The organism is Pseudomonas sp. LS-2 (assembly GCF_003605735.1).
Taxonomy (GTDB): Bacteria; Pseudomonadota; Gammaproteobacteria; order Pseudomonadales; family Pseudomonadaceae; genus Aquipseudomonas.
In genome coordinates, this window is the sequence record NZ_QXTJ01000031.1 from 1 (window position 1) to 57,650 (window position 57,650).

Genomic DNA, 57,650 nt, shown 5'->3' on the forward strand with positions numbered 1-57,650 from the left:
CGTCATCGAAAACGGCGTGCTGATGACCTCGCCGCAATCGACCACCTTGCCCTCGGGCAGCACCTTCACCGTGCTCAATTACAACCCGGTCACCGGAGAGGTGACCTACACCTACACGCTCAACGGCGCCGAAACCCACAACCAGGGCGATGGCACGATCAATAACGAGCAGATCGCCGTGCATGCGGTGGACACCGATGGCGATGTCGCCGATGGCAACATCAACGTGCATGTCACCGATGACGTGCCTCTGGCCAACCCCGATATCGGCTATGTCAAAGAGGGCGGCGAAACCAGCGGCAACCTGCTCGGCAACGACCAGGCGGGCGCCGATGGGTCGGGCGCGGGCGGGCTGATCGTCGGCGTGCGCGCCGGCAGCGATGCAACCACCCCTGTATTCGGCGGTGTCGGCACGGTGATTCAAGGCCTGTATGGCAGCCTGATCGTCGATGCTAGCGGCAACGCTTCTTACGTGGCTAACCCAAACTCGGGCGGCACGGGCGATGCACAGGACGTGTTCACCTACACCATTCGCGATGCCGACGGTGATACCAGCACGACCACTGTCACCGTCAACGTCTTCCACAACGATGGCGTGACAATCGGCGGGGACGACTGCACGGTCGACGAAGCCAACCTGCCGGGCGGTTCCCATCCGAACCACGACGCCCTGACCCAGACCGGCACCATCAACATCGGTGCGCCGGACGGTCTCAAAACCCTCACCGTGGGCGGTATCAACGTCATCGAGAACGGGTCGCAAAGCACCTCGTCACAAACCACCACCTTGCCGTCGGGCAGCACGCTGACCATCATCAATTACAATCCCGCGACCGGTGTCGTCACGTACACCTACACGCTCAATACGCCGGAAACCCACAATCAGGGCAACGGCACTTCGCTCAACGATCAGATATCCGTGCATGCCGTGGACAACGACGGCGATGCCGCCGATGGCAGCGTCGTGGTCAAGGTTCTCGACGACACGCCTCAGGCGCACTGCGATATCGGCAATGTTGCGGCGGGCGGGGATGTCAGCGGCAACCTGTTGCTCAACGACTCTGCGGGTGCCGATGGCGCCGGCCCTAACGGGCTGATTGTCGGGGTACGTGCGGGCGGTGACACCGCGGCACCTGCCAGTGGCGGATTGAACACCGTCATCGCCGGGCTGTTCGGCACGTTGATCGTCGATGCTCAGGGCAATGCGACCTATCACAGTAACCCGGCGCTGGTCGGACCGAACGGCGAGCAGGACGTGTTTACCTACACCATCCGCGATGCCGACGGCGATACCAGCACCACCACGGTCACCGTCAACGTGGCACCACCGTGCCCGCCGGTTGCCTGCAACGATCACGACGTCACCGTTCAGGAAAGCGCGCTCGATACCCACAAGGACGGCCAGGACCTGGCGCCGGGCAAAGTCACCGGCAGCAACCCGGGCTCGACCGCCGAAACCGGCACTGGCACCGTGGCCGACTCAGCCCATGGCGGCTATGGTGCGCTGACATTCAGCCTCGAAGGCGCACACAACGGTACGGCCCAGGGGCAATACGGTGTGCTGCACCTGAACGCGGACGGCAGCTACACCTACACGTTGACCACGCCGCCGCACAGTCAGCCAGCGGCCAACGACGGGCCGAACATCACCCACGAAACGTTCAACTACACCGTCACCGATTCGCTGGGGCATTCCTCCAGCGCGCAGATCGTGGTCAGCATCGTCGACGACCAGCCCAAAGCGGCTTGCATCGACAAGACCGTGACCAGCGAAGGGGTCGACACCAACCTGATGCTGATCGTCGACAACTCGGCGAGCATGAACGAGCCGTCAGGCGTCAACGGCCTGACCCGACTGGGTCTGGAGAAGCAGGCGATCATCGAGCTGCTGAACAAGTACGACGCCCTCGGCGACGTGAAAGTCCAGTTGGTGACGTTCAACAGCCAGGCCAATATCGGCAGTAACGAATGGGTGGATGTCGCCACCGCCAAAGCCATGGTCAACGCGCTGACCGCTGGCAATGGCACCAACTACGACGCTGCTCTGGCCGCCGCACAGCAGGCGTTCGTCGAGAAGGGTTCAATTGCCGGTGCGCAGAACCTGGCTTACTTCTTCTCGGACGGCAATCCGACCACATCGCCGCAGCATTCCGATCCGGGCCATGTGCCCAATCCGGCACGGGGCGATGGTATCGATGCAACCGAAGAGCACGCGTGGACCACGTTCCTCGACAGCCATCACATCAACGCCATCGCCATTGGCGTCGGCACCGACGTCAGCAGTACCTACCTGAACCCGGTCGCCTACAACGGCGCCACCGGCACCAACACCGGCGCGTTGATCGTGACCGATCTCGGCCAGTTGAACGTAGTGCTCAGTGGCACGGTGCAGGGTGGGGTGCATGGCAGTCTGCTGGAAGGCGGCACCTTCGGCGCGGATCAGGGCTTCATCAAGTCGGTGACGGTCGATGGCACCACATACACCTTCGATCCGAGGGCGTTCAGTCATCAGGGCAATGTCACCACCAGTGGCGGCGAGAATCACGCCAGCTTCAATGGTCAGAGCAACACGCTCACCGTCACCGGCGAGCACGGCACGCTGGTCCTCAACATGGGCACCGGTGAATACAGCTACACCCCGACCATCGGCGTGAGCCAGCCGGTCACTGAAAATATTCACTATGTGCTGAGCGATTACGACGGCGATCTGGCTTCGGCCAATCTCAGCGTTCACGTCGTACCGCCGCCCGTTTACGAAGCGCCGACAGCCGTCGCCGATAACGTCATCACCAACCTGAGTGGATCGAGCGTCGCGATTCCCGGCGCGGCACTGGCTGCCAATGACGTCTGGGGCAATGGCGGTTCACTGACCGCATCGCCGACCACGTTCAACACCGGCTGGACCGCGAAGGGCGCCGACTTCACGGCGGGTTCGCTGAAAACCATTCAGTTCTCCGGCGCGCAGAACAAGGACAGCAATCACCTGAAGAACCTGGACCGCAGCGATTTCTTCAACAACACGGCCACCACGGCCCTGTTGGTGATCAGCGGCTATCTGGGCGCGGTCAACGCGGCGCCGTCCAACGCGCAGGATCTGTACAGCGTGCACCTGAAGGCGGGGGAAACCGTCACCGTCGATCACAACCTGACCAACGATGTGTTGGGCATGGCCTGGAAATTCGAAGACGGCGCCTATCACGGTCTTTCCGATGGCGACACGTTCACCGCGACCGAGGACGGCACCTATCGCCTGATCGTGGTCAATCAGGCCGATCCGGGCGTAAAAGGGCATTACGAACTCAACCTTTCCATCGATTACGCGGCGGTCAACACGACGCCCGATGTCCACAGCAGCTACACCGTGACCGACCCTCATGGCGGCAGCAGTTCGGCAGCGGTCAACATCGCGCATCAGGACGGGCATACGGTATTGGGCACGACCGGTGATGACGTACTGGTGGGCGCCGCCGACAGCCACCTGCATGGCGGAGACGGCAACGACGTGCTGGTCGCAGGGCCTGGCAACAACGAGCTGTTCGGTGACAACGGCGACGACATGCTTTTCAGCGGGCCGGGTAACGACCTGCTCGACGGCGGCGCGGGCAACAACACCGCGAACTACTCGCTGGCCACGGCGGGCGTCACCGTCAGCACTGCCGAGCTCGGACCGCAGCACACCGGCGGGGCAGGGACGGATACGCTGGTCAATATCCAGAACCTGATCGGCTCGAACTACGACGATCATCTGACGGGCGATCAGGGGAACAACGTTCTCAACGGCGGGCTGGGCAATGACGTTCTGAATGGCGGTGCGGGTGACGACATTCTGATCGGTGGGCCAGGCAACAACACGCTGACCGGCGGGCCGGGGCATGACACCTTTCAATGGCAGGCGGGCAATACCGGGCATGACACGATCACCGATTTCAACTTCGGTCTCGACAAGCTCGATCTGTCGCAGTTGTTGCAGGGCGAACATGCGGACGCCAATTCGCTGGAGAACTTCCTGCACTTCAGTGTCAGCGGGAACGGCGCATCATTGGTGTCGACCATTGATGTGAGCAGCGTGGCGGGAGGCGCGACCACTCAGACCATCGATCTGGCAGGCGTCAACCTTGCCCAGCATTACGGCGTCTCGCCTGGAGCGGGCGGTGTGGTGGCGGGCGGGCCTGATACGGCGTCGATCATCAACGGGATGCTTGGGGATCATTCGCTGAAGGTTGATACGGTTTGAGAGCGAGGCTTGCGGTGTGCCTGGAACACCGCACCAGTTTTGGTCCGCGGAGCGGTGCTTTGAGCTCGGTGCTTTGAGCGCGGCGCGGGAATTGGGTGAATATCCATTATCGGTGGTGGCGCGAAAATTGGTTCCGCCCTTACGGCGGGTCACTTTTTTCAAGAGCCAAAAAAGTAACCAAAAAGGCCCTGCTCCTGGTTTGGCCCTCGTCCCTCGGGTGCCCTCACTCCGGCGACGCTCCGTGGGCCCGCCGCCAACCGCCATCCATGGCGGGGGGCGGCTCTCGCGGCATCCATGCCGCTCGGCCCACTCCACGTCACCTGCGTTCAGCCTGCACCCAAGTCGCGATTGGTGTCGTCTGTGAGAGCCGCGCACTGTCTCGATTCTGCCCGAAGGGCGTGGGAGTTGGCTTGCCGACGATCTGCCGGGGACCGGCAGCCAATCCAGTGAATGCACCTTGTCTGACACGGCCAAGGGGTTAGGTTTTACTACTGCTTCGCAGCAGATCGTCGGCAAGCCAACTCCCACGCCCTCCGGGCAGAACCAGGTATGCAGATATCACCGACGACTCCCATTGCGACTTTGGGAGGTCGAACGCAGGCGTTGCGTAAGGGGCTTCGCGGCATGGATGCCGCGTTCGCTACCGTCGGCAAGCCGGACTGCTACAGGTTCGATGTTCGCAGTCGCGCTCCGCAGCCATCGCCGTAGCCGTTGATCTTGATCTTGATCTTTATGCGCAACAGCCCAGACACCACAAGTCGCGACTTGGGTGCAGGCTGAACGGAGGCGGCGTGGAGTGGGCCGAGCGGCATGGATGCCGCGAGAGCCGCCCCCCGCCATGGATGGCGGATGGCGGCGGGCCCACGGAGCGTCGCCGAAGTGAGGGAACGGCGACGAAGGAGCCGCCAAACCAGGAGCAAGGACCCTTGGTTACTTGGGGTTATCAAGTAACTCGCCGGAGGCGAAACAGCTCTGGCGTTAGCCAGAACCGAAAATCAGCGCCACCAAAAATAACGGATAAGCCCCCAACACTTAGCGCCAACCCAAAAAGCGCAAGCGCAAAACCTTGAGTCACCGCCGCAACGTCTTCTGCCGCAAAATATAAACCGCCACCAACACCGCACTCACCAGCAAGAGTACCCGCGCCCAGACCATCGGCACCAGCCAGCAGGAAAACCCGATGCTGACCCACATCAGCCCAATCGCGTACACCTTGCCCTTCAGCGGAATGCCATCGCCATCCAGATAACCACGGATCCACGGACCGAGCCGAGGATGATCGACCAGCCAGTGATAAAACCGGGGAGAACTGCGAGCGAAACAGGCAGCGGCCAGTAGAAGGAAGGGCGTGGTCGGCAAGACCGGGAGAAAGATCCCGATCACACCCAACACCACGCTCAGCCAGCCAATGCCTTGAAGCAGATAGCGCACGAACCGATTGCGACTCGTGCGTGGTGACTCATCTGAATTGCCATGCGCCATAGGCGCAGACTCAGTGGTGACGGGGTTTGAGGATGGCCGGTTTTTCATCCGGCGCATGCAGCAACAGATACAGCGCGGTCAGCGCCTCGGGGATCTGCACGATCATGTCGTCCATCAGATTGGCGTCGGCCGCGATGTCGGCGAACTCAGGCTGCTCGTCGAACAGACCCGAACCGACCATGATCGGCAACAGCATCTCGCTGACTTCTTCTTCGTCGTTCTCGAACCACGCCGATTCGCGCAGGAACACGCCTTCCATGAAGCCGATGCACCAACCACGCAATTCGGAGTCGTCCGGGTCATCGCCCAGATCCAGATCGCACGGCAGTTCGAATTCTTCATCCGAGGCCAGCTGACGGGCGATGTGCTCCTTGAGCTTGATCAGGGTCGATTCGATTTCCTCGTGCTGCGCCTGGTCGGCGTAGTGCGGGGGCTCGGCGAACAACGCGTCGATCCATTCGCGATCAGGCACGGTTTCGGCACAGATCGACAGCGCGGTCAGGTAGCCGTGGGCGGCTACATAGTCCAGCGCTTCGTCATGCAGCTCATCGGCATCGAGGAAGGCTTGCAGGCGGTGTAATTGCTCAGCGAAGGACATGAAGGACTACCTTGGAAATAAACGATGCTGAATTCTAGGCCCTGAGCGCCATAGATGCCAGCGACGAGGCCCTTGGAGTCAGGATTGCGCTAAATTTCGACCGTTGGTGTAAGCGCTGTCCTATCCCCCGGAGTGGTCCGGTATACTGCCGCGCTTTGCGATTTGCACAGCGATTGTTCACCCGCTGCAGTAGCACCATCCGGGGTATCTATGCTCGACCAGGCTCAACGCGTACTTAAAGACATCTTCGGCTACGATAGTTTTCGTGGCTTTCAGGGTGCCATTATCGAGCGCGTGGCCAATGGTGGTGATGCTCTGGTGCTGATGCCCACCGGCGGCGGCAAGTCCCTGTGTTTTCAGGTCCCTGGCCTGTTGCGCGACGGTTTGGCAGTAGTGGTATCGCCGCTGATTGCCTTGATGGACGATCAGGTCGCGACCCTCGAAGAACTCGGTGTTTCCGCGGCGGCGCTCAACTCCACGCTCAGCGCCGAACAGCAGCGCGATCTCGCCAACCGCATTCGTCTGGGCGAAGTGAAGATGCTGTATCTGGCGCCGGAACGCCTGGTTCAGCCGCGCATGCTGGCCTTTCTGCAAAATCTGAACATCGCCCTGTTCGCCATCGACGAAGCCCACTGCGTTTCACAGTGGGGGCATGATTTCCGCCCGGAATACCTGCAACTGGGCCAATTGGCCGAGCTGTTCCCGGACGTGCCGCGCATTGCCCTGACTGCCACCGCCGACAAGCGCACCCGGGAAGAAATCGTCACCCGTCTGCACCTGCAGAACGCCGAGCGTTTCCTGTCGAGCTTCGACCGGCCCAACATCTTTTATCGCATCGTGCCCAAGGAACAGCCGCGCAAACAGTTGCTGGCGTTCCTTTCCGAGCGGCGCAGCGATGCCGGTATCGTCTATTGCCTGTCGCGCAAGAAAGTCGAAGAAACCGCCGCGTTCCTGAGCGACAACGGCTACCCGGCTCTGCCATATCACGCCGGTCTGCCCATCGAGACCCGTTCCGAGAATCAGCGTCGCTTCCTCAATGAGGAAGGCCTGATCATGGTCGCCACCATCGCGTTCGGCATGGGCATTGATAAGCCCAACGTGCGTTTCGTTGCGCACATGGACCTGCCCAAATCGCTGGAAGCTTATTATCAGGAGACCGGTCGGGCAGGGCGTGATGGTCTGCCGGCTGACGCCTGGATGGCCTATGGTCTGCAAGACGTCGTGATGCTCAAGCAGATGTTGCAGAACTCCGAGGGCGACGAGCGCCACAAGCGCGTGGAGCAACACAAGCTCGATGCCATGCTGTCGCTGTGCGAAGAAACCCGCTGCCGTCGTCAGGCATTGCTGGCCTATTTCGACGAGGACATGCCCAACCCCTGCGGCCATTGCGACAACTGCGTCGATGGCGTGCAGACCTGGGACGCCACCGAGCCTGCGCGTCAGGCCCTGTCGGCGATCTATCGCACCGGCCAGCGTTACGGCGTTGGTCATCTGGTAGACGTGTTGCTGGGCAAGGAAAACGACAAGGTTCAGAGCTTTGGTCATCAGAAACTGGCGGTCTTCGGCGTCGGAAAAGCCCGCAGCGAAGGCGAGTGGCGCTCATTGTTCCGACAGTTGGTGGCGCGCGGCCTTGCCGATATCGATCTGGAAGGTTACGGCGGCCTGCGTCTGAGCGACACCTGCAGGCCATTGTTGCGTGGCGAAGTCACGTTGCAGCTGCGTCGCGACCTGAAGCCGCAGACCACGGCGAAAGCCTCGGGCAGCCCGGCCAGTCAACTGGTGCGGGGCGAGGAGCGCGAACAGTGGGAAGCCCTGCGCGCACTGCGTCGCAAACTGGCCGAAGAGCACGGCGTGCCGCCTTACGTCATCTTCCCCGACTCGACCCTTCTGGAGATGCTGCGCAGTCAGCCGGGCACGATGGCCGAGATGGGCCGGGTCAGTGGTGTCGGTGCACGCAAGCTGGAGCGTTATGGCGAAGCCTTCCTCGAAGTGCTCGGCGGCACCGCGCCAGCGCCTCGGGTCGTCACCGATCTGCGTCACGAACTCATCAGCCTGGCGCGCGCCGGCATGACCCCGATGCAGATCGCCGGTCAATTGCAATGCTCGGAAAAGAACGTCTACACCCTGCTCGCCGAGGCCATTGGCAAACAGCAGTTGTCGCTGGAGCAGGCGCTGGATCTGCCCGAAGACCTGTTGACCGAGATCCAGGACGCATTCCTCGACGGCGAAGGGGAGTTGCCCCCAGTGGCCGCCATCGCCGGGATGTTCACCGGTCGCGTGCCTGAAGGTGTGCTGTATTGCGTACGTGCGGCGTTGCAGTCCGAATTCGAGGTTTGACCAGGCTGCACCTCTTTTCCCACGCCAAACCCGCCGCTCTCCGGACTGCCCGCCGTTCTGCGACGAAACACCACGCCTGCCCACTTGCCTCACCACAGGCTCCATGGTTAGCTGCCTATTAATTAGGAATAGCCTTTAACCACCGAGTTACCTATGCCGTTAACAGAAGAACACCGCTTTGGCATGCAGCTGGCCAATCTCTCCCGGGGCTGGCGTGCCGAGCTTGACCGTCGCCTGGCCGATCTTGGGTTGTCCCAGGCCCGCTGGCTGGTCCTGTTGCATCTGGCGCGTTTCAAAGAACCCCCGACCCAGCGTGAACTGGCGCAGAGCGTCGGCGTTGAAGGGCCGACGCTGGCCCGTCTGCTCGACAGCCTGGAAAATCAGGGGCTGGTCCGTCGTCAAGCCGTGATCGAAGACCGTCGAGCGAAAAAGATCGTGCTGTGCGACACCGCGCAACCCTTGATCGAGAAGATCGAAACCATCGCCACCGCATTGCGTCATGAGCTGTTCGTCGGGATCGATGAAGAGGATCTGCGTGTCTGCATGCGTGTTCACTCAACGATTCTGGCCAATCTGGAGAAATCTTGAGGTCATGGCTCTGAGCCAGCCACAAATACGTTGAACGTGTCGAAACATCCTGTTCTATTTGCACCCATACTGATTTTGGCCGGACACGATGTCCGCACAACGAAATTTGCAGGGAAGCCTGCCTCATAAGGGTTCGCATGCTGAAGAGTTTTCAGGCCGGTAGTCGGCGCGGAAGTCACGCACAATTTCGCGTTCAGTCGGGTCTTCGCACAGGGTTGCTGGCGGCAGCGATGGCTTCGGCGTCCTTGCTGCACAGCTCTATGGCTGCCGCATTGGGGCTGGGCGACATCACCCTGCATTCGGCCATGGGCCAGCCGTTCAACGCCGACATCGATCTGATCGAAGTTGGCGGCCTGACTGCCGAAGAAGTGGTCGTCGCGCTCGCGCCGCCGGAAGCCTTCGTCAAGGCCGGCGTGGAGCGGGTGTTCTTCCTTAACGACCTGCGTTTCACGCCTGTGATGCGTGGCAATCGCTCTGTGGTCCACGTCGAATCGCATAAGCCGGTCACCGAACCCTATCTGGATTTCGTGGTGCGTCTGGTCCGGCCAAGTGGCGACCAGTTGCGCGAATACACCGTGCTGCTTGATCCCCCGAATTCTCCGGCTGGCCTCGCCGCGACGCGCAGCCGTACTCAATCGCCCGCCGCACCGGTCAAGAGCGATGAATCGCGGCTGCCGGTGGCACCTCCAAAGGCCGTGCAGGGCAAACACTACACCGTGTTGGCTGGCGATACCCTGGCAGGCATTGCCCGCCGCGTTCAGGCGCCAGGCAGCAAAACGTCGAGCAGCGAGCTGACCCAGGGCATTCAGGCGCTTAACCCGCAAGCGTTTCCCAATGGCGATCGCAGCCAGCTGAAGGTGGGGCAAAGTCTGTTGCTCCCGGACAGCGCAATTGAACCCAGAGCCACAACGCCTTCCACCGCAGCCGCATCTGGGGCAGCATCCGGACCCGCCGCAAGCATTGGAGCCAACCCTCCGGCGGCACCTGTCCCGGCCGAGCAACTCGCCGCGACCGTCATGGAAAACCAGCAGTTGGCCAAGGCGGTGGAGGATCTCAAGGGTCAGGTCCAGCAGGTCTCCGAGGAAGAGGCGGCCAAGGACAAGCAGATCATCGAACTGCAAACGCAACTGGCGGAAATGAAAGCCCTGGCGACCAGACCTGCGCCCGCGCGCGCGCCCGCGACGCCGGTAACCTCACCGGTCCAGGCCCCGGCGCCGGTCGTCACCGCGCCTGCACCGGCGCCTGCACCAGTCGTGGAAGACGACGAGTTGCCATGGACGACCCTTCTGGCTGCCTTGCTGGTGTTGGTCCTTCTGCTGGCGCTCGCCTGGTCGGTACGACGCAACCGGATCAAGAACCAGTTGGCCCTGCAGCCCGAGCCTGTCGAGCCCATCATCAAGCCGGCGCAGTCCACCGTGACGCCGGTATTCGAAGTGCCCGCAGTGACCCCGCAGCCGGTTGCCCCCTCAACGTCGGGGACGCCCGTAACAGGTCAACGCCTCGCCGGCGCTGCTACCGACGCACTCGATGGTGCCAGTATCTACATCGCTTACGGCCGTTTTGCCGAGGCGCTCGCCATCCTGCGCGACGCACTCGACAAGCAACCGCAGCGCACCGATGTGCGTATCCGGGTGCTTGAACTACTCGGTGAACAGGGCGATATCGCAGGATTCGATGCCGAAGAAAAAGTGTTGCTCGATCAGGGCGTCGAAGCACACAAGCTTGAAGAAATCCGCAGTCGTTACCCCAAGTTGAAGATCGAGCCCGAGCCAGCGCCGACGCCTGCATCCATCGCGCCGGTCGTTGTGGCAGGCGCTGCCACCGTTGCGGCAGCTGCGACGACCCGGAACACCGACCCCGGCGAGCTGGACGAAAACGCCGCCGCGTCGTTGAATCCGGAACCGGTCGACGATTTCCAGCTCAATCTGGACGACCTGTCCATGGACGCCGACTGGGATCTGGTGGACCCGTTCGAAACCACACCCGCTCCGCGCAAAGCTGCGCCGGACACTGGACCTGTGCTGGATCCGGCGTTTGCGTCGAACCTCACGGAGTTGCCCGAAGTCTTCGAAATGCCCGAGGAACAGTTCCTCAGCGATTTCGCCGAAGACGAACCGGCGCCGGAAATGGACGTGCAGTTTGAGCCGCAGCCCGTCCCGGCGTCGGTTGCCCAGATCGACAGCGATCTGCTGGACGATGCCTTCCTCGACAGCTTCATGACCGACGACACCGAATTCGATCTGATGGACCTGGATGAAGCGCCGCTGAGCAAGATCAACGAAGCGCAGGTGTTGATCGACGAGGGCGACATCGATGCGGCGCGCCGCTTGTTGCAGCAAGTCATCGACGAATCCGATGACGGCCCTCAGCAAACCGCGCGGGACCTGTTGGCAGGGTTGGGTTGAAGCATGACGGCCAAGGCAGAAATCACGATCACGTATTGCACCCAATGCCAGTGGCTGTTGCGTGCAGCGTGGCTGGCTCAGGAGTTGCTCAGCACCTTTGGCGACGACCTGGGCAAAGTTTCACTGGTGCCGGGAACTGGCGGCGTGTTCCGGATCACCTGCGACGACGTGCAGATCTGGGAGCGCAAGGCCGACGGTGGCTTCCCCGAAGCCAAGGTCCTGAAGCAGCGGGTGCGTGACCGGATAGACCCTGAGCGTCACCTGGGACATAACGACCGCAGCGGCGCCATTCCTCCGCAAACCGAGGGCTGATCGACACCTTCGATGAGGTCGTTGCTCACAATGACGGGACTTCGCTGCAACCGGTGGATGTCCTGTTGACCTGATCTGGAGAAGCCGTTCTGCTACGGGATGTCGTTTATTATCTCGGCCCATTGATCATGGGTTCTGTCATCAAACCTCAACACAGCCGTCATGTTGACTTCACTGACCCGGTCCACCCTTGTGGAAACCAAAGTGGAGGTCATCCATGAGCATTGCCGAGAACGTGAAACCCAGTCGTAAGCAACGTGTCCGGACCTTATGGATCTCTGATGTACATCTGGGCACCCGGGATTGTCAGGCTGAACACCTGTCGGGTTTTCTCAAGCAGTATCACGCCGACAAGGTTTATCTGGTCGGCGATATCATCGACGGATGGAAACTGCGCGGCGGCATGTACTGGCCTCAGGCGCACACCAACGTCATCCGCCGTCTGCTGACCATGAGCAAGCGCGGCACTGAAGTCATTTACGTCACCGGCAACCACGACGAGTTCCTGCGGCGCTATTCGAAGCTGATTCTGGGCAATATCCAGTTGGTGGACGAAGCCGAGCATGTCACCGCCGATGGTCGACGCTTGCTGGTGATTCACGGCGATCAGTTCGACGTCATCACTCGTTATCACCGCTGGCTGGCTTTTCTCGGCGACTCTGCCTACGAGTTCACCCTGACCCTCAACCGCTGGCTCAACCACTGGCGCGCCAAATACGGCTATGGCTACTGGTCGCTTTCGGCGTACCTGAAGCACAAGGTCAAGACCGCGGTGAACTTCATCAGCGACTTCGAGGAGGCCATCGCGCATGAGTGCGTAAAGCGTGGCCTGGACGGCGTTGTGTGCGGGCACATTCACCACGCCGAAATTCGTCAGGTGGGGGGCGTGGAATACCTCAACTGCGGCGACTGGGTAGAGTCCTGCACCGCGCTGATCGAGCATTGGGACGGCACCATCGAGCTGTTCCGCCTGGCCGATGCACATGTAAAGGCCAAGAGCGTCGAGACGCNCGCGCTTGCCCGCGATTGGGATGTGCCAGTCACCCCTCTTTGAACAGACACAACGGCATCGCGGGCAAGCGCGCTCCTACACCGGATACCACGGCACTAGACCACCGCTGAATTCTTCTCCATTGCCGCCTTGTACAACGAATGCCTGGGCTGCGCGAAGACCCGTTCCAGCATCGGCTCGAAGAAGCTCAACGGCAGGCTTTCATACGCTGGATCGAACGCCGCCGCGTCGTATTTTGCACAGAACTCAATGGTCTGGCTGTATTGCGGATGGTCAGCGAATTCCTCGCGCAGATGCCGATCCATCCCCAGATGATGGAAGAAGTAATACCCCTGAAAGATCCCGTGCTTCTCCACCATCCACAGGTTTTCGGCGCTCACGAACGGCTTGAGCATCGCCGCGGCGATGTCCGGGTGGTTGTAGGTGGCCAGCGTGTCGCCGATGTCGTGAATCAGAGCGCAGACCACGTATTCCTCGTCTCGGCCGTCGCGATAGGCCCGCGTGGCGGTTTGCAGCGAGTGGGTCAGACGGTCGACGGGAAACCCGCCGAAATCGCCGTCCAGCAGACGCAGGTGGGTGAGAATGCGGCTGGGCAACTGACGCGCGTAGGCGCTGAAGTCTCTGGCGATGATTGCCCAGTCTTCCTGTGTGCCATCCTTCATGTGAGTAAAGCGGGCTTGGTCAAACTGGCTCATCGGCGGCTTTGGCTCTTTTTGTAGTAGACGCCATAAGTGTAGGCACGAGGGGTAACAGCGTGGTGACCTGACGGGACGGGTTAATGGCTCTGCACACCCTTGAGAGGGCGTTATAAGTCTTGGTGATAGGTAGGTATCAGAACGGCACCTTGCCTCTGAGCATGTCTCTATACATGACGAAATCCCCGAGCAGGCTGTAGAAAGGATGCTTGAACGTCGCGGGACGATTCTTCTCGAAAAAGAAGTGTCCCACCCACGCAAACGTGTAGCCGGCCAGCGGCAACACCCACAGCAGCAGCCAGTTGGCGGTAAACAGCGCGCTCGCCAGTATGAGGATTACCAGCGTAGTACCGATGAAATGCAGACGGCGGCACGTACTGTCCCGATGCTCCTGCAGGTAATACGGATAGAAATCGGCGAAACGCTCAAAGGTTTTTACGTTATCCACAGCGTTTTTCTCAGGTGCGTGTCATTCGAAACAGTTTAGTCGAGCGCTCCCGGCAACCAGTGACAATGGGTGCCAACGTAGTATCCTTCGGCTATCAGTCGCAGGGGGCGACCGATTCTGAAAAGAAGACGTGAGCATGGAAAAAACGACTTCTTCAAGTTGGGCGATGGGGATCGTCAAGTCCCTGGAAATGGACGGTCTGGATTGCAAGGCGTTATTCAAGGAGCTGGGGTTGGTCTATGCCGACCTGGAAAATCCCGATGCCCGCTTTCCGCAGGACTCCATGACCCGACTCTGGCAACGCGCAGTGGAGCTGTCGGGCAATCCGGCAATCGGGCTGAACATGGCCAGGGTCGTGCGCCCGGCGTCCTTCAGCGTTGCCGGTTACGCCTTGATGTCCAGCCGGACCCTGAAAGAGGGCTTTGAGCGTCTGGTTCGCTATCAGCGAATCATCGCCGACAGCGCTGACCTGAGCTTTCGCCTGCTCCCTGAAGGCTATGCGCTGATTCTGACCGTGCATGGCGATCTTTTACCGCCCACCCGACAAAGCGCCGAGGCCTCGCTGGCCTTCGCTCTGGCTTTTTGCGGCTGGCTCACCGGCCGTCCGCTGCATCCGCGTCAGGTGCTGATTCAGGGCGATCAGCCCAGGAACGTCGAGCCTTACAAGAAATTCTTCCATGCACCGCTGACCTTCAACGCGCCATACGATGCGCTGGTATTCGAGCGCGCCGACATGGAAGCGCCATTACCCACCGCCGATGAGGCCATGGCCAGGCTGCACGACCGGTTTGCCGGTGAGTTTCTGGCGCGCTTTGCGAGTAATCGGGTGACCCATCAGGCGCGACAGGTGCTTTGCCGCCTGCTGCCACAGGGCGAGCCCAAGCGCGAAGCCGTGGCCCAGAGCCTGCACCTGTCGCAGCGTACGCTGCAGCGGCGTTTGCAGGAGGAAGGCACCAGCTTTCAGACCCTGCTGGACGACACCCGTCGTGAACTCGCGGAGCAATACCTGGCCCAGCCGCAGATGACCTTGCTGGAAATCGCCTATTTGCTGGGGTTTGCCGACCCGAGTAACTTTTTCCGGGCGTTTCGCCGCTGGTTCGACGAAACACCGGGGGAGTATCGGGTGCGCAAAGCGATTGAATGAGTGGTCAATGCCGCCAGAAAGCAGGAATGCACAGCACCAGTACGGTGATGATTTCCAGTCGGCCCAGCAACATCCCCACCGATAGAATCCATTTCGCCGCATCCGGCAGCGTCGAGAAGTTGCCCGCCGGGCCAATGGTTTCACCCAGCCCTGGGCCGACACCCGACACCGTACTCGCGGCGCCGGTCAGCGCGGTCATCCAGTCCAGACCCAGCAATGACAGCAGCAGCGCGATCAGGCAGATGGTGATGGAGAAGAAGAACGAGAAGGTCAGAATCGAGCGCACGATCTCGTCGTCCAGTCGGTGTCCGTTGTACTTCCGCCTGACCACCGCCCGCGGGTGAATCAACTGGTGCAGGTTGGCCTTGAGCAGAATGTAGGCGACCTGAAACCGGAACACCTTCACCCCACCGGCCGTTGAGCCGGAGCAGCCGCCGATGAAGCCCAGGTAGAAGAAAAACATCAGCGCGAAGTTGCCCCAAAGGCTGTAGTCGCCCAAGGCGAAACCGGTGGTAGTCAAGACGGACGTCACGTTCAGCGCCACATGCCTGAGCGCGTCGTACCACGGCAGGTCGGTGGTGGCCCAGTACCAGAGCGTCATGACCAGCCATGTCGCCAGCAGCAACCCGATGAAACCCTGCACCTGTTCGTCCTTTATCAACGCCTTGCGATGACCGCGCAAGGTGGCGACGTACAGGGTGAACGGCAGGCTGCCGAGGATCATCACCACGATCGCCACCCAGTGAACGGCCGGCTGCGACCACTTGGCGAGGGACTGATCGGAAGTGGAAAAACCACCGGTGGAGATCGCCGACATCGCATGGTTGATCGCATCGAACAGGCTCATGCCCGCCCACCAGAACGCCAGGCTGCCGAGCACCGTGATGCCGACGTAAACCAGCACGATGGATTTGGCCACCATGTGCGAACGCGGCATGACCTTTTCCGAGCGATCCGAAGATTCGGTCTGGAACAGGCGCATGCCGCCGATTCGCAGCAGCGGCAGGATCGCCACCGCCATACCGATGAAGCCGATACCTCCGAGCCAGTGCAGCAGCGAGCGCCAGATGAGAATCCCCGGCGACATTTTGTCCAGCCCGCTGAGTACCGTGGAGCCGGTGGCGGTGATGCCGGACATGCTTTCAAAAAAGGAGTCGGTGTAACTGATGTGCTGAGTCAGCAAAAAGGGCAGGGCGGCGAAAACGCACACCACGACCCAACTGCTGACGGTCAGCAGGTACATGTCTCGCGGGCGCAGATGAACGTGTTCCGGACGCCCCTGGCCCACCAGCGCAAGCCCTGCGATGAAGGTGATCAGACTCGACCACAGGAACGACGGCATGTCGCGAGTGCGGTCGAAGATCACCAGCGTCGCCATGGGCACGACCATGGCAATGGCCAGCGTGATGAGGAAGATGCCGATAATGAAGCCAATGATGCGGAGTGTCGGCAACGCCATGCAGTCGCTCTGATCAGGTAGTGGAAAGGCGCACATTCTACTCGTGGGTAGTACCAAGTAAACCGAGGGCGTTTCCGAGTGTCTTGTAAGTAATTGCTGCTGTCATTCGTTATTGAAGTTCAAGAAGGGGTTTGCAGCACTACAATGCCTCATCATTTTTCAGGAGACGATTCAATGGAAGCGCTCGACGTACTGCTCAATCGTGTATCCGTGCCCCGACTGATCGAGCCGGCCCCGGACGCCGCCCAGCGCGAAGTGCTGTTCAGCGCCGCCTTGCGTGCCCCCGATCATGGCGGTCTGCGGCCTTATCGCTTTCTGACCGTGGAAGGTGATGCGCGCAACCGCATGGGGGATCTGCTGGCGCAGGCGCTGGTCGAAAGCGACGGTGGCTCCGATGAGAAAGCAGTGGAGAAAGCGCGTTCCGGTCCGCTGCGCGCACCGTTGGTGGTCGTGGTCATTGCAAAATTGCAGGACCACTACAAAGTGCCGAAGGCAGAACAGGTCATCACCGCAGGCTGTGCGGCCCATGGCGTGCTGCTGGCAGCTTATGCGCTGGGCGTTGGCGCGGTATGGCGTACCGGCGAATTGGCTTACTCGGCGCATGTTGCCAAAGGTTTGGGCCTGACAGCAGATGAGGAGGTCGTCGCGTTCCTTTACCTTGGAACCCCGCTCAACCCCGCCCGTGAGGCTGCGAAGCCGGATGTCGCGGAGTTCGTCAGCGAGTGGCAGGGCTGATATCCAGCGGCACCACGATGCTGGCGATGAACCCGCCTTGCGGATGATTCTCCAGCACCAGACTCCCGCCGTGTTTTTCCGCCGCACGCTTGGCAATTGCCAGGCCCAGACCGTAACCCGGTGCGGTCTGGTTCGGCGCCCGATAAAAGGGTTCGCCCAGCTGCGCCAGATGCTCCGCACTGACCCCCGGCCCATGGTCGCGGACGCTGATGAACAGGGTGTCATCCTCGTTCCTCGCGCTCAGTTCGATAGGTCGGCCTGCCGGGTTGAAGCCCACGGCATTGCGCAGCAGGTTATCCAGTGCGCGCTCCAGCACGTTCGGCCAGCCTTGCAGATGAACGCTAGCTTGCGTCTCGACGTTGACCGTCTGTTCGTCGCTGCCCATTTCGGTTTCGGCTTTGAGGTGATGCAGCAATCCCGGTAAATCGACCGGGCTGGCGTCCCCCATGTCGGCATCCAGTCTCGCCAGTGCCAGAATTTCACTGATCAACTCTTCCAGACGATCACATTCGCGGGTCAGTCGCGGCCAGAGCTTGTCCCGTTCGGCCGGTTCTGCCCGTTCCGCCAGTGCCAGCGCGATACGCAGTCGCGCCAAAGGTGAGCGCAATTCGTGGGAAACGTCGCGCAGCAGCTGGCGCTGGCTGCCGATCAGGCTTTGCAGGCGCGCGCCCATCCGGTTGAAGTCATTGGCCAGCACACCGAATTCGTCGCGGCGGTTGGCCAGTTGCGCGAGGCTGTTCTGTTGATAAGTGGTCTGCCCAAGGTCATGCACGGCGCCGCGCAGTCGGCTCAACGGACGGGTGATCGACAGGGTGACGAAAAGGCTGAACAAGGTCAGCACCACCAGCGCGATCCCCAACGCACTGAGCGGCCAAAGCAGGCTTTCGCGGTGCCAGGCGTCCAGCTCCGGATGGGGAATGCGGTAGATCAACAAGTAAGTTTCGCCGGTTTTGGGGCTGGTGTATTCGGTGGTCAGGCGACGCCATGGCAGAGGGCGCTCGTCATCTTTTTGCTGTCGGGCTTCGAACGCCGCGGCGCGAGGCGGGAATGTGCCGGGAATCACCGCTTCGCCGCTGTCGTTCAACACTTGAACGTCAATGTGGTACTTGCGCTTGAGGTCTTGCAGATATTCCTGCGACGGTCCTTCGCCTTGCTCGTCGTAGAGTTGCGTCCACTTTTCGGGCAGTTTGTGCAGGCCGGGATGGCGGCTCAGAATCCAGGCATCCTGATTGAGCATGTGCCCCAGCAGGATCGACAGACCCGCCACCAATGCGATGGCGAGCCAGAAACTCGCCAGGATTCGCCAGAACAATGAACGCACGTGAATCCCTCGATCAGGCCCCGGAACGGTAAAAACCCGACACGCCGGGGAAAGCGTGTCGGGTTGGAGAGTGTAATGCCGCGCCAGCTGCGTGTTACTGGGTTTTCTGCGCTTTTTGCGCTTTCCAGGCTTCGAACTCGGCACGGTCTGCGCGACGTTGTGCCTGATCCTTCTGAATCTGATCGAATGTCTTCTGCTGATCCGGGGTCAGCATCGCACGGATGTCGGCCTGGGTTTTCGCGTGTTTGGCGGCCAGTTCATCCTGCATTGCCTTCTGATCGGTGGGCGACAACTTGGCCAGGTACTTCTGGGTGATTTCGGAACGGCTGTGCCATTGATCGCCCATCAGTTTGCCGACTTGCTGGCGTTGTTCCGGGGTCAGGTTCAATTTGTCGAACGGACCTTTGCGGTGATGCATGCCAGGGCCGTCGAAACCAGGACCGCCTGGGCCACCCATGTGGCCGCCTTCTGGGGGCATTGCCATTGCAACGGTAGGCAGAGCAGCAGCGAACATCAAAGCCATCAGAGTCTTGCGCATGGTGTATCTCCTTGTCTCGAATCCGGCTCTGTGCCGGTTGTGGCCAGTTTAGGGAGATCAAGGTCAAGCGAGGTCAGGGGTGGGTAAAGCTTGGGTAAAGAGAATCATGAAGAGACCTGACACTGACGACGTGTGCAGGAGCGTACTTACCCCCCCTGTAGGAGCGCGCTTGCCCGCGATGCGGTTGTTCAGGCATAGAAATATTTCGGCTGTACCTACGTCTCGCGAGCAAGCTCACTCCTACAGTCATCCGCTGCCCGTGGTAGCAGCGCGCTTGCCCGCGATGCGGTTGTTCAGGCACAGAAGTGTTTCGGATGTACCGACGTCTCGCGGGCAAGCTCACTCCTGCATGGGCAGTGCAGGGCATTCAGACCGCGTAGTAATAACCCCGACTGCGCAGCGCCACGATTCGCGGTCTGCCGTCGGCATGCGGGCCGATCTTCTTGCGCAGGTTGCTGACGTGCATGTCCAGGCTGCGGTCGTAGAGGGTCAGTTTGCGGCCCAAGGCCAGTTGCGCCAGCTCCTGCTTTTCGAGCGGCTCGCCGGGCTGCCCGAGAAGCGCTTCGAGCAAACGGGCTTCGGAAACCGTCAGGGTGAACTCCTGATCGTCGATGGTCACCACGCCGCGAGCGGGACTGAATGTGAGGTCGCCCAGTTCGATCTGGCTGGAGACCGCTGCCGGATGGCTGCGGCGTAATACGGCGCGTAACCGTGCCGTCAGCTCACGCGGATCGCAGGGTTTGGCCAGATAATCGTCGGCCCCCAGTTCCAGGCCCAGAATGCGATCCAGCGGCTCCCCGCGCGCCGAGAGCATCAGCACGGGAAGGTCGGGGTGATCGGTGCGTAATTGCTTGAGCAGTTCCAGGCCGCTGCCATCGGGCAACATCACGTCCAGCACCACTGCGGCGGGAGCGCTCTCGGCGAGCGCCTTGCGGGCGCTCTGGCCATCATGGCAAGCCTGCACCTGAAAGCCTTCCTGGCTCAGCCAACTGCTCAGGAGCTCGCACAGCTCCTGGTCATCATCAATAAGTAACAGCTCGCTCATGACTCACTCAATTTAGCCATTGCCGACGCCGTCTACGCCAGCCGCTGGCAAAGATACCGCACAGCAGGGCCACCATGGCAACGGCGCCCCCTGTGACGAACCATTGTTGTTGCTCGGTCAGTACGCGCGCAGGCATGACCGACTGTGCTTCTTTGAGCTGCAGTTTAAGCCTTTGGTTCTCCTGACGCAGGCGCTGGAGCTGAATTGTTTCACGCTCAGTGTCGGCATTCTGCAGTTGCCGGGTCAATTCATCTCGCTGTTTTTCGCTGTCGGCCAGACGCTGACGCAGGTCGGTCAACTGGCTGGCGGTAGTGGGCAAGGGCAACGCGTGACTGACGGCATCACTCGTTTCTTCAGCCTGAGCATCGAAACTGATGGCTGAAACGGCCAGCGCGGCCGCCAGCAGACACCACGGACGTATACGCATCTGAACTCCTGACTTTTCTTGCGGCACCAGACCCGCGCGCCGGCTTTATTGGGCATTTGGCAGGGTATCGGCAGAAAAATGCGAATAGTGAGCAGTCAGGATGTCGCAAACAGAAACGGCCTCATGACGAGGCCGTTTTCGTAGGACCGGGAGGGCGGTTTAAGGCAGGACTTGCTTGAACGGCTTGACCACGACGTGATCGTAGACGCCTGCCTTGATGTACGGATCAGCATCGGCCCAGGCCTGTGCAGCGCTCAGGGATTCGAATTCGGCGACGATCAGGCTGCCGGTGAAACCGGCGGCGCCCGGGTCATTGCTGTCGACGGCAGGGTTGGGGCCTGCGAGTACGATGCGACCTTCGGCCTTGAGTGCGGTCAGACGCTCCAGATGCGCAGGACGCGCTTCCAGGCGTTTTTCCAGCGAGTTGGCGACGTCCGTTGCTACGATGGCGTAGAGCATTTCAGTCCTCTGTCTTTTTTGTTGAAGGCTGGGTCGATGCGTCGGCATCGTGAATGTGACGGGCCAGGAAGATGCCCTGGCCGATCAGGAAAATCAGGGTCATGCCCAGGCTGCCGAAGACTTTGAAGTCGACCCAGAAGTCCTGATAGGTGAACGCAACGTACAGGTTGGCGGCACCGCAGAACAGAAAGAACACGATCCAGGCGATGTTCAGCTTGACCCAAACCGCCTGTGGCAGCGTCAGTGCGTGGCCCATGATGCGCTGGATCAGCAGACGGTCGCCGATGAAGTGGCTACCGGCGAAGATCAACGCGAACAGCCAGTTGACCACCGGGGCTTTCCATTTGAGGAATGTTTCGCTGTGGAAGGCCAGCGTCAGGCTGCCGAACACCAGGCAGGCGACCAGCGTCAGCCACTGGCTTTTTTCCAGTTTGCCCTGGCGCACGTAAAGAATGCCGTAGACCACGATGGAACTGGCGATTAGCATCGCGGTGGCGCTGAAAATCCCGCCTACCATGAAGCTTTGGCCCAGGATATCGACGGCTTGAGGACTGATCTTGTAGACGATGAAAAACAGGATGAGCGGGATGAAGTCGATGAATTGTTTCACAGTAAGAGCCAGAAGCTGGATGTGACGGCATAATAACAAACATCAATGACTGCGAAAGCGCCCCTATGAATGTCGATCTGCACTGCCACAGTACCGCTTCCGATGGCGCCCTTGCGCCGGCGGCACTCGTCGCCCGTGCCCATGACAACGGCGTCCGGGTGCTGGCGCTGACCGATCACGACACCATCGAAGGCCTGGAAGAAGCCCGTGCGGCGGCGCTTGCGCTGGACATGCAGCTGATCAACGGTATCGAGCTGTCCTGCACCTGGGGCGGTGCCACCATCCATATTCTGGGTTATGGCTTTGATGTCGATGCCCGACCGCTGCTCGACGCCATTGAGCAATTGCACACTGGCCGCTGGCTGCGGGCCGAGGAAATCAGCCGCAAATTGGCGATGAAAGGTATGCCCGGAGCGCTGGAAGGTGCCCGTGCGGTGCAACAGGCCCTCGGCGACAGCGGCAATGCCCCGGCCCGACCGCACTTTGCCGACTTCCTCATCAAGGAGGGTTTCGTGAAAGACCGCGCCGAGGCATTCCGAAAATGGCTCGGTGCAGGCAAGCTGGGCGACGTCAAACAACACTGGCCGACGCTGGACGACACCGTCGCCACCTTGCGGGCCGCCGGTGCCTGGGTCAGCCTGGCCCATCCTTGGCATTATGATTTCACCCGCAGCAAGCGTCGCAAGCTGGTCGCCGATTTCCTTCAGGCGGGCGGCCATGCGATGGAAGTGGTCAACGGCCTGCAGCCCGCCGATCAAGTCGGCAGCCTGGCCATTCTGGCCCGTGAGTTCGGTCTGCTGGCCAGCGCCGGCAGTGATTTTCATGCGCCCGGCGCGTGGTCCGAAATCGGCGTCTATCGCCCGTTGCCTGAGGATCTGCCGCCACTTTGGGGTCGATTCAAACATGACCAGCCTACTGCCGTCTGAACAGGAAGATACCGTGAGTCAATTTTTCCAGGTCCACCCGGAGAACCCTCAGTCGCGTCTGATCAAGCAGGCCGTGGAGATCATCAGGGCGGGCGGTCTGGTGGTATACCCGACTGATTCGTCCTACGCGTTGGGTTGTCGAATGGAGGACAAGACAGCGGTGGACCGTATCCGCCGGCTGCGTCAGCTCGACGACAAGCACAACTTCACGCTGATGTGCTGCGACCTGTCGCAACTGGGAACGTTCGCCAAGGTAGACACCGCTGCTTTCCGCCTGCTTAAAGCCCATACGCCGGGGCCATACACATTCATTCTGGGCGCCACTCGCGACGTACCGCGGCTGGTGTTGCATCCCAAACGTCGCACCATCGGGTTGCGCGTGCCGGAGCATCCGATCGCTCAGGCGTTGCTGCGCGAGCTTGGCGAGCCGCTGATGAGCGTCAGTCTGATCATGCCGGGAGAAACCCTGCCGATGAGCGATCCCCACGAGATGCGTGAAGTGCTCGAACATCAGGTCGACCTGATCATCGATGGCGGCGAGGGCGGCATTTCCGCTTCTACCGTCATCAATTTGTCCGAAGGCGATCCGCAAGTTGTGCGCGTGGGTTGTGGCGATCCAACGCCATTCGGGGTCGAAGTCGAGTGACCGACGCAGAAACACTGGCCCCCCAGGCCGACGCCCAGCAGGAGCTGCCGTTTGCCATGGTCTACGGTCAGGCCGTCACGCAGATGCCGGTCGACCTGTACATTCCGCCGGATGCGCTGGAGGTCTTTCTCGAGGCGTTCGAGGGACCGCTGGACCTTCTGCTCTATCTGATCCGCAAACAGAACATCAACATTCTCGACATCCCGGTGGCGGAAATCACCCGCCAGTACATGGGCTATGTCGAGCTGATGAAGACCGTGCGCCTGGAGCTGGCCGCCGAATATCTGGTGATGGCCGCCATGCTTGCCGAGATCAAGTCGCGCATGCTGTTGCCGCGCTCCGAATCGGTAGAGGAGGAAGAGGAAGACCCTCGCGCCGAACTGATTCGCCGATTGCAGGAGTACGAGCGCTTCAAGGCGGCCGCCGAAGGTATCGACATGCTGAGCCGCGTCGGACGCGATGTGCTGGTCCCCAGGCTCGATGCCCCCGAGGCTCGGGCGCGCAAGCTGTTGCCGGATGTCTCGCTTGAAGAGTTATTGGTGTCCATGGCCGAGGTCCTGCGCCGTGGCGACATGTTCGAAAGCCACCAGGTCAGCCGCGAAGCGCTCTCGACTCGCGAGCGCATGAGCGATGTGCTCGAACGCCTAAAAGGCGCAGGTTTCGTGCCTTTCGCCGAGTTGTTTACCGCCGAGGAAGGTCGTCTGGGTGTGGTCGTGACGTTCATGGCGGTGCTGGAACTGGTCAAGGAGCAACTGGTGGAGCTGGTGCAGAACGAACCTTTCGCCGTCATTCATGTGCGCGCGCGAGCCGAATAAAGAGCAAGAGCTGATCGATGAACCTGACCGAACCCCGCGAACTCGCGCCGCTGCTCGAAGCGTTCCTGTTGGCCTCCGGCAAGCCGCAATCCCTGGAGCGGCTGTACGAGCTGTTTGAGGAGGGCGAACGGCCGGAGCCTGCCGTGTTCAAGAAAGCACTGACCTTGCTCGGCAAATCCTGCGACAACCGCGCCTTTGAATTGAAGGAAGTAGCCACAGGTTACCGTCTGCAGATCCGCGAGAAGTTCGCGCCCTGGGTAGGGCGCCTGTGGGAAGAACGTCCGCAGCGCTATTCCCGCGCCCTGCTCGAAACCATGGCGTTGATCGCCTACCGCCAGCCGATTACCCGTGGCGAGATCGAGGATGTGCGCGGCGTGGCGGTCAACAGCAACATCGTCAAGACGTTGCTTGAGCGCGAGTGGATCAGGATCGTCGGTTATCGCGATGTGCCGGGCAAGCCGGCGATGTTCGCTACGACCAAGGCGTTTCTCGATCATTTCAACCTGAAAAACCTCGATGAGTTGCCGCCGCTGGCCGACTTGCGGGAAATGGAAGCAGAACCGGTGCTCGATTTCGACGATGCCCCGGTCCCTGCTCATCTTCAGGCCTTGGCCGATGCCAGCCTGGAAGCGGATCCCGATGCCGAGCCCGAACCTGTGCGCGACGAGACCAGCTTCCGCAGCCTGCTGGCCGAGCTCGACACCATGGAGCAAGGCCTGAAAACAGATTTCGACGATTTATTGCTCGATGACGCCGATAAAGAGTCTGAATTGGAAAATGAGCCGACGGATGACGAAGATCCGCGGTGACGCGACGCTCAATTTGCCGTAGACCCTGTAGGAGCGCGCTTGCCCGCGATACGGTCGGTCAGGCACGAAAGTGTTTCGGATGTACCTACGTCTCGCGGGCAAGCGCGCTCCTTCAAAGGATAAATCCACTCTCCAGGGCTTTTCATGAGCACCAAAGACCCCTGCATCAGCATTTGCAAATTCGACGACGACATCTGTATCGGTTGTGGCCGCAGCAAGCGTGAAATCAAGTCCTGGAAGAAAATGGACAAGGACGAGAAACGTTCAGTGCTGGCCGAGTCGGCCATGCGGCTGATCAAGCTCAAGCCGTCCGGTCGGCGGAAAAAGAAATAAGCCGATGGATTTCATCTAGTCTCTGATGCGCAACGCATGCCATGAGCGTATGATTCGCGACCTTTTGGCGATCCACACTCGCCACGGTTTTCAGTTTTCAGCCCTTCGCTCCTGTCCAGGGAGCCGGGCAACAGACCGCGCCCACTCGCGCGCGGCCTGATTCGACACACCGGGAGGTGCCCAGATGAGTGAACAAGACAAGCAGGACCAAGAGATCGGCCCAGCAGGCGAAAAACTGCAAAAGGTGCTGGCGCGCATTGGCGTCGGCTCGCGCCGTGACGTCGAAGCCTGGATCGGCGAAGGCCGCATCAAGGTCAACGGCGTTCAGGCAAGCCTGGGTCAGCGCGTCGATCTGCATGACGCCATCACCGTCGACGGTCGCGTCATCCGTCGCGAAGAGTCGGCCGAAACGGTCCGTCGCGTGATCATGTACAACAAACCCGACGGCGAAATCTGCACCCGCGACGACCCGGAAGGCCGTCCGACCGTGTTCGATCGCCTGCCGCGCCCGAAAGAGGGCCGCTGGATCAACATCGGTCGTCTGGACATCAACACCACCGGCCTGCTGATGTTCACCACCGATGGTGAGCTGGCCAACCGCCTGATGCACCCGTCGTTCGAGATGGACCGCGAATACGCCGTGCGCGTACGTGGCGAAGTCGATGACGACATGCTGCTGCGCCTGAAGAACGGCGTGATCCTCGAAGACGGCCCTGCGCGTTTTACCGATATTCAGCAGGCGCCGGGCGGTGAAGGTTTCAACCATTGGTATCACTGCGTGGTGATGGAAGGTCGCAACCGCGAAGTCCGTCGTCTGTGGGAATCCCAAGGCTTGGTGGTCAGCCGTCTGAAGCGCGTGCGTTTCGGCCCGGTGTTCCTCAACTCCGACCTGCCGATGGGCCGCTGGCGCGAAATGAGTCAGCAGGAAGTCGACATCCTGAGCGCCGAAGTCGGGCTCAAGCCGGTCGCCATGCCGCAAATGAACGCCAAGACCAAGGACAAGCTGGAGCGTCTGCAGCGCCAGTCCTCCCGTCCATTGGGCAAAGGCGAGCGCGTGCGTCAGCTGCGTCCTGCCAAGGATGCCGCACCCGTCGAGCGTGCACCGCGTGAACCGCGCATGGCCGATGGCGAGCGTCCTGCCCGCAAGCCGGCTGAAGGCGGTCGTCCGGCGCGCACTCCGCGTCCAGCGGCGGGTGGCCGCGGCGACAACCGTGGTGAAAATCGTGGCGACAGCAGCCGTGGCACGCCAGTGGCCGAGCGCCCGAGCGACATGAACAAGCGCCCGGCCAAGCCAAAGACTTCGCGTCCCGGCATCAAGCTCGTCGACGACGGCAAGACCCCATCGGGCAAGCGTCGAGGCGCCCCGGCCGGTTCCGGTCAGCGTCCGGGTTTCGGTCGTCGCAAGCCAGAGTGATCGTGGCCTGAAATGAAAAACGCCAGTCGAGAGACTGGCGTTTTTTTTCGTCTGTAAGGGCGGGTGTCGTCTGCGGGTGTACAATGCGCCGCGTTTTTTCTGTGAATCTTCGGCGTTTGGACGCCAACCCACTCGGGGTTACCCACTCCGTTTCACTCCGCCGCGTCATGAGCGCGTCGGGTTCGATTCCGTCACAGACAAGAACAACAAGGTGACTATGCAATGAGCGAACACATGTCCCATTCCGGCGACTTGAAACGTGGTCTTAAAAACCGTCATATCCAGCTGATCGCCTTGGGTGGCGCCATCGGCACGGGATTGTTCCTGGGGTCGGCGGGTGTTCTCAAATCGGCGGGTCCGTCGATGATTCTCGGCTATGCCCTGTGCGGTTTCATCGCCTTCATGATCATGCGCCAGTTGGGCGAGATGATTGTCGAAGAGCCGGTCGCCGGGTCCTTCAGCCATTTCGCACACAAATACTGGGGCGGTTTCGCGGGCTTCCTGTCCGGCTGGAATTGCTGGGTGCTGTACATCCTGGTGGGCATGTCGGAGCTGACCGCGGTCGGCAAATACGTGCAGTACTGGTGGCCGGAAATCCCGGCTTGGGCGTCGGCGGCCGTGTTCTTCGTGATGATCAACGTCATCAACCTGGCCAACGTCAAAGTGTTCGGCGAGGCCGAGTTCTGGTTCGCGATCATCAAGGTCGTGGCCATTCTGGGCATGATCGCGCTGGGCAGTTACATGCTGGTCAGCGGCAGCGGCGGCCCTCATGCGGCAGTGAGCAACCTGTGGGAGCATGGCGGGTTCTTTCCCAACGGGGTGAGCGGTCTGGTCATGGCGCTGGCCTTCATCATGTTCTCGTTCGGTGGCCTGGAAATGCTCGGTTTCACCGCAGCAGAAGCGGATCAGCCGAGAACCATCATCCCGAAAGCCATCAATCAGGTGATTTACCGCATCCTGATTTTCTATATCGGCTCGCTGGTGGTGCTGCTGTCGCTGACCCCGTGGGATGCGTTGCTGGCGGACCTCAATGCCTCCGGTGATGCCTACAGCGGCAGCCCGTTCGTGCATGTGTTCTCGATGCTGGGCAGCAACACCGCCGCGCACATTCTCAACTTCGTGGTGCTGACGGCGGCGTTGTCGGTGTACAACAGCGGCACGTACTGCAATGCACGGATGCTGTTCGGCATGGCCGAGCAGGGCGATGCGCCGAATTCCCTGGCGCGGGTCGATGGACGTGGTGTGCCGGTGCGGGCGATTCTGGTGTCGGCGGCCGTGACGCTGATCGCCGTGCTGCTCAACTACCTGATCCCACAGAATGCACTGGAGCTGTTGATGTCGCTGGTGGTCGCCACGCTGGTGATCAACTGGGCGATGATCAGCTATTCGCACCTCAAGTTCCGTCAGCACATGGCTCGCAAGGATCAGCAGCCGCTGTTCAAGGCGTTGTGGTATCCGTACGGTAATTACCTGTGTCTGGCGTTCGTCGTGCTGATCCTGGGCATCATGCTGATGATTCCAGGCATTCAGGTGTCGGTGTATGCGATTCCGGTGTGGCTGGTGGTCATGTGGGTGTTCTACCTGATCAAGAACAAGCGCCATGCCGACGGCGAGTCGATGGCGCAGCGCACGTCGATCATCAAGTAAGCGCCAGAACGGCCGCCTTCAAGTAGGAGCGCGCTTGCCCGCGATTGCCTGGTGTCAGGCAATAAGGATGTGACTGACAAACAGCATTCGCGGGCAAGCGCGCTCCTACAAGATTTCATTCACCTCCAGAGCTGCACTGTCCCATGCTGATCATCTCCAACAACGTGCATCTGCCAGACAGCGAAGTCGAACTGACCGCCATTCGCGCGCAAGGCGCGGGCGGTCAGAACGTCAACAAGGTCTCGAGCGCGGTACACCTGCGCTTCGACATTCAGGCGTCGTCATTGCCGCCGTTCTACAAGGAACGCCTGCTGGCGTTGCGTGACAGTCGGATAACCGGCGATGGCGTGATCATCATCAAGGCGCAGCAATACCGCACGCAGGAACAGAACCGCGCCGATGCACTGGAGCGGCTGAGCGAATTGATCGTCAGCGCCGCCAAGGTCGAGAAGAAACGCCGACCGACCAAACCGACCCTGGGCTCCAAGACCCGCAGGCTGGAATCCAAGTCCAAGCGCGGGTCGATCAAGGCGGGGCGGGGCAAGATCGATTTTTGAGGGCTGATAACACCTTCTGTAGGGGTTCGGCTTGCCGGCGGCGATTCCGATGACGCCACCGCCGGCAAGCCGGACTGCCAAACAGGATTGAACATGACTACAGATCTGTGACCTTGTTGCGCATCACCTTCGCCTGTTTGTACAGGTAAACGCTCAACCCCAACCCGGCCAGCGAAGCCAGCGCCGCGAAGAGGAAGATCGAAGCGAAGCCGAAGCCTGCGGCCACAGCGCCTGCCACGGGCCCCGTGATCCCCAGCGAAAGGTCGATGAACAGCGAATACGCACCCACCGCCGCGCCACGACTGGACGCCGGCACCAGGTTCACCGCCTCGACTCCCAGCGCCGGAAACACCAGCGAGAAACCAAAGCCGGTCAGTGCAGCACCCGCCAGCGCCAGGTTCGGACTGGGCGCCAGCCACAGCAGCAGCAGCCCCAGCGTTTCGACCGACAGGCAGGCGATCGCCACGCGGAAGCCGCCAATGCGGTTGATCATGTTGCCGAACAGCAGCCGCGCGCCGATGAAACAAGCGCCGAACAGGCTCAGGCACAGCACCGCATTCGGCCAGGTGTGGCTCGCGTAATACAGGGTGATGAAGGTCGCGATGGTGCCGAAACCAATGGACCCCAGCGCCAGGCCGGTGCCGTGGGGCAGAACACGACCCAGCACATGCAGAAACGGCATGCGCTCGCCGTGTACGATGGGCGCGGGTGTCTTCTTCCACGCCAGTGAAATGCCCAGTGCGGCCAGCAGGATGATGCTGACGCCCATGCTCCACAAGCCCATCGCGTTCACCAGCAACACCCCCAGCGGCGCACCGATGGCCAGTGCGCCGTAGCTGGCGATGCCGTTCCAGGAGATCACCTTGGCGGTGTTCGCGGCGCCCACGCGACCGATGCCCCAGCCAATGGAACCCGAACCCACCAGGCTTTCGGCACTGCCCAGCACCAGACGGCCGATGAACAGGCAGATCAGACTTGCCATCGGCCAGCCCTCGAGCCACCCGGCCAGGAGCATGAACACGCCACTCAGGCCGCAGCCGAACAGACCGATGATCACCGCCTTTTTGGGGCCGCGATTATCGATGATGCGCCCGGCGTACGGACGGCTCAGCAAGGTCGCCAGGTATTGCACGCTGATCACGAGGCCGGCTGCGACTGCGCCAAAACCGAGGTCGGTGTGTACATAACCTGGCAGTACGGCCAGAGGGATACCGATGTTCAGGTAACCGATGAAGGTGAACAGAACAATGGAAACGACCTGAAGCGTGATAGCGACAGGACGGGGTGTAGCGGCGCTCGAAGCGTCTGGCATGGGCATCAATCCACGATTACGACAGGGGTGGTGCAGCGGGGGCGGAAACAGAATGAAGCGTAGACGCTTGATAGCCAAGCGATGCCACATGATAACGAGGCTGGCTGTGTTGTGGCAGCAGAAGGGTGAATCGATGTTGAACCGAACGCGGATTTGCCGGTGAGGCCGTTGTGATTATTCGGCGGCGGGCGCCACGAGCTGCGTCGTGACCAGCGCAGCGAGGGCGTTTTCCTGGGTCCCGAATCGGGCCAGCAATGCCTGCTGTTTTTCCGGGCTCAACCGCGCCCAGATTTCGATCATTTTTTCGGCGGTGCCAATCAAGGCCTGCGCCTGGGTTTCGGTGAATTCAGTCATGGGTTTGTCTCGGTAAGCAATCAGCCCTTATGGAAGTACGCCTCAAAGACGCTCTTGCATAGGGGCTGAAATTAGCCTTCAGCGTTGGCCTTGGGCTTTCTTGCTGTCACCACTTTTCGCACCGGCTTTCATCTCGATCGGCTGACCGAGTTCCTGACGGGCTGCTGCGCTTTGCTGGGTTTGGCTTGGGAAGGGGAAGTTTGGGATTTCATGCATCGTCTGTCGCTCCTCACAAGTTTTTTTAGCTGCTGGTTTGTACAGCGCGTCCAAAAACGCCAAGGGAGGATACAGCACTACAAATGACAATCAGACTTTTAATGATGGCCGTTGGTCATGTAGTGGCGATGCGAAGCTACAACCCGATTCGCAGCGACACAGAACCTGCAGGCGTGAGCTTGTTCGCGATTGCGTCATGTCAGTCGACTTCGGTGTCGCTGACACTACATCTTCGCGAGCACGCTCACGCCTGCAAGGGGGACGCTGTCATCCAGGTCAGTCCTTGCACACCGCCGCAAACGCCGCCGCCAGCGCATCTAGCCGCGTAGCATCGATGCCCGCCACGTTCGCGCGGCCCGCTGCGACCATGTACACGCTGTGTTCCTTGCGCAGCCGTTCGACCTGATCGTCGCTCATGCCGGTGTAGGAAAACATGCCACGCTGCACGCCGATGTGGGCAAAACGCTCGCCCAGGCCCAACGGGGTCAGCGCTTCAACGAGGCCCTGACGGAGTTGCGCGATGCGGGTACGCATCTCTTCCACTTCGTCAGCCCACAGCGCCTTGAGCTCAGGGTCGCCGAGGATTTCAGCCACCACCGCCGCGCCATGATCCGGCGGGTTGGACCACAGGTTGCGCGCGGTGGCCGAGAGTTGGCTGCGCACGTCCATCAACTTCTCGGTGCTGTCGGCACACACCAGCAATGCGCCGGTGCGTTCGCGGTACAGGCCGAAGTTCTTCGAGCAGGAGCTTGTGATCAGCAGTTCCGGCAGTTCAGCGGCGAACAGGCGAACGGCCCAGGCGTCTTCTTGCAGACCGTCGCCGAAGCCCTGATACGCGAAGTCGATCAGCGGCAACAGGTTGCGGCGCTTGACGATCTTAAGCACTTCGCGCCAGTCATCGTGACCGAGGTCGAATCCGGTCGGGTTGTGGCAGCAGGCGTGAAGCAGAACCACATCGCCTTCCGGAACGGTGTTCAGCGTTTCCAGCATGGCCGGAACGTTGAGCCTGTTGTCGCTGCCGACGTAGGGGTAGTGATTGACCTTCAAACCGGCAGCGGCGTAGATAGTCTCGTGGATTGGCCAGGTCGGATCGCTGAGCCAGATGCCCTTGCCCGGCAGGCAATTGGCGATGAAGTCAGCAGACAAGCGAAGTGCCCCGGTGCCGCCCGGTGTCTGAGTGGCGCCCACGCGCTTGTTCTTGATCAGCGGCGAGTCGGCGCCCATGACCAGTTCACAGATCAGCGTGCCGAAACGCGGTTCGCCATGGCCGCCGATGTACGTCTTGGTCGGCTGCGAATCCACCAGACGCTGTTCCGCCAGTTTGACGGCGCGGGGAATGGTGGTCAGGCCTTGCGCGTCCTTGTACACGCCTACGCCCAGGTCGAACTTGTTCGGGTTCGGGTCGTTGGCATAGGCCTGGATCAAGCCCAGGATCGGATCGTCCGGTACGCGCTGAATCTGTGAAAAATGCATTTACTTACGGCCCTCGGCGCCTTTGGCCACCTCGTCGGTACGGGCGGCCATGATGAAGTCGTTGCGGTGCAGCCCTTTGATCGAGTGGCTCCACCAGGTCACGGTCACTTTGCCCCATTCGGTCAGAAGACCTGGGTGATGACCCTCGGCTTCGGCAATTTCGCCGACCGCGTTGGTAAACGCCAGCGCAAATTTGAAATTCTTGAACGTGAAGGCTCTTTCCAGTTGCATCACGCCATCACGGACTTCGATGTTCCAGTCGGGGATCTGACGCAGCAGCTGCGGCAACTCGGCTTCGCTGACTTGAGGTGCGTCGGCGCGGCAGGCCTCGCAGTGGGCTTGATCGAGAGAGGTCATAAAAGGTTTTCCTTCTTCAGGCGGCGTTTGTTTCAGGCTGCTTTTTAGGTGTGAAGCGAGGGGCATGCAGGCCCAGCCGCATCGCGCTCTGGACCATGCCCATGATGTCTTCGTGAGCGAGGTCGAACAGGCGCTTGAGGTCCGGCAGCACGAAATAGAGCGGCTGCAGAATGTCAATGCGATACGGCGTACGCATGGCTTCAACAGGGTCGAACGCTTGATGCTCAGGTGTCTGCGACAGGCTGTAAATGGTTTCCTTGGGCGAGGACAAGATGCCTCCGCCGTAGATCTTGCGGCCCTGCGCCGTTTCCACCAGCCCGAACTCGATGGTCATCCAGTAAAGGCGGGCAAGGTACACGCGCTGCTCTTTGCTGGCTGCCAGACCGAGTTTGCCGTAAGTGTGGGTAAATTCCGCAAACCATGGGTTGGTCAGCAGCGGGCAGTGTCCGAAGACTTCATGAAAGATGTCGGGTTCTTGCAGGTAGTCCAGTTCTTCCTCGGTCCGAATGAACGTGGCCACGGGAAATCGCTTGCTGGCGAGCAGTTCGAAAAACGTCTGAAAAGGAATCAATGCCGGAACGCGAGCAACTTGCCAGCCGGTGGTGCTATCCAGCACCCGATTGATTTCGCCCAGTTGAGGAATGCGGTCATGTGGCAGGTTCAGTTGCTCGATGCCGTCGAGGTATTCCTGACAGGCGCGGCCTTCGATCACCTTCAACTGGCGTGTGATCAGGGTATTCCACACCGCGTGTTCGGCGTCGGGGTAATCGATGAATCCACGGGCGTCCGGCTCGCGGGCGACATACGACGTACTCATGCTGCTCTCCTGAATGGCTTGTTGTTATCTGGAGCGATGCGCGACAGGTCTGACCTGCTTGCTGCTATAGATACCGTTTTCCATCCTGTTTGCCGTCAGGCTGTCGCCGCTTCGATGCCGCAATTTCCACGAAGCTCGTAAAGAAAACCTGACAGATGAGTGCGCCGAGCGAGAAATGTGCGCGTTTAGGGGAGATCTCGTGCTTGCGCTGTCACGTATTCTTGCCGATAAACTTTCCTCCATTACAAAAAAGTGGCCTGTTCACAAGAGTCGACCCCCCATGCGCATCAAAGTGCACTGTCAGAACCGTGTCGGCATTCTGCGCGACATCCTCGATCTTCTCGTTTCCTATGGCGTCAATGTCTCTGGCGGAGAGGTCGGCGGGGAGCATGGCGACGCGATCTATCTGCGTTGTCCGAATCTCGTCAATCTTCAATTTCAGGCGCTGGTGCCGAAATTCGAAACAATCCCTGGTGTGTTCGGCGTGAAACGTGTGGGACTGATGCCCAGCGAGCGTCGGCATATGGAGCTGAACGCGTTGCTCGGCGCGTTGGAGTTTCCGGTGTTGTCCATCGACATGGGCGGCTGCATCGTCGCGGCGAACCGGGCTGCTGCCCAGTTGCTGGGCGTGCGCGTCGATGAGGTGCCAGGGATTGCGCTGTCGCGCTATGCAGAAGACTTCGACCTGCCACAACTGGTACGCGCCAACCGCTCGCGCATCAACGGCTTGCGGGTGAAAGTGAAGGGCGCGATCTTTCTCGCCGACATCGCACCTCTGCAATCGGAACACGAAGACAGCGAAGCCATGGCGGGTGCGGTATTGACCCTGCATCGCGCGGATCGCGTAGGTGAGCACATCTACAACGTGCGCAAGCAGGAACTGCGCGGTTTCGACAGCATCTTCCAGAGTTCGAAAGTGATGGCTGCCGTGGTGCGCGAAGCCCGGCGCATGGCGCCTCTGGATGCGCCTCTGTTGATAGAGGGCGAAACCGGCACCGGCAAGGAGCTCCTCGCCCGAGCCTGCCATCTGGCAAGCCCGCGTGGGCAGTCGCCGATGATGGCGCTCAATTGCGCGGGATTGTCCGAGTCCATGGCCGAGACCGAGCTGTTCGGCTACGGGCCAGGCGCATTCGAAGGGGCCCGCGCCGAAGGCAAGCTGGGGCTGCTGGAGCTGACGGCGGGCGGTACGTTGTTTCTCGACGGGGTAGCGGAAATGAGCGCTCGGTTGCAGGCCAAGCTGCTGCGCTATCTGCAAGAAGGTTGCTTTCGCCGCGTCGGAAGCGATGAGGAGGTGTATCTGGACGTGCGCGTGATCTGCGCAACACAGGTCGATCTGTCGCAGTTGTGTGCTCGCGGTGAGTTTCGCCAGGATCTTTACCATCGGCTGAATGTGTTGTCGTTGCACATCCCGCCCTTGCGTGAATGCCTGGATGGGCTTGAGCCGCTGGTGCAGCATTTTCTCGATCAGGCGAGTCGACAGATTGGTTGCCCGTTGCCGCGCATGGCACCTGCGGCGATGGAGCGCCTCAGTCAGTATCACTGGCCGGGCAACGTGCGCCAGCTGGAAAACGTGCTGTTTCAGGCAGTGTCGCTGTGTGAGGGTGGCGTCGTGAAAGCCGAGCATATCCGCCTGCCGGATTATGGCGTGCGTCAGCCACTCGGGGACTTTTCGCTGGAGGGTGGGTTGGAGGATATCGTCGGGCGTTTCGAAAAGGCGGTTCTTGAACAACTTTATGCGGCGCATCCCAGCAGTCGGTTATTGGGTAAACGATTGGGCGTGTCCCATACGACTATTGCCAATAAGTTGAATCAATACGGCGTTGGCAAAACGTAACATGTGTAGGAGCGCGCTTGCCCGCGAATGGATATAACCGCCGATACGTCAGGTGGCTATTACACCCTTATCGCGGGCAAGCGCGCGCCTACAATAATCCATGCTCCCTGAAGTATTATGTGTCAGGGCCTATAAAAAGAAGGCAGATTAGATCAGCCGTTGCTGCACCCGTTGCCCATCACTTGGTATTCCATCACATGGCGCTTGCCCTGCGAGTCGATGTAGGTCATGTGCTGAGGCACCACGCCGCAGACATTGGGGACTTCGTCTACCGAAATGACTTTGGCAATATCCAGCTTGGTCGAGTAGGTATATTGCTCGGCGCGTTGCTGTTGAACGGCGACTTTGGCATTGGATTCTTCTGCCATAGCCATGGTGCTTAAACCACAAAGAGCCATTACAACCAGTGCAGCTTTCATTACATGTTTCCTCTTGGTTGCTTGATCAACAGTGGCAAACAGGAATTCCGTTCGGCCGGGTGCACACAACCCTTTTGGGGTTCTGCAAGAAGTCAGTTGATTAGCCAGTTAAGTTGTTTGATCGACAGGCCGGTGTGGGGGGCTGTGAGTTGTCAATCATTTGCCGTGTTGGCAGAGTTGATTCTATGCGCCTGTTCCAGATTCATATAGAAACCATTTTGATAAAGACTATTGAGCAATCCGGCAACAATCGCTGAGCGGGGAGGCCATGACCCCCGCGGCCTAGTTCTTTGGTCGTAGTTCAAACATGAAGATTTGCCGAAAACGGGGCACTTGGGCGTCTTTGAGCGTTATGCTGAGGTCCGGTAAGACCATCGTCGAATGGCTTTCGCGGCCATCGGCGGATACAACGGGTCCATACAAAAACAACATTTCCACCGAGGTAAGAAAGATGAGTGCGGCTTCCCTGTACCCCGTTCGCCCTGAAGTGGCAGCAAACACGCTGACTGACGAGGCGACCTACAAGGCCATGTACCAGCAGTCGGTGGTCAACCCCGATGGCTTCTGGCGTGAGCAGGCCAAGCGCCTGGATTGGATCAAGCCATTCACCACCGTCAAACAGACCTCCTTCGACGATCACCGCGTCGACATCAAATGGTTCGCCGACGGCACCCTGAACGTTTCCTACAACTGCCTCGACCGTCATCTGGCCGAGCGCGGCGATCAGGTCGCCATCATCTGGGAAGGCGACGATCCTTCCGAAAGCCGCAACATCACCTATCGCGAACTGCATGAAGAAGTCTGCAAATTCGCCAACGCTCTGCGCGGTCAGGATGTGCACCGTGGTGACGTGGTCACCATCTATATGCCGATGATCCCTGAAGCCGTGGTCGCGATGCTGGCGTGTGCCCGTATCGGCGCGATCCACTCGGTGGTGTTCGGCGGTTTCTCTCCTGAAGCGCTGGCCGGTCGCATCATCGACTGCGAATCCAAAGTCGTGATCACCGCGGACGAAGGCTTGCGTGGCGGCAAGAAGACCGCACTCAAGGCCAACGTCGACCGTGCCCTGACCAACCCTGAAACCAGCAGCGTCCAGAAAGTCATCGTGTGCAAACGCACCGGCGGCGAGATCGAGTGGAACCGCCATCGCGACATCTGGTACCACACCTTGCTGGAAGTGGCGTCGGCCACCTGCGCACCGAAAGAAATGGGGGCTGAAGAATCGCTGTTCATCCTCTATACCTCCGGTTCTACCGGCAAGCCAAAGGGCGTGCTGCATACCACGGCGGGTTATCTGCTTTATGCGGCGCTGACCCATGAGCGCGTGTTCGACTACAAACCGGGTGAAACCTACTGGTGCACCGCCGACGTGGGCTGGGTCACCGGCCACAGCTATATCGTCTACGGCCCGCTGGCCAACGGCGCGACCACGCTGCTGTTCGAAGGCATTCCGAACTACCCGGACATCACCCGCATGTCGAAGATCATCGACAAGCACAAGGTCAACATCCTCTACACCGCGCCGACCGCCATCCGCGCCATGATGGCCGAAGGCACCAAGGCCGTCGAAGGCGCCGACGGTTCGAGCCTGCGCCTGCTGGGTTCGGTGGGTGAGCCGATCAACCCTGAAGCCTGGAACTGGTACTACAACACCGTCGGCAAGCAGAACTGCCCGATCGTCGACACTTGGTGGCAGACCGAAACCGGCGGCATTCTGATCAGCCCGCTGCCGGGGGCTACCGCGCTCAAGCCAGGCTCGGCGACTCGTCCGTTCTTCGGTGTGATTCCGGCGCTGGTGGATAACCTCGGCAACCTGATCGAGGGCGCGGCCGAAGGCAATCTGGTCATTCTGGATTCCTGGCCGGGTCAGTCGCGCAGCCTGTACGGCGACCACGACCGGTTCGTCGACACCTACTTCAAGACCTTCCGTGGCATGTACTTCACCGGTGACGGCGCCCGCCGTGACGAGGACGGCTACTACTGGATCACTGGTCGCGTGGACGACGTGCTCAACGTGTCCGGCCACCGCATGGGCACCGCTGAAATCGAAAGCGCCATGGTCGCTCACCCGAAAGTCGCCGAAGCAGCAGTGGTTGGCGTGCCGCACGACCTGAAAGGGCAGGGCATCTACGTCTATGTCACCTTGAACGGCGGCGAAGTGCCGGACGAAGCCCTGCGCATCGAACTGCGCAACTGGGTACGCAAGGAGATTGGCCCGATTGCCTCGCCTGACGTGATTCAGTGGGCACCGGGCCTGCCGAAGACCCGTTCCGGCAAGATCATGCGCCGCATCCTGCGCAAGATCGCCACCGGCGAGTACGACGCGCTGGGTGATATCTCCACGCTGGCCGATCCGGGTGTCGTTGCGCATCTGGTCGAGACCCACAAGACCATGAACGTCGCCTGACGCCTCCTGGTTCCAGACGCCCCGTTCGGTGAAAGCCGGGCGGGGCGTTTTTGTGTGCATCATCCTGGTAGGAACGCGCTTGCCCGCGATGGCGTTGGGTCTGAGAGCCACGACCTGACTGACACGCCGCCATCGCGGACGAGCGCGCTCCTGCACAGGTGAAATCGGGATATATCGAATTGTTACCGAACGCCCCTACCTCTGTAACGCGTCGCGCGAAGTTGGGGCGAATGACCCCCGCAGGGGAGCGTTTCATCGGTCCGCAGGCCTCTGCCTCCACGCCAGACTTGCCGGATTAGAAGGCTTTGCCAATAATGGGCGCGTTATTTGCTTCGTTGATAGGTTTGCCATAAAGGCCTCTTGCATAAACACTTAGGGCTGTCAATCAGGCTGATCGACGTTTCCAGCGCTTCTGTAACTAGTTGTCGCATTGAAGAAATATCGACTCACGGCCTGCCGCTAAAATGCCGATCACTCGCCGAAGGCTTGTCGAGCCCTGAACCTCGATGGCACCTCGCGTCGCAATTTCAGTTATTCCTTCTGCACATTGAGCGGTTCGCTCACTGCCATTTGTCGCGTTTTACCGATGGAGTTCCAAGAATGAAAAAGCTCATGCTGCTGGGTGCGCTGGCGCTGTCCGTATTGGTACAGCCAGCGTTCGCCGATGAAAAACCCCTGAAGATCGGCATCGAAGCGGCGTACCCTCCATTCGCTTCGAAAGCGCCCGACGGCAGCATCGTCGGCTTCGACTACGACATCGGCAACGCGCTGTGCGAAGAGATGAAAGTGAAATGCGTCTGGGTCGAGCAAGAGTTCGACGGTCTGATTCCTGCGCTGAAAGTGCGCAAGATCGACGCGATCCTGTCCTCGATGTCCATCACCGAAGACCGCAAGAAGTCCGTCGACTTCACCAACAAGTACTACAACACCCCGGCCCGTCTGGTCATGAAGCAAGGCACTGTCGTCAGCGACAACCTGAGCGAGCTGAAGGGCAAGAACATCGGCGTGCAACGTGGCTCGATCCACGAACGTTTCGCCAAGGAAGTCCTGGCTCCACTGGGCGCCGAAATCAAGCCATACAGCTCGCAGAACGAAATCTACCTGGACATCGGTGCAGGTCGTCTGGACGGCACCGTGGCTGACGCGACCCTGTTGCAGGACGGCTTCCTGAACACCGATTCGGGTAAAGGCTATGCGTTCGTCGGCCCTGCGTTCACTGACGTCAACTACTTTGGCGACGGCGTAGGCATTGCAGTGCGCAAGGGCGACAAGGCCAATCTGGACAAGATCAACGCGGCCATCGCGGCCATCCGTGAAAACGGCAAGTACAAAGCCATCCAGGACAAGTACTTCAACTTCGATATCTACGGCAAGTAAGTCGAAGCAGCACGTAATGGCGCAGGCAGCGGGTACCCAGTCCTTCTGATTGCGCCATTTTTCTATCCCGCGCTCGAGGGCCAAACTACATGTTGAAAGGCTACGGAGCCGTCATCCTCGACGGTGCATGGCTGACCCTGCAGCTCGCCCTGTGCTCCATGGCGCTGGCAATCGTGCTCGGTCTGATCGGCGTGTCGCTGCGTTTGTCGCCGGTGCGCTGGCTGGCCAGGCTGGGTGACCTGTACTCCACGGTCATTCGTGGCATTCCCGACCTGGTGCTGATTCTGCTGATCTTCTACGGCGGTCAGGACCTGCTCAACCGTGTCGCGCCCCTGTTGGGTTACGACGACTACATCGACCTGAACCCGCTGATGGCCGGTATCGGCACGCTGGGGTTCATTTTCGGCGCTTATCTTTCAGAAACCTTTCGCGGTGCCTTCATGGCCATTCCCAAGGGCCAGGCCGAAGCCGGCATGGCGTATGGCATGAGCCGCTCGCGGGTGTTCTTTCGCATTCTCGTCCCGCAGATGATCCGTCTGGCGATTCCGGGATTCACCAACAACTGGCTGGTACTGACCAAGGCCACCGCGCTGATTTCCGTGGTCGGTCTGCAAGACATGATGTTCAAGGCCAAGCAGGCGGCTGACGCCACCCGCGAACCCTTCACGTTCTTCCTCGCAGTCGCGGCCATGTACCTGGTGATCACCAGCGTCTCGCTGCTGGTACTGCGCTTCATCGAGAAACGCTACTCGGCCGGCGTAAGGGTGGCAGACCTATGATCTTCGATTACAACGTCGTCTGGGAAAACCTGCCGCTGTACTTCGGCGGCCTGTTGATCACCCTCAAACTGCTGGCGCTGTCGCTGTTTTTTGGCCTGTTGGCAGCGCTGCCCCTGGGTCTGATGCGCGTCTCGAAAGTCGCTTGGGTCAATCTGCTGGCCTGGAGCTACACCTATGTGATTCGCGGCACGCCGATGCTGGTGCAGCTGTTCCTGATCTACTACGGACTGGCGCAGTTCGAGGCCGTGCGCGAGAGCTTCCTCTGGCCGTGGCTGTCCAGCGCCACGTTCTGCGCCTGCCTTGCGTTCGCCATCAACACCAGCGCCTACACCGCAGAAATCATCGCCGGCAGTCTGAAGTCCACGCCGCCGGGCGAGATCGAAGCGGCGCGAGCGATGGGCATGTCCAAGGCCAAGATGTACCGCCGCATCCTGCTGCCGTCGGCCCTGCGCCGGGCACTGCCGCAGTACAGCAACGAAGTGATCATGATGCTGCAGACCACCAGTCTGGCGTCCATCGTCACGCTGATCGACATCACGGGCGCGGCACGCACCGTCAACGCGCAGTTCTACCTGCCGTTCGAGGCGTACATCACCGCGGGCGTGTTCTACCTGTGCCTGACTTTCATTCTGGTGAAACTGTTCAAGCTGGCCGAGCGCCGCTGGCTCAGTTACCTCGCACCGAGGAAGCACTGATATGCAACGCATCGATCACAGCCTGCCCTGGACTACCCTGGGCACCGAGCGCACGCTGAGCGTCTTTCGTTTCGGTCAGGGCGGGCGCAAGGCCTACATCCAGGCCAGCCTGCACGCCGATGAGCTGCCCGGCATGCGCACCGCGTGGGAGCTGAAAAAGCGCCTTTCGCAACTTGAGGAACAGGGCCTGCTCAACGGCGTCATCGAGTTGGTGCCGGTGGCTAACCCGATCGGTCTGGGCCAGTTGTTGCAAGGCAATCATCAGGGCCGTTTCGAGTACGGCAGCGGCAAGAATTTTAACCGCGATTTCACTGAATTAAGCGAACCTGTTGCCCAATTGCTCGCAGGCAAGCTGGGCGACGATCCTCATGCCAACGTGAAACTGATCCGCCAGGCCATGGCCGACGTGCTTGATCAACTGCCGCCTGCAAGCAGCGAACTGGCCGGTATGCAGCGCGTCTTGCTGAGTCACGCGTGCGACGCCGATATCGTGTTGGACCTGCACTGTGACACCGACGCTTCTCTGCACATGTACGCCTTGCCCCAACATTGGCCGCAATGGCGTTCGCTGTCGGCGTACCTGGGGGTGAGTGTCGGTCTGCTGGCCGAAGACTCCGGCGGCAGTTCGTTCGACGAGGCCTGTTCGTTGCCGTGGCTGCGACTGGCAAAGCAGTTTCCCGATGCGCAGATTCCGCTGGCCTGTATGTCGACAACGCTGGAGCTGGGCGGACAGTCCAACACTGGCAAGGCCGAAGCCGAGGCGTACGCCGAGGGCATTCTGGCGTTTCTCGCCGAACACGGCCTGATCGGTGGTGAATGGCCGCAACCGGGCAGCGAGCCGTGTGAAGGCATGCCGTTCGAAGGCACCGAAATGATCTATGCGCCCCATGCAGGCGTGCTGACCTTCCTGCGCCCGGCCGGTGCCTGGGTCGAGCCGGGCGAGCCGCTGTTCGAGGTCATCGATCCGCTGAACGATCGCGCGACCACGGTCTGCGCTGGAACCGCCGGCGTGCTGTTCGCCATCGAAAAACTGCGTTACGCCCAGCCGGGCTACTGGATGGCCAAAGTGGCGGGTCGTACCCCGTTGCGCACTGGCCGCCTGCTCAGTGACTGATTACTTGTGAGAACCGACATCATGAACAAACTGGAAGTCCAGGACCTGCACAAGTGCTACGGCAGTCACGAAGTGCTCAAGGGCGTTTCGCTGACCGCCAAGGCCGGCGATGTCATCAGCATCATCGGCTCCAGCGGCTCGGGCAAAAGTACCTTTCTGCGCTGCATCAACCTGCTGGAGCAGCCAAAGTCCGGTCGCATTCTGCTCAATAACGAAGAGCTGAAACTGGTGGCCCACAAGGACGGTGGTCTCAAGGCTGCCGACCCGAAACAGCTGCAACGCATGCGCTCGCGTCTGTCGATGGTGTTCCAGCATTTCAACCTGTGGTCGCACATGACCGCGCTGGAAAACATCATCGAGGCGCCAATCCATGTGCTAGGCGTGCCGAAGAAGGAAGCGCTGGAAAAAGCCGAGCACTACCTGAACAAGGTCGGCGTTGCCCATCGCAAGGATGCATTCCCGGGTCACATGTCCGGCGGTGAACAGCAGCGCGTAGCGATTGCCCGGGCGCTGGCGATGGAGCCTGAGGTGATGCTGTTCGACGAGCCGACGTCCGCGCTGGACCCCGAGCTGGTCGGCGACGTGTTGAAAGTCATGCAGGCCCTCGCTCAGGAAGGCCGCACCATGGTCGTGGTGACCCACGAGATGGGCTTTGCGCGGGAAGTGTCGAACCAGTTGATCTTCCTGCACAAAGGGCTGGTCGAAGAGAGCGGCGACCCGCGTGAAGTGCTGGTCAATCCGAAATCGGAGCGTCTGCAGGGTTTCCTGTCCGGCAGCCTGAAGTAGTGATTGGCGCCGTCTTGAACGGTGCGTTTTGTGTCAGAACAGTTCATGCTGCGCGTCACCCAAACCGCTCCCATGAACTGAAGACAGTAGATCCAGATCGCACGCCTGCCGTGTGACCCATAACAGCGACACGTTTCGGACTGCACGCCATGACTGCCCATCGAATCGGATTTCTCATCTGGCCCAGCACCAAAGCCTTGACCCTGGCGCTGGCGGAGGAAGCCTTGCGTGTCGCTCAGCGCGTGCACCCCGACGTGGTTTACGAACTGTCGTTTCTCCAGGCCGAGCCTTCGGTCGAGGGGGCTGGCTGGCAGTTGCCGGGCGAGCCGTGGAACGGTCGTCTCGAAGGCTGCCAGAAGGTTTTTCTGCTGGCCGATGAGCCGCCAGCGCCAATGTCGTCGGCATTGGGCGGCGCCCTCAAACAACTGGTGCGCGCAGGCTGCGTGATCGGCGGTCTCTCTGCGGGGGTTTATCCGCTGGCGCAACTGGGTTTGCTGGACGGCTATCGCGCTGCCGTTCACTGGCGCTGGCAGGACGATTTTGCCGAACGCTTCCCCAAGGTCATCGCCACCAGCCATTTGTTCGATTGGGATCGTGATCGTCTGACTGCGTGTGGCGGCATGTCGGTGCTGGATCTGCTGCTGGCGGTGCTGGCCCGTGATCACGGTGCCGAACTGGCCGGTGCTGTTTCTGAGGAACTGGTGGTCGAGCGCATCCGTGAAGGCGGGGAGCGTCAGCGCATTCCGTTGCAGAACCGCCTGGGCTCCAGCCATCCGAAGCTGACCCAGGCTGTGCTGTTGATGGAGGCCAATATCGAAGAGCCGCTCACCACTGACGAAATTGCCCAGCATGTGTGCGTATCGCGACGACAATTGGAGCGGATTTTCAAGCAGTACCTCAATCGTGTTCCAAGCCAGTACTACCTCGAGCTGCGCCTGAACAAGGCCCGGCAGATGCTGATGCAGACCAGCAAATCGATCATTCAGATCGGCCTCTCCTGCGGCTTCTCCTCCGGGCCGCATTTCTCCAGCGCCTATCGCAACTTCTTCGGCGCCACGCCCCGCGAAGACCGCAACCAGCGCCGCAGCAGCAGCCCGTTCGAACTGTCCTCGGTGCCTGCCGAGCGCGGGTGATTGGCCTGGAATCGGCCGCAGCTCTGTAGGAGCGCGCTTGCCCGCGATAGCTGAGTGTCAGCCGATTGAGTTTCTCAGCCAGCTCGCATTCGCGGGCAAGCGCGCTCCTACAGCGGAGCCGAGCCAGCCTTTACTTGAATCAAATCGACAGGACGCTGCTACATCGGGCCGTCAACGTTTAAACTGCGCCTTTCCGACGTTATTTGTCGCATTGCCGAAAGCCTCGGATAAAGCCGGTTTGGCGCTATAAGAAGTTGTCGCTTGGCGGCAAGGCCGGACCCAAATCAGTCCTTACAATCCTTCCATCGCTCGCCAGTCCCAGGCAGGCGTTCCTCTTCAGGAGACTCCGATGTCCGTTGAGCAAGTTCCGGTGCAACGTGCCGATTTCGACCAGGTGATGGTCCCCAACTACGCCCCCGCAGCGTTCATTCCCGTACGCGGCCAGGGTTCCCGCGTCTGGGATCAGTCGGGTCGTGAACTGGTCGATTTCTCGGGCGGCATCGCGGTCAACGTGCTGGGTCACGCGCATCCGGCGCTGGTCGGCGCTCTCACCGAACAGGCCAATAAGCTGTGGCACGTCTCCAACGTATTCACGAATGAACCTGCGCTGCGTCTGGCCAGGAAGCTGGTCGACGCCACGTTCGCGGACCGCGTGTTCTTCTGTAACTCTGGCGCCGAAGCCAATGAAGCGGCCTTCAAACTGGCCCGTCGCGTGGCGCACGATCTGTACGGCACCGAAAAATACGAAATCATTGCAGCCCTGAACAGCTTCCACGGTCGCACACTCTTCACCGTGAGCGTTGGCGGTCAGCCGAAGTATTCCGACGGCTTCGGTCCGAAAATCACTGGCATCACCCATGTTCCGTACAACGACCTCGAGGCCCTGAAGGCAGCCGTCAGCGACAAGACCTGCGCTGTGGTTCTGGAGCCGATCCAGGGTGAAGGCGGTGTATTGCCGGCCGAACTCGAATACCTGCAAGGCGCCCGTAAACTGTGCGATGAACATAACGCCCTGTTGGTGTTCGATGAAGTACAGAGCGGCATGGGTCGCAGCGGCCATCTGTTCGCTTACATGCACTACGGCGTGACCCCGGACATCCTCTCTAGCGCCAAGAGCATCGGCGGCGGCTTCCCGATGGCGGCCATGCTGACCACTGAGAAACTCGCCAAGCACCTGGCCGTCGGCGTCCATGGCACCACCTATGGCGGCAACCCGCTGGCGTGTGCGGTCGGTGAAGCGGTCATCGACGTGGTCAATACCCCCGAGGTGCTGGCAGGCGTCAACGCCAAACATGATCTGTTCAAGGCGCGGCTGGAGAAAATCGGCCAGCAATACGGCGTGTTCGGCCAAGTGCGCGGTATGGGCCTGTTGATCGGCTGTGTGCTGACCGACGCCTGGAAAGGCAAGGCCAAGGACTTCTTCAACGCCGCCGAACACGAAGGCGTGATGATCCTGCAAGCCGGTCCTGACGTGGTGCGTTTCGCTCCGAGCCTGGTGGTCGAAGATGCGGACATCACCGAAGGCCTGGATCGCTTCGAGCGTGCGGTTGCCAAGCTGACCAAGAATTGATCCCTTTGTAGGAGCGCGCTTGCCCGCGATAGCAGTGTGTCAGTCAATGCATCCGTCAGAGGCAGACTGCATCGCGGGCAAGCGCGCTCCTACACGATGAATCATGTCGTTCTTTTTTTCGCCGGTGATATCGGCCCGATTTTTTCTCAAGGAGTGACACCATGCTGGTGATGCGCCCCGCGCAAATGGCTGACCTGAGCGAGGTTCAACGACTCGCTGCGGACAGCCCGATTGGTGTCACGTCCCTGCCGGATGACGCTGGACGTCTGAGTGACAAGATCGCCGATTCCGAAGCGTCGTTCGCCGCCGAGGTCAGTTTCAACGGCGAGGAAACCTATTTCTTCGTGCTCGAAGACACCGAGTCCGGGCGTCTGGTGGGCTGTTCCGGGATTGTCGCCTCGGCGGGATATTCCGAGCCGTTCTATAGCTTCCGCAACGAAACCTTCGTCCACGCCTCCCGTGAACTGAAGATCCACAACAAGATTCACGTCCTCTCGCAGTGCCACGACCTCACCGGCAACAGCCTGCTGACCAGTTTCTACGTCCTGCCGGAACTGGTCGGGACGCTGTGGTCGGAACTCAACTCCCGGGCCCGCCTGCTGTTCGTCGCAGCCCATCCCGAGCGCTTCGCCGATTCGGTGGTGACCGAGATCGTCGGTTACAGCGACGAACATGGCGATTCACCGTTCTGGGACGCCATCGGCCGCAACTTCTTCGACCTCAATTACGCCGAAGCCGAACGTCTGTGCGGCCTGAAGAGCCGCACGTTCCTGGCCGAGCTGATGCCGCATTACCCGATCTACGTGCCGCTGTTGCCTGACGAGGCCCAGGAAGCCATGGGCCAGGTCCATCCGCGAGCGCAGATCACCTTCGACATCCTGATGCGTGAAGGCTTCGAGACTGATCATTACATCGACATCTTCGACGGCGGACCGACGCTGCACGCCCGGGTTTCAGGCATTCGCTCGATTGCCCAGAGCCGCGTGGTGCCCGTGAAGGTCGATCCGGTCAGCAGTGGCGATGCGATCAAGGGCGGACGTCCGTACCTCGTTGCCAACAGCCAGTTGCAGGACTACCGGGCGGTAATGCTGGAGCTGGACTGGGTGCCGGGCAAACCGGTGACCCTGAGTCTGGCCGCAGCCGAAGCGTTAGGTGTGGGTGAAGGCGCCAGCGTGCGCATCGTCGCGGTTTGACAGTTGATTTGTCGGTGCTCGACGCTGCTGTGACAGCCGAGCGCCGTATCGCGGGTTAGAGTTCGCCGGTTTCTTCGAGCAAGGAGCCGGGTTGAGGAGAAAGCATGATCGTTCGTCCCGTAAGCAGCACTGACCTACCGGCGCTGATCGAGTTGGCGCGCAGCACAGGCGCAGGCCTGACCACATTGCCGGCCAATGAAGAGCGTCTGGCGCATCGGGTCGGCTGGGCGGAAAAAACCTTCCGTGGCGAAGCCGAGCGGGGCGACACCGATTACCTGTTCGTGCTCGAAGACGACGATGGGCGCGTGGTCGGCATTTCGGCGATCGCAGGTGCGGTCGGACTGCGCGAGCCCTGGTACAACTATCGGGTGGGCCTGACGGTCAGCGCTTCGCAAGAGCTGAATATCTATCGCGAAATCCCGACGCTGTTTCTGGCCAACGACCTGACCGGCAATTCAGAGCTGTGCTCGCTGTTCCTGCACGCCGACCATCGCAATGGCCTCAACGGTCGCCTGCTGTCCAAGGCGCGGATGCTGTTCATTGCCGAGTTTCCCGAGCTGTTCGGCGCCAAGATCATCGCCGAGATGCGCGGCATGTCCGACGAACAAGGCCATTCGCCGTTCTGGGAAAGCCTGGGCCGTCACTTCTTCAAGATGGAGTTCAGCCAGGCGGATTATTTGACCGGTGTCGGCAACCGCGCCTTCATCGCTGAACTGATGCCGAAATTTCCGCTGTACAGCTGCTTTCTTTCCGAAGCCGCACGCAACGTCATCGGTCGCGTACACACCAGCACCGAGCCTGCGCTGACCATGCTCAAGGCCGAGGGCTTCAGTTATCAGGGTTACGTCGACATCTTCGACGCGGGCCCGGCGATCGAGTGCGAAACCACCAAAATTCGCGCCGTGCGCGACAGTCAGGCGCTGGTGCTGGCCGTCGGTACGCCAGGCGACGATGCGACGCCGTTTCTCATCCACAACCGCAAACGCGAAGATTGCCGTATCACTGCCGCACCGGCCCGCTTCGCCGCTGGCACGCTGGTGGTCGATCCGAAAACCGCCAAACGTCTGCGACTCAATGCCGGTGATCAGGTTCGTGCGGTGCCCCTGTCGCCCACTCGGGAGAGCGTTTGATGACGACCTTGTATATCGCAGATACCTGGCAAGCCGGGCAGGGTGAAGCGTTCGAGTCGCTGAACCCGGTCACGCAACAGGTGATCTGGTCCGGTCAGGGCGCGACGGCCGCGCAGGTCGATGCTGCCGTCACGGCTGCGCGTCTGGCGTTTCCGGCCTGGGCGACGTTGAGTCTGGACGAGCGCATCGGCGTGCTGGAGACATTTGCGGCCACCCTGAAAAACCGTGCCGACGAAATTGCCCGCTGCATTGGTGAGGAAACCGGCAAGCCGCTGTGGGAATCGGCGACGGAAGTCACCAGCATGGCGAACAAGGTGGCGATCTCGATTCAGAGCTACCGCGAGCGCACCGGTGAGAAGAGCGGCCCACTGGGCGACGCTACCGCGGTGTTGCGCCATAAACCCCATGGCGTGGTGGCGGTGTTCGGTCCCTACAACTTCCCCGGGCACTTGCCCAACGGTCATATCGTTCCGGCGCTGCTCGCGGGTAATACCGTCGTGTTCAAGCCGAGCGAACTGACGCCGAAAGTCGCCGAACTGACCGTGCAATGCTGGATCGAGGCCGGTCTGCCAGCGGGCGTGCTGAATCTGGTACAAGGCGCGCGGGAAACCGGCATCGCGCTGGCGGCGAACGCGGGTATCGATGGCCTGTTCTTCACCGGATCCAGCCGTACGGGCAATTCGTTGCATCAGCAATTCGCCGGTCGCCCTGACAAGATTCTCGCGCTTGAGATGGGCGGCAACAACCCGCTCGTCGTCGATCAGGTGGCTGATGTCGATGCAGCGGTTTATACCGTGATTCAGTCGGCGTTCATTTCTGCGGGTCAACGCTGCACCTGTGCGCGCCGCTTGCTGGTGCCCCAAGGGGCTTGGGGCGATGCGTTCATGGCGCGTCTGGTAGAAGTGACGGCGACCATTCAGGTCGGCGCGTTCGATCAGCAGCCCGCACCGTTCATGGGGTCGGTGATTTCTCTGCATGCCGCCCAGGCCTTGCTCGATGCACAGGAACAGTTGCTGGCCAACGGTGCCGTGGCGCTGCTGGAAATGACCCAGCCGCAGTCGAAGGCGGCGTTGCTGACGCCGGGCATTCTCGATGTCAGCGACGTGAGCGATCGCCCCGACGAAGAACTGTTCGGGCCGTTGTTGCAGGTGATCCGCTACGCTGACTTCGATGCCGCGATCAACGAGGCCAATGCCACGCAATACGGGCTGGCGGCGGGGCTGCTGTCGGATTCGCAGGAACGTTACCAGCAGTTCTGGCTGCAAAGCCGGGCCGGGATCGTGAACTGGAACAAACAACTGACCGGCGCTGCCAGTACCGCGCCGTTTGGCGGGGTAGGGGCGTCGGGCAACCATCGCGCCAGTGCCTATTACGCGGCGGATTACTGTGCGTATCCGGTGGCGTCGCTTGAGACCGCCGCATTGACTTTGCCTTCCAGCTTGACGCCGGGCATAAGCCTTGGGTGACCTCGTGTAGGAGCGCGCTTGCCCGAGATTGCGGTACGTCTGTAATGCATGCTTTGCCTGACACACCGCAATCGCGGGCAAGCGCGCTCCTACAGGTCACTGCGCACACGAACATTGATGTTTATAAAAACAGATCCACGGAGCCTCACCGATGAAATCCTGTGAAGTCAACTTTGACGGTCTAGTGGGGCCGACCCATAACTACGGCGGGCTGTCCTACGGCAACGTCGCGTCCCAGAGTAACTGCCAACAGGCTTCCAATCCACGGGAGGCGGCGCTGCAAGGCCTTGCGAAGATGAAAGCGCTGATGGACCTGGGTTTTACTCAAGGCGTGCTGGCGCCACAGGAGCGCCCGGATGTCGCCGGCCTGCGCAGACTCGGCTTCAGCGGTACCGACGCACAGGTCATCGAGCGTGCCGCCAAGCAATCCATGCCGTTGCTGGTGGCCAGTTGTTCGGCCTCGAGCATGTGGGTCGCCAACGCCGCAACGGTCAGCCCGAGCGCCGACACTGCCGACGGTCGCGTGCACTTCACCGCCGCGAACCTCAACTGCAAGTACCACCGCAGCATCGAGCACCCGACCACCAGCCGCGTGTTGAGCGCGATGTTCGCCGATCAGCAGCATTTCGCCCATCACCCTGCCTTGCCTGCCGTCGCCCAGTTCGGCGATGAGGGCGCGGCCAACCACACGCGTTTCTGCCGCAGCTACGGCGAGGCCGGTGTCGAGTTCTTCGTGTTCGGCCGTGCGGCGTTCGACACCCGCTTTCCGGCGCCGCAAAAATACCCGGCCCGTCAGACCCTCGAAGCCTCCCAGGCGGTCGCGCGTTTGCACGGTCTGAGCGATGACGGTGTGGTGTACGCGCAGCAGAACCCTGCGGTGATCGACCAGGGCGTGTTCCATAACGACGTCATCGCGGTGGGTAACGGCGAAGTCCTGTTCTATCACGAGGATGCCTTCCTCAAGACCGAACACATGCTGAGCGAACTGCACGACAAGCTCGGCCGTCGCGGTGGTCGCTTCCAGGCCATTTGCGTGCCACGCACCGAAGTGGGTGTGGAAGATGCCGTGCGTTCGTACCTGTTCAACAGCCAGCTATTGTCCCGTCCCGATGGCTCGATGCTGCTGATCGTCCCTGAGGAATGCCGCAGCAACGAGCGCGTATGGCATTACTTGCAGCGCCTGATCGCCGATGAGAGCCCGATCCGCGAAGTGAACGTCTTCGATCTCAAGCAGAGCATGCAGAATGGCGGCGGCCCGGCGTGCCTTCGTTTACGCGTGGCGCTGAATGAAACGGAACTGGCAGCGGTCAACCCAGGGGTTATCATGACCGCGCCGTTGTACGACACCCTCACGCAGTGGGTGGACAAGCACTATCGTGACCGCATGGCCGAGAGCGACCTGGCCGACCCGCAGTTGCTGACTGAATGCCGTACGGCACTGGATGAACTGACTCAGCACCTGAAGCTGGGCGCGGTCTATCCTTTTCAAATCAATTGATGCACCCCAAACATCGCGCCTGAGGCCATTCGGCGTCGGGCAGGCGATGTTTCTGCTTTTACACAGAGAGAATTTGATATGACCGACGCCCTGCGTTTGATCCTTGAAGACACCGACGGCACCCAGCTGGAAACTTCCTGCACCCGTTTTGCCGTTATCTGGCAGGGCAAAGAGGTCTGGATTCAACAGGACGGCCGCGGTCAACTGCTGATCGGCGTTGACGTTGAAGAAGACGATGCCGAATACGCCAACCTCTTGCTGCGCCCGCTGGCGACCAATCTGGTCAGCCTGCAGCTGGAAATGGAACCGGCGGACATGAGCGGCGACGACGAAGATGGCGATGGCCACGTGCACGGTCCCGACTGCAACCACTAAGCAGGAACTCGCTCTATGCTCGCCCTCGGCAAACTGCTTGAACTGACCCTGGCGGGTCGTGAACCCGCGGAAAAGACTCAACTGACCGTCGAAGGCGTGCGCATGCGATGGCTGGCTGAAGGGGCGCTGGAAGTCCGGCCTCCCGAAGCGCGGGACAACGGCACTGACCTGCTGTTGTCCGCTGGCATCCATGGCAATGAAACGGCCCCGATCGAGCTGCTCGACGAGCTCATTCACGCCATTGCCCGGGGAGAGCTCAAGCCCCGGGCGCGCATTCTTTTCCTATTCGGCAACCCCGAAGCGATGCGTCGCGGCGAGCGTTATGTCGAGCAGGATGTGAACCGGCTGTTCAACGGCCGTCACGAACAGAGCGGCGGCAGCGAGGCGTTGCGAGCCTGTGAGCTCGAACGTCTGGCCGCAAGCTTCTTCAGTCTGCCCGACCGCTATCGTCTGCATTACGATCTGCACACGGCCATTCGTGGTTCGAAGATCGAGCAGTTCGCGTTGTACCCGTGGAAGGAGGGGCGTCAGCACTCTCGCCGCGAACTGGCGCGTCTGCGCACGGCGGGAATGGACGCTGTTCTGTTGCAGAACACATCGTCCATCGTTTTCAGCGCTTATACCTACGATAAACTCGGCGCCGAGGCCTTCACACTGGAGCTGGGCAAGGCGAGGCCGTTCGGTCAGAACCAGCAGGTGAATCTGAGCAAGCTCAAGCGCTGCCTCGAACAAGTGATTTGCGGGACTGAGTCTGAGGAACCCTCACGGCTCGACGGGCTGCAACTGTTCAGTGTCGCGCGGGAAATCATCAAGCACAGCGATGCGTTCCGCTTGCACCTGCCGGCGGACATCGAGAACTTCACGGTGCTGGAAAAAGGCTTCGTGCTGGCCGAAGACCTGGCCGATTCACGCTGGGTCATCGAGGAAGAGGGCGCACGCATCATCTTCCCGAACCCGAAGGTCAAGAACGGTTTGCGGGCGGGGATTCTAATCGTGCCGACGACGGATGAGCAGTTGGCGTAGCTGACAAGTGAACGATCCGTAGCAGTCCGGCGGTAGCGATTTCAATAACGCCACCGCCGGCAAGCCGGACTAATCGTTCAGATCAGCCAGCAGCTTTCTGCAACTCACCCACCCGGCGTACCGCGCGCAGTTTTGCCAGCGTATCGGCGCAGGTCTTTGCCGCTTCCTGGCCTTTGTGCACGAAGTGGTCGAAGAAGAATTTCTGATGTTCTTCACCCGCGTGGAAATGGTGCGGGGTCAGGACTACCGAAAACACCGGCACTTCGGTTTCCAGCTGAACCTGCATCAACGCGCTGATCACCGACTGCGCGACGAACTCGTGACGATAAATCCCACCATCGACCACCAGACCGGCGGCCACGACACCGCCATAGCGGCCAGTCTTGGCCAGCAGTTTGGCGTGCAGAGGGATTTCAAAGGCGCCGCCCACTTCGAAGAAGTCGATGTCGCTCTCGGCATAGCCGTGGTTCGCCATCTCGGCGACGAAACCCTTGCGGGCCTGATCGACAATATCTTTGTGCCAGCAAGCTTGAATGAAAGCGATGCGTTCGTGAGCGTGAATTGCGGTGGGTTGCATCTGTTCTGACTCCTGTTTAATAAAAAAACAGGGCGTTTGGATCGAAGGGGATGCCAGGGACGGCCGACACATCCGGGGCGGCTAGCGCACGTAATGATGCTCGGGACGATCCTGTGGTGCCAATCCCGTTCTCTCTTCATCCGGACTATGACCGTCGGCCCCGGAATCACACCGGGTCTGCTGACCTCGCCTGCGCGAGCGCTCGCGGGCTAGACGCATTGCGCGCCATTACCGCCGGTGGGGAATCGCACCCCGCCCTGAGAACGTCGCCGACGGCAAATGACGTCGGCGTGCAGTTTTTAACACAGATTTTCAGAATGTGCATGGAGCCTTTTTGATGGTTTTGATCAGCTTTTCTTATAAGCAGCGCTTGGCATTGCAGCGCCAAGCCTTGATTATCCCGAGTTCCGGCCTCAGAACTGAGGTTTGAAACATCTCTCAGGGAGCTTCATCGTGACGGTTATCGATCTGCGCAGTGACACAGTTACCCAGCCCACTGCAGGCATGCGTGACGCCATGGCCCATGCGCCGCTGGGCGACGACGTGTATGGCGAGGACCCGACGGTGAACCGTCTTGAGGCGTGGCTGGCGGAGCGTCTGGGTTTTGCCGCTGCGTTGTTCGTGCCGACCGGCACCATGAGCAACCTGTTGGGTTTGATGGCGCACTGCGAACGGGGCGACGAATACATCGTCGGCCAACAGGCCCACACCTATAAATACGAGGGCGGCGGCGCGGCCGTGCTGGGTTCGATCCAGCCGCAGCCGCTGGAGAATCAGGCGGACGGTTCGCTGGACCTGAATCAGGTGGTCGCGGCGATTAAAGCCGATGATTTTCATTTTGCCCGCACACGTTTGCTGGCGCTGGAAAACACCATGCAGGGCAAGGTGCTCTCTCTGGAATACCTCGCCGCTGCCCGTACCTTGACCCGTGAAAAAGGTCTGGGCCTGCATCTGGACGGCGCTCGTCTGTATAACGCGGCAGTGAAGCTCGGTGTCGAAGCGCGTGAAATCACTCAACATTTCGACTCCGTTTCGGTCTGCCTGTCCAAAGGGCTGGGCGCGCCGATTGGCTCGGTGCTGTGCGGGTCCAGTGAGTTCATCGCCAAGGCACGTCGTCTGCGCAAAATGGTGGGCGGCGGCATGCGCCAGGCAGGTCTGCTGGCGGCGGCGGGATTGTATGCGCTGGAGCATCAGATCGACCGTCTGGCCGAGGATCACGCCAACGCTGCAATCCTCGCCAAAGGCTTGAGTGAACTGGGCTTTGACGTCGAGCCGGTGCAGACCAACATGGTCTACGTGCAGATCGGTGATCGCGCAGACCCGTTGAAAGCATTTTGCGCCGCGCGAGGGATCATCCTGAGCGCGGCACCGCGTTTGCGCATGGTCACGCACCTGGACGTGTCGGCCGCGCAAATGGAGCAGGTGGTCGCGGCATTCGCAGAATTCGGCAGCCGATAATCGACCGATAATCCAATTGGCAGCTTCTATCGTACAAAGTCACTGTACCGTGTGAGCAACGCCTATATAATGCGGCCCTTTGCCGTCGCTACGTCGAATGACGTTATGCACTTGCCTCTGGCCGCAGTTCCCGTGGAAGAACCTATGAAAAGCGCAGAAATCCGTGAAGCCTTCCTTCGCTTCTTCGAAGAGCAAGGCCACACCCGTGTAGCCTCCAGCTCCTTGATTCCGGGCAATGACCCGACCCTGCTGTTCACGAACGCAGGCATGAACCAGTTCAAGGACTGCTTCCTGGGCCAGGAAAAACGAGCCTATACCCGTGCCGTCAGCAGCCAGAAGTGCGTGCGTGCCGGTGGCAAGCACAACGACCTGGAAAACGTCGGCTATACCGCCCGTCACCACACCTTCTTTGAAATGCTGGGTAACTTCAGCTTCGGCGACTACTTCAAGCGCGATGCGATCACCTTCGCCTGGACCTTCCTGACTGGCGTGTTGAAGCTGCCCAAGGACAAGCTCTGGGTGACCGTGTACGCAACCGACGACGAAGCCTACGACATCTGGACCAAGGAAGTCGGCGTGCCGGCCGAGCGCATGGTTCGCATCGGCGACAACAAAGGCGCGCCTTACGCCTCCGACAACTTCTGGACCATGGGCGACACCGGCCCGTGCGGCCCTTGCACCGAGATCTTCTACGACCACGGCGCCGACATCTGGGGTGGCCCACCGGGCTCGCCTGAAGAGGACGGCGACCGTTACATCGAAATCTGGAACAACGTCTTCATGCAGTTCAACCGCACCGCCGATGGCGTGCTGCATCCGCTGCCAGCGCCGTCGGTCGACACCGGCATGGGCCTGGAGCGGATCAGCGCCGTTCTGCAACACGTGCATTCGAACTATGAAATCGATCTGTTCCAGAGCCTGCTGGCCGCGGCCGCCAAGGCCATCGGTTGCAGCAACGACAACCAGCCTTCGCTGAAAGTGGTGGCCGACCACATCCGTTCCTGCGGTTTCCTGATCGCCGACGGCGTGCTGCCTTCCAATGAAGGCCGTGGCTACGTGCTGCGCCGCATCATTCGTCGTGCCTGCCGTCACGGCAACAAGCTCGGCGCCAAGGGCAGCTTCTTCTACCAGATCGTCGCGGCACTGGTGGCCGAGATGGGCGACGCCTTCCCTGAGCTGAAATCCCAGCAAGCGCACATCGAGCGCGTGCTGAAAGCCGAAGAAGAGCAGTTCGCCAAAACCCTGGAACAGGGGCTGAAAATCCTCGAGCAGGATCTGGCCGAGCTCAAAGGCACCGTCGTGCCGGGCGATGTGGTGTTCAAGCTTTACGACACCTACGGTTTCCCGATGGACCTGACCGGCGACATCGCCCGTGAGCGCAACCTGACCCTCGATGAGGCCGGTTTCGAGCGCGAGATGGATGCCCAACGCGAGCGTGCCCGTTCCGCGAGTTCGTTCGGCATGGACTACAACAGCCTGGTCAAGGTTGATGTGGCCACCGAGTTCACCGGTTACAGCGCCACTGCCGGCGAAGCCAGGGTTGTCGCTCTGTATAAAGAAGGTGTGGCAGTCGAGCAGCTGGGTGAAGGCGAAGATGGCGTGGTCATCCTTGACCGCACGCCGTTTTACGCTGAATCCGGTGGCCAGATCGGCGACAGCGGCTATCTCACCGCTGGCGATGTACGTTTTGACGTAAGCGACACCACTAAAACCGGCGGTGCTTTCCTCCATCACGGCATTCAAGTGTCGGGCAGTCTGAAAGTCGGTGCGACCGTGAGCACTCAAGTCGCCGCCGAAGTGCGTCAGGCCACGTCGCTGAACCACTCGGCTACTCACTTGCTGCACGCAGCACTGCGTCAGGTGCTCGGCGATCACGTTCAGCAGAAAGGCTCTCTGGTCGACAGTCAGCGCCTGCGCTTCGACTTCAGCCACTTCGAAGCCATCAAGCCTGAGCAGATCAAGGCCCTGGAAGACATCGTCAACGCCGAAGTGCGCAAGAACACCGCGGTCGAAACCGAAGAGACCGACATCGAAACCGCCAAGAAGAAGGGCGCCATGGCGCTGTTCGGCGAGAAGTACGGCGACAGCGTTCGCGTACTGAGCATGGGCGGCGATTTCTCGGTCGAGCTGTGCGGTGGCATTCACGCCAATCGTACTGGCGACATCGCGCTGTTCAAGATCGTCAGCGAAGGTGGCGTTGCTGCTGGCGTGCGCCGTATCGAAGCGGTGACCGGCGCTGTGGCCCTGGCCTACCTGAACAGTGCCGAAGAACAATTGAAGGAAGCCGCGAGCCTGGTCAAAGGCAATCGCGACAACCTGCTGGACAAGCTGAGCGCTGTCCTGGAGCGCAACCGTCTGTTGGAAAAACAGCTGGAACAACTGCAGGCCAAGGCGGCCAGCGCTGCGGGCGACGATCTGTCGGCTTCGGCAGTGGACGTCAAGGGCGCCAAGGTCCTCGCTGCCCGTCTCGACGGTCAGGACGGCAAGGCGCTGCTGGCTCTCGTGGATCAGTTGAAGAACAAACTCGGCCGCGCAGTGATCCTGCTCGGCGGTGTGCATGAAGACAAGGTCGTACTGGTGGCAGGCGTCACCAAAGACCTGACTGGCCAACTCAAAGCCGGTGATTTGATGAAGCAAGCGGCTGCCGCCGTGGGCGGTAAAGGTGGCGGTCGTCCTGATATGGCACAAGGCGGTGGCGTTGATGCCGCTGGACTGGACGCAGCGCTGGCGCTGGCGGTTCCGTTCGCCGAACAGGGAATGTAAGGGAAGCTAAGTCGACCCACCGGAGTTTTCTATCCAGAGAACTCCGGCGCTTCGCGGTTTGAATGTTTAACGGGCGCCCTTCATGGGCTGAGGCGGCTTTGAGATGGCTTTAATCGTACAGAAATTTGGAGGCACCTCCGTAGGCTCGGTAGAGCGCATCGAGCAGGTGGCCGACAAAGTCAAAAAATTCCGCGAAGCGGGTGATGATCTGGTGGTGGTGCTTTCTGCCATGAGCGGCGAGACCAATCGCCTGATCGACCTGGCCAAGCAGATCACCGATCAACCGGTTCCTCGTGAGCTGGACGTGATCGTCTCCACCGGCGAGCAGGTCACCATTGCCTTGCTGGCCATGGCGTTGATGAAGCGCGGCGTGCCGGCGGTGTCCTACACCGGCAATCAGGTTCGCATTCTGACCGACAGCGCGCACAACAAGGCGCGTATTCTGCAGATCGACGACCAGAAAATTCGCGCTGACCTTAAAGAAGGTCGCGTGGTGGTGGTCGCCGGCTCCCAGGGCGTCGACGAGAA

The 57,650-nt window shown here is 60.6% G+C and carries 52 protein-coding genes, 1 pseudogene and 1 riboswitch; of the genes and pseudogenes, 34 read left to right on the plus strand and 19 right to left on the minus strand.

The genetic code is table 11. The annotated features are described in order from the left end of the window. Window positions 1–4,234, plus strand: a 4,234-nt coding sequence (locus D3M70_RS17340) for an Ig-like domain-containing protein (RefSeq protein WP_120126949.1), incomplete at its 5' end; no start/stop codon positions are given. A 1,071-nt stretch (window positions 4,235–5,305) separates the two neighbouring features. On the opposite strand, the gene D3M70_RS17360 is transcribed toward D3M70_RS17340, so the two are convergent. Both D3M70_RS17360 and D3M70_RS17365 read right to left on the minus strand, forming a co-directional pair. Beyond that, complete coding sequence (locus D3M70_RS17360; protein WP_120126953.1) at window positions 5,306–5,716, minus strand: YbaN family protein; 411 nt, start codon at window positions 5,714–5,716, stop codon at window positions 5,306–5,308. Window positions 5,717–5,726: 10 nt separating this feature from the next. Then, on the minus strand, window positions 5,727–6,314 hold the full coding sequence (locus D3M70_RS17365) for a YecA family protein (RefSeq protein ID WP_120126954.1): 588 nt from the start codon (window positions 6,312–6,314) through the stop codon (window positions 5,727–5,729). A 210-nt stretch (window positions 6,315–6,524) separates the two neighbouring features. On the opposite strand from D3M70_RS17365, the gene recQ reads away from it, so the two are divergent. From recQ to D3M70_RS17390, 5 genes are all read left to right on the plus strand, one after another. Then, entirely contained in the window at window positions 6,525–8,651 is a 2,127-nt protein-coding gene (recQ, locus tag D3M70_RS17370) for a DNA helicase RecQ (RefSeq protein ID WP_120126955.1), read from the plus strand. Between the two features lie 153 nt (window positions 8,652–8,804). Then, complete coding sequence (locus tag D3M70_RS17375) at window positions 8,805–9,239, plus strand: MarR family transcriptional regulator (RefSeq protein WP_120126956.1); 435 nt, start codon at window positions 8,805–8,807, stop codon at window positions 9,237–9,239. A 230-nt stretch (window positions 9,240–9,469) separates the two neighbouring features. Further along, window positions 9,470–11,644, plus strand: a complete 2,175-nt coding sequence (locus tag D3M70_RS17380) for a FimV/HubP family polar landmark protein (protein WP_256659896.1) — start codon at window positions 9,470–9,472, stop codon at window positions 11,642–11,644. Between the two features lie 3 nt (window positions 11,645–11,647). Further along, a complete protein-coding gene (locus D3M70_RS17385) occupies window positions 11,648–11,956 on the plus strand; it encodes a SelT/SelW/SelH family protein (protein WP_120126958.1) in 309 nt (102 codons plus the stop codon). Window positions 11,957–12,173: 217 nt separating this feature from the next. Next, window positions 12,174–12,966, plus strand: a 793-nt coding sequence (locus D3M70_RS17390) for a UDP-2,3-diacylglucosamine diphosphatase (protein WP_133306492.1), incomplete at its 3' end; no start/stop codon positions are given. Between the two features lie 97 nt (window positions 12,967–13,063). On the opposite strand, the gene D3M70_RS17395 is transcribed toward D3M70_RS17390, so the two are convergent. Together D3M70_RS17395 and D3M70_RS17400 are read right to left on the minus strand one after the other, a co-directional pair. Next, window positions 13,064–13,663: an HD domain-containing protein gene (locus D3M70_RS17395; RefSeq protein ID WP_120126960.1), complete on the minus strand. Its 600-nt coding sequence runs from the start codon at window positions 13,661–13,663 to the stop codon at window positions 13,064–13,066. 136 nt (window positions 13,664–13,799) lie between these two features. Continuing rightward, window positions 13,800–14,111 carry a DUF962 domain-containing protein gene (locus tag D3M70_RS17400; RefSeq protein ID WP_120126961.1) on the minus strand — a complete coding sequence of 104 codons (312 nt, stop codon included), beginning with the start codon at window positions 14,109–14,111 and terminating at the stop codon, window positions 13,800–13,802. Window positions 14,112–14,247: 136 nt separating this feature from the next. Between D3M70_RS17400 and D3M70_RS17405 the strand changes: the two genes are divergently transcribed. Continuing rightward, window positions 14,248–15,255, plus strand: a complete 1,008-nt coding sequence (locus D3M70_RS17405; RefSeq protein WP_120126962.1) for an AraC family transcriptional regulator — start codon at window positions 14,248–14,250, stop codon at window positions 15,253–15,255. 4 nt (window positions 15,256–15,259) lie between these two features. Here the strand turns inward: D3M70_RS17405 and D3M70_RS17410 are convergent, their stop codons facing one another. Further along, entirely contained in the window at window positions 15,260–16,714 is a 1,455-nt protein-coding gene (locus D3M70_RS17410) for a TrkH family potassium uptake protein (protein WP_120126963.1), read from the minus strand. 174 nt (window positions 16,715–16,888) lie between these two features. Here D3M70_RS17410 and D3M70_RS17415 point away from each other — a divergent pair, with 174 nt between their 5' ends. Continuing rightward, on the plus strand, window positions 16,889–17,449 hold the full coding sequence (locus tag D3M70_RS17415; protein WP_120126964.1) for an NAD(P)H nitroreductase: 561 nt from the start codon (window positions 16,889–16,891) through the stop codon (window positions 17,447–17,449). On the opposite strand, the gene D3M70_RS17420 is transcribed toward D3M70_RS17415, so the two are convergent. From D3M70_RS17420 to D3M70_RS17445, 6 genes are all read right to left on the minus strand, one after another. Beyond that, window positions 17,430–18,770, minus strand: a complete 1,341-nt coding sequence (locus tag D3M70_RS17420; RefSeq protein ID WP_120126965.1) for a HAMP domain-containing sensor histidine kinase — start codon at window positions 18,768–18,770, stop codon at window positions 17,430–17,432. The two genes, D3M70_RS17415 and D3M70_RS17420, sit on opposite strands and share 20 nt — an antisense overlap. A gap of 94 nt (window positions 18,771–18,864) precedes the next feature. Next, on the minus strand, window positions 18,865–19,308 hold the full coding sequence (locus tag D3M70_RS17425; protein WP_120126966.1) for a Spy/CpxP family protein refolding chaperone: 444 nt from the start codon (window positions 19,306–19,308) through the stop codon (window positions 18,865–18,867). 367 nt (window positions 19,309–19,675) lie between these two features. Then, window positions 19,676–20,353, minus strand: coding sequence for a response regulator transcription factor (locus tag D3M70_RS17430; RefSeq protein ID WP_120126967.1), 678 nt, complete (start codon window positions 20,351–20,353; stop codon window positions 19,676–19,678). Window positions 20,354–20,360: 7 nt separating this feature from the next. After that, window positions 20,361–20,780, minus strand: coding sequence for a translation initiation factor 2 (locus tag D3M70_RS17435; RefSeq protein WP_165869831.1), 420 nt, complete (start codon window positions 20,778–20,780; stop codon window positions 20,361–20,363). A gap of 159 nt (window positions 20,781–20,939) precedes the next feature. Continuing rightward, window positions 20,940–21,239, minus strand: coding sequence for a YciI family protein (locus tag D3M70_RS17440; RefSeq protein ID WP_120126968.1), 300 nt, complete (start codon window positions 21,237–21,239; stop codon window positions 20,940–20,942). Window position 21,240: 1 nt separating this feature from the next. Then, window positions 21,241–21,849 carry a septation protein A gene (locus tag D3M70_RS17445; protein ID WP_120126969.1) on the minus strand — a complete coding sequence of 203 codons (609 nt, stop codon included), beginning with the start codon at window positions 21,847–21,849 and terminating at the stop codon, window positions 21,241–21,243. A 65-nt stretch (window positions 21,850–21,914) separates the two neighbouring features. Between D3M70_RS17445 and D3M70_RS17450 the strand changes: the two genes are divergently transcribed. The 8 genes from D3M70_RS17450 (at window position 21,915) to arfB (ending at window position 28,996) form a co-directional block, all read left to right on the plus strand. After that, window positions 21,915–22,775 (plus strand): PHP domain-containing protein, encoded by an 861-nt coding sequence (locus D3M70_RS17450; RefSeq protein WP_120126970.1) that lies wholly within the window; start codon window positions 21,915–21,917, stop codon window positions 22,773–22,775. 13 nt (window positions 22,776–22,788) lie between these two features. After that, a complete protein-coding gene (locus D3M70_RS17455; RefSeq protein WP_120127094.1) occupies window positions 22,789–23,421 on the plus strand; it encodes an L-threonylcarbamoyladenylate synthase in 633 nt (210 codons plus the stop codon). 116 nt (window positions 23,422–23,537) lie between these two features. Next, window positions 23,538–24,236: a ScpA family protein gene (locus tag D3M70_RS17460; RefSeq protein WP_165869837.1), complete on the plus strand. Its 699-nt coding sequence runs from the start codon at window positions 23,538–23,540 to the stop codon at window positions 24,234–24,236. Between the two features lie 17 nt (window positions 24,237–24,253). Beyond that, window positions 24,254–25,045 carry an SMC-Scp complex subunit ScpB gene (scpB, locus tag D3M70_RS17465; protein ID WP_120126972.1) on the plus strand — a complete coding sequence of 264 codons (792 nt, stop codon included), beginning with the start codon at window positions 24,254–24,256 and terminating at the stop codon, window positions 25,043–25,045. A gap of 144 nt (window positions 25,046–25,189) precedes the next feature. Further along, the gene (locus D3M70_RS17470) at window positions 25,190–25,378 is read left to right on the plus strand and encodes a DUF1289 domain-containing protein (RefSeq protein WP_120126973.1); all 189 of its coding nucleotides are present in this window, start codon (window positions 25,190–25,192) and stop codon (window positions 25,376–25,378) included. A gap of 184 nt (window positions 25,379–25,562) precedes the next feature. Then, window positions 25,563–26,792 carry a 23S rRNA pseudouridine(2605) synthase RluB gene (gene rluB / locus D3M70_RS17475; protein WP_120126974.1) on the plus strand — a complete coding sequence of 410 codons (1,230 nt, stop codon included), beginning with the start codon at window positions 25,563–25,565 and terminating at the stop codon, window positions 26,790–26,792. 222 nt (window positions 26,793–27,014) lie between these two features. Next, window positions 27,015–28,439: an amino acid permease gene (locus D3M70_RS17480; RefSeq protein WP_120126975.1), complete on the plus strand. Its 1,425-nt coding sequence runs from the start codon at window positions 27,015–27,017 to the stop codon at window positions 28,437–28,439. 143 nt (window positions 28,440–28,582) lie between these two features. Beyond that, window positions 28,583–28,996, plus strand: a complete 414-nt coding sequence (gene arfB / locus D3M70_RS17485; RefSeq protein WP_120126976.1) for an alternative ribosome rescue aminoacyl-tRNA hydrolase ArfB — start codon at window positions 28,583–28,585, stop codon at window positions 28,994–28,996. Window positions 28,997–29,093: 97 nt separating this feature from the next. Here the strand turns inward: arfB and D3M70_RS17490 are convergent, their stop codons facing one another. The 6 genes from D3M70_RS17490 to phhA all read right to left on the minus strand — a co-directional run bounded on the left by D3M70_RS17490 (window position 29,094) and on the right by phhA (window position 33,525). Further along, complete coding sequence (locus tag D3M70_RS17490) at window positions 29,094–30,308, minus strand: MFS transporter (RefSeq protein ID WP_120126977.1); 1,215 nt, start codon at window positions 30,306–30,308, stop codon at window positions 29,094–29,096. Between the two features lie 174 nt (window positions 30,309–30,482). Beyond that, window positions 30,483–30,662, minus strand: coding sequence for a hypothetical protein (locus D3M70_RS17495; RefSeq protein WP_120126978.1), 180 nt, complete (start codon window positions 30,660–30,662; stop codon window positions 30,483–30,485). Window positions 30,663–30,740: 78 nt separating this feature from the next. Beyond that, window positions 30,741–30,878, minus strand: coding sequence for a hypothetical protein (locus D3M70_RS32030; protein WP_165869832.1), 138 nt, complete (start codon window positions 30,876–30,878; stop codon window positions 30,741–30,743). Between the two features lie 276 nt (window positions 30,879–31,154). After that, entirely contained in the window at window positions 31,155–32,351 is a 1,197-nt protein-coding gene (locus D3M70_RS17500) for an amino acid aminotransferase (RefSeq protein ID WP_120126979.1), read from the minus strand. Then, a complete protein-coding gene (locus D3M70_RS17505; RefSeq protein ID WP_120126980.1) occupies window positions 32,352–32,708 on the minus strand; it encodes a 4a-hydroxytetrahydrobiopterin dehydratase in 357 nt (118 codons plus the stop codon). A gap of 16 nt (window positions 32,709–32,724) precedes the next feature. Continuing rightward, window positions 32,725–33,525: a phenylalanine 4-monooxygenase gene (gene phhA, locus D3M70_RS17510; RefSeq protein ID WP_120126981.1), complete on the minus strand. Its 801-nt coding sequence runs from the start codon at window positions 33,523–33,525 to the stop codon at window positions 32,725–32,727. 280 nt (window positions 33,526–33,805) lie between these two features. Between phhA and D3M70_RS17515 the strand changes: the two genes are divergently transcribed. After that, a complete protein-coding gene (locus D3M70_RS17515) occupies window positions 33,806–35,359 on the plus strand; it encodes a sigma-54-dependent transcriptional regulator (protein ID WP_120126982.1) in 1,554 nt (517 codons plus the stop codon). A 152-nt stretch (window positions 35,360–35,511) separates the two neighbouring features. Here the strand turns inward: D3M70_RS17515 and D3M70_RS17520 are convergent, their stop codons facing one another. Further along, window positions 35,512–35,778 carry a DUF2790 domain-containing protein gene (locus D3M70_RS17520; protein ID WP_120126983.1) on the minus strand — a complete coding sequence of 89 codons (267 nt, stop codon included), beginning with the start codon at window positions 35,776–35,778 and terminating at the stop codon, window positions 35,512–35,514. A gap of 451 nt (window positions 35,779–36,229) precedes the next feature. On the opposite strand from D3M70_RS17520, the gene acs reads away from it, so the two are divergent. The 14 genes from acs (at window position 36,230) to astE (ending at window position 52,324) form a co-directional block, all read left to right on the plus strand. Further along, entirely contained in the window at window positions 36,230–38,185 is a 1,956-nt protein-coding gene (gene acs / locus D3M70_RS17525) for an acetate--CoA ligase (protein WP_120126984.1), read from the plus strand. A gap of 600 nt (window positions 38,186–38,785) precedes the next feature. Beyond that, window positions 38,786–39,562 carry an ABC transporter substrate-binding protein gene (locus tag D3M70_RS17530; RefSeq protein WP_120126985.1) on the plus strand — a complete coding sequence of 259 codons (777 nt, stop codon included), beginning with the start codon at window positions 38,786–38,788 and terminating at the stop codon, window positions 39,560–39,562. An 89-nt stretch (window positions 39,563–39,651) separates the two neighbouring features. Beyond that, window positions 39,652–40,341: an ABC transporter permease gene (locus D3M70_RS17535; protein WP_120126986.1), complete on the plus strand. Its 690-nt coding sequence runs from the start codon at window positions 39,652–39,654 to the stop codon at window positions 40,339–40,341. Beyond that, entirely contained in the window at window positions 40,338–41,036 is a 699-nt protein-coding gene (locus D3M70_RS17540) for an ABC transporter permease (RefSeq protein WP_081569138.1), read from the plus strand. Before D3M70_RS17535 ends, D3M70_RS17540 begins: the two co-directional genes overlap by 4 nt. A 1-nt stretch (window position 41,037) precedes the next feature. Further along, on the plus strand, window positions 41,038–42,150 hold the full coding sequence (locus D3M70_RS17545; RefSeq protein ID WP_120126987.1) for a succinylglutamate desuccinylase/aspartoacylase family protein: 1,113 nt from the start codon (window positions 41,038–41,040) through the stop codon (window positions 42,148–42,150). 21 nt (window positions 42,151–42,171) lie between these two features. Continuing rightward, window positions 42,172–42,936, plus strand: coding sequence for an ABC transporter ATP-binding protein (locus D3M70_RS17550; protein ID WP_120126988.1), 765 nt, complete (start codon window positions 42,172–42,174; stop codon window positions 42,934–42,936). Window positions 42,937–43,085: 149 nt separating this feature from the next. Then, the gene (gene argR / locus D3M70_RS17555) at window positions 43,086–44,069 is read left to right on the plus strand and encodes a transcriptional regulator ArgR (protein ID WP_120126989.1); all 984 of its coding nucleotides are present in this window, start codon (window positions 43,086–43,088) and stop codon (window positions 44,067–44,069) included. Between the two features lie 349 nt (window positions 44,070–44,418). Beyond that, window positions 44,419–45,639 carry an aspartate aminotransferase family protein gene (locus tag D3M70_RS17560; RefSeq protein ID WP_120126990.1) on the plus strand — a complete coding sequence of 407 codons (1,221 nt, stop codon included), beginning with the start codon at window positions 44,419–44,421 and terminating at the stop codon, window positions 45,637–45,639. A 161-nt stretch (window positions 45,640–45,800) separates the two neighbouring features. After that, the gene (aruF, locus tag D3M70_RS17565; protein ID WP_120126991.1) at window positions 45,801–46,832 is read left to right on the plus strand and encodes an arginine/ornithine succinyltransferase subunit alpha; all 1,032 of its coding nucleotides are present in this window, start codon (window positions 45,801–45,803) and stop codon (window positions 46,830–46,832) included. Window positions 46,833–46,936: 104 nt separating this feature from the next. Then, a complete protein-coding gene (gene astA / locus D3M70_RS17570; protein ID WP_120126992.1) occupies window positions 46,937–47,962 on the plus strand; it encodes an arginine N-succinyltransferase in 1,026 nt (341 codons plus the stop codon). Beyond that, entirely contained in the window at window positions 47,959–49,428 is a 1,470-nt protein-coding gene (gene astD, locus D3M70_RS17575) for a succinylglutamate-semialdehyde dehydrogenase (protein ID WP_165869833.1), read from the plus strand. Before astA ends, astD begins: the two co-directional genes overlap by 4 nt. 151 nt (window positions 49,429–49,579) lie before the next feature. Beyond that, window positions 49,580–50,926, plus strand: a complete 1,347-nt coding sequence (gene astB / locus D3M70_RS17580; RefSeq protein WP_120126994.1) for an N-succinylarginine dihydrolase — start codon at window positions 49,580–49,582, stop codon at window positions 50,924–50,926. Window positions 50,927–51,004: 78 nt separating this feature from the next. After that, on the plus strand, window positions 51,005–51,301 hold the full coding sequence (locus D3M70_RS17585; RefSeq protein ID WP_081569146.1) for a topoisomerase II: 297 nt from the start codon (window positions 51,005–51,007) through the stop codon (window positions 51,299–51,301). Between the two features lie 15 nt (window positions 51,302–51,316). After that, window positions 51,317–52,324 (plus strand): succinylglutamate desuccinylase, encoded by a 1,008-nt coding sequence (gene astE, locus D3M70_RS17590; RefSeq protein ID WP_120126995.1) that lies wholly within the window; start codon window positions 51,317–51,319, stop codon window positions 52,322–52,324. An 82-nt stretch (window positions 52,325–52,406) separates the two neighbouring features. Here astE and D3M70_RS17595 read toward each other — a convergent pair whose 3' ends face one another. Then, entirely contained in the window at window positions 52,407–52,901 is a 495-nt protein-coding gene (locus D3M70_RS17595; protein ID WP_120126996.1) for a 6,7-dimethyl-8-ribityllumazine synthase, read from the minus strand. 123 nt (window positions 52,902–53,024) lie between these two features. Further along, window positions 53,025–53,170: riboswitch (FMN riboswitch) on the minus strand. A gap of 184 nt (window positions 53,171–53,354) precedes the next feature. Between D3M70_RS17595 and ltaE the strand changes: the two genes are divergently transcribed. From ltaE to D3M70_RS33320, 3 genes and pseudogenes are all read left to right on the plus strand, one after another. After that, complete coding sequence (gene ltaE / locus D3M70_RS17600; RefSeq protein ID WP_120126997.1) at window positions 53,355–54,359, plus strand: low-specificity L-threonine aldolase; 1,005 nt, start codon at window positions 53,355–53,357, stop codon at window positions 54,357–54,359. 144 nt (window positions 54,360–54,503) lie between these two features. Continuing rightward, on the plus strand, window positions 54,504–57,122 hold the full coding sequence (gene alaS, locus D3M70_RS17605; RefSeq protein ID WP_120126998.1) for an alanine--tRNA ligase: 2,619 nt from the start codon (window positions 54,504–54,506) through the stop codon (window positions 57,120–57,122). Window positions 57,123–57,225: 103 nt separating this feature from the next. After that, window positions 57,226–57,650, plus strand: a pseudogene (locus D3M70_RS33320) (aspartate kinase); the annotation flags it as partial.

Excerpts from the sequence above, each read along its gene's own strand:
- D3M70_RS17540 (WP_081569138.1), top strand. The coding sequence starts at position 40,338 with ATGATCTTCGATTACAACGTCGTCTGGGAAAACCTGCCGCTGTACTTC.
- aruF (WP_120126991.1), top strand. The coding sequence starts at position 45,801 with ATGCTGGTGATGCGCCCCGCGCAAATGGCTGACCTGAGCGAGGTTCAA.
- D3M70_RS17520 (WP_120126983.1), bottom strand. The coding sequence starts at position 35,778 with ATGAAAGCTGCACTGGTTGTAATGGCTCTTTGTGGTTTAAGCACCATG.
- D3M70_RS17550 (WP_120126988.1), top strand. The coding sequence starts at position 42,172 with ATGAACAAACTGGAAGTCCAGGACCTGCACAAGTGCTACGGCAGTCAC.
- D3M70_RS17530 (WP_120126985.1), top strand. The coding sequence starts at position 38,786 with ATGAAAAAGCTCATGCTGCTGGGTGCGCTGGCGCTGTCCGTATTGGTA.
- D3M70_RS32030 (WP_165869832.1), bottom strand. The coding sequence starts at position 30,878 with ATGCATGAAATCCCAAACTTCCCCTTCCCAAGCCAAACCCAGCAAAGC.
- astE (WP_120126995.1), top strand. The coding sequence starts at position 51,317 with ATGCTCGCCCTCGGCAAACTGCTTGAACTGACCCTGGCGGGTCGTGAA.
- D3M70_RS17535 (WP_120126986.1), top strand. The coding sequence starts at position 39,652 with ATGTTGAAAGGCTACGGAGCCGTCATCCTCGACGGTGCATGGCTGACC.
- arfB (WP_120126976.1), top strand. The coding sequence starts at position 28,583 with ATGCTGATCATCTCCAACAACGTGCATCTGCCAGACAGCGAAGTCGAA.
- D3M70_RS17500 (WP_120126979.1), bottom strand. The coding sequence starts at position 32,351 with ATGCATTTTTCACAGATTCAGCGCGTACCGGACGATCCGATCCTGGGC.
- D3M70_RS17585 (WP_081569146.1), top strand. The coding sequence starts at position 51,005 with ATGACCGACGCCCTGCGTTTGATCCTTGAAGACACCGACGGCACCCAG.
- astB (WP_120126994.1), top strand. The coding sequence starts at position 49,580 with ATGAAATCCTGTGAAGTCAACTTTGACGGTCTAGTGGGGCCGACCCAT.
- D3M70_RS17385 (WP_120126958.1), top strand. The coding sequence starts at position 11,648 with ATGACGGCCAAGGCAGAAATCACGATCACGTATTGCACCCAATGCCAG.
- D3M70_RS17505 (WP_120126980.1), bottom strand. The coding sequence starts at position 32,708 with ATGACCTCTCTCGATCAAGCCCACTGCGAGGCCTGCCGCGCCGACGCA.
- D3M70_RS17430 (WP_120126967.1), bottom strand. The coding sequence starts at position 20,353 with ATGAGCGAGCTGTTACTTATTGATGATGACCAGGAGCTGTGCGAGCTC.
- D3M70_RS17595 (WP_120126996.1), bottom strand. The coding sequence starts at position 52,901 with ATGCAACCCACCGCAATTCACGCTCACGAACGCATCGCTTTCATTCAA.
- D3M70_RS17365 (WP_120126954.1), bottom strand. The coding sequence starts at position 6,314 with ATGTCCTTCGCTGAGCAATTACACCGCCTGCAAGCCTTCCTCGATGCC.
- argR (WP_120126989.1), top strand. The coding sequence starts at position 43,086 with ATGACTGCCCATCGAATCGGATTTCTCATCTGGCCCAGCACCAAAGCC.
- recQ (WP_120126955.1), top strand. The coding sequence starts at position 6,525 with ATGCTCGACCAGGCTCAACGCGTACTTAAAGACATCTTCGGCTACGAT.
- D3M70_RS17415 (WP_120126964.1), top strand. The coding sequence starts at position 16,889 with ATGGAAGCGCTCGACGTACTGCTCAATCGTGTATCCGTGCCCCGACTG.
- D3M70_RS17440 (WP_120126968.1), bottom strand. The coding sequence starts at position 21,239 with ATGCTCTACGCCATCGTAGCAACGGACGTCGCCAACTCGCTGGAAAAA.
- D3M70_RS17515 (WP_120126982.1), top strand. The coding sequence starts at position 33,806 with ATGCGCATCAAAGTGCACTGTCAGAACCGTGTCGGCATTCTGCGCGAC.
- D3M70_RS17425 (WP_120126966.1), bottom strand. The coding sequence starts at position 19,308 with ATGCGCAAGACTCTGATGGCTTTGATGTTCGCTGCTGCTCTGCCTACC.
- D3M70_RS17560 (WP_120126990.1), top strand. The coding sequence starts at position 44,419 with ATGTCCGTTGAGCAAGTTCCGGTGCAACGTGCCGATTTCGACCAGGTG.
- alaS (WP_120126998.1), top strand. The coding sequence starts at position 54,504 with ATGAAAAGCGCAGAAATCCGTGAAGCCTTCCTTCGCTTCTTCGAAGAG.
- D3M70_RS17490 (WP_120126977.1), bottom strand. The coding sequence starts at position 30,308 with ATGCCAGACGCTTCGAGCGCCGCTACACCCCGTCCTGTCGCTATCACG.
- D3M70_RS17470 (WP_120126973.1), top strand. The coding sequence starts at position 25,190 with ATGAGCACCAAAGACCCCTGCATCAGCATTTGCAAATTCGACGACGAC.
- D3M70_RS17410 (WP_120126963.1), bottom strand. The coding sequence starts at position 16,714 with ATGGCGTTGCCGACACTCCGCATCATTGGCTTCATTATCGGCATCTTC.
- D3M70_RS17495 (WP_120126978.1), bottom strand. The coding sequence starts at position 30,662 with ATGACTGAATTCACCGAAACCCAGGCGCAGGCCTTGATTGGCACCGCC.
- D3M70_RS17450 (WP_120126970.1), top strand. The coding sequence starts at position 21,915 with ATGAATGTCGATCTGCACTGCCACAGTACCGCTTCCGATGGCGCCCTT.
- D3M70_RS17480 (WP_120126975.1), top strand. The coding sequence starts at position 27,015 with ATGAGCGAACACATGTCCCATTCCGGCGACTTGAAACGTGGTCTTAAA.
- D3M70_RS17435 (WP_165869831.1), bottom strand. The coding sequence starts at position 20,780 with ATGCGTATACGTCCGTGGTGTCTGCTGGCGGCCGCGCTGGCCGTTTCA.
- phhA (WP_120126981.1), bottom strand. The coding sequence starts at position 33,525 with ATGAGTACGTCGTATGTCGCCCGCGAGCCGGACGCCCGTGGATTCATC.
- D3M70_RS17380 (WP_256659896.1), top strand. The coding sequence starts at position 9,470 with ATGGCTTCGGCGTCCTTGCTGCACAGCTCTATGGCTGCCGCATTGGGG.
- D3M70_RS17395 (WP_120126960.1), bottom strand. The coding sequence starts at position 13,663 with ATGAGCCAGTTTGACCAAGCCCGCTTTACTCACATGAAGGATGGCACA.
- scpB (WP_120126972.1), top strand. The coding sequence starts at position 24,254 with ATGAACCTGACCGAACCCCGCGAACTCGCGCCGCTGCTCGAAGCGTTC.
- acs (WP_120126984.1), top strand. The coding sequence starts at position 36,230 with ATGAGTGCGGCTTCCCTGTACCCCGTTCGCCCTGAAGTGGCAGCAAAC.
- D3M70_RS17545 (WP_120126987.1), top strand. The coding sequence starts at position 41,038 with ATGCAACGCATCGATCACAGCCTGCCCTGGACTACCCTGGGCACCGAG.
- D3M70_RS17360 (WP_120126953.1), bottom strand. The coding sequence starts at position 5,716 with ATGGCGCATGGCAATTCAGATGAGTCACCACGCACGAGTCGCAATCGG.
- D3M70_RS17405 (WP_120126962.1), top strand. The coding sequence starts at position 14,248 with ATGGAAAAAACGACTTCTTCAAGTTGGGCGATGGGGATCGTCAAGTCC.
- rluB (WP_120126974.1), top strand. The coding sequence starts at position 25,563 with ATGAGTGAACAAGACAAGCAGGACCAAGAGATCGGCCCAGCAGGCGAA.
- astA (WP_120126992.1), top strand. The coding sequence starts at position 46,937 with ATGATCGTTCGTCCCGTAAGCAGCACTGACCTACCGGCGCTGATCGAG.
- D3M70_RS17375 (WP_120126956.1), top strand. The coding sequence starts at position 8,805 with ATGCCGTTAACAGAAGAACACCGCTTTGGCATGCAGCTGGCCAATCTC.